We start from the raw sequence: 55412 nt of genomic DNA, 5'->3' as shown, positions 1-55412 counted from the left end.
GCGCTGCACTGGGCGCACCGCGTGAAGGACTCGTTCCCGGACGGCCAGCTGCACGTCAACCTGCGCGGCTTCGACCCAGGCGAGCCGATGGACCCCGGCGAGGCGCTGCACGGCTTTCTGCAGGCGCTCGGCGTTGCCACCAACTCGATCCCGGCCGACCTGGCGCAGCGCGCGGCGTTGTACCGCAGCCTGCTGGCGGACCGGCGAGTGCTCGTGGTGCTCGACAACGCCCGCTCGTCCGAGCACGTCCGGCCGTTGCTGCCGGCGAGTCCCGGTTGCGTCGTGCTGGTGACGAGCAGGCGCAGGCTCGACGGGCTCACCGTGCAGGAGGGCGCCAACCGGATCGCGCTGGACGTGCTGTCCACTGAGGACTCTTTGGCTCTTCTGGTTGCGCGCTCGCCGCGTTTCGGGGACGAGCCCGTGATCGGCGCCGAGCTCGCCGCGTTGTGCGGACGGCTGCCGCTGGCGTTGTCGATCATCGCCGCCCACGCGGCTGTGCGGCCATCGCTGCCGCTGCGCTCGTTGGTGCGCGAGCTGCGGGACGAGCACGACCGGCTGGACGCCTTGTCCATGGCGGATCTCAGCGTGCGCGCCGTGTTCTCGTGGTCGTACCGGGTGCTCACGCCGGACGCGGCCCGGCTGTTCCGGTTGCTGGGGTTGCATCCGGGGCCGGACGTGTCGCTGGACGCGTGTGCCGCACTGTCTTCCGGCGTTCGGGAGCTGCTGGCCGAGCTGACCGCGGCGCACCTGATCGCCGAGCACGTTCCAGGCAGGTACCGGTTCCACGACTTGCTCCGGGCCTACGCGGCAGAGCAGGCTCTCGGTTCTCCTGCCGCTGAACGGACTTCGGCCGCGTCGGCGATGCTCGACCACTACCTGTCGCTGGCGTTCGCCGCAGATCGCGCCATCCAGCCGTGCCGCGACGGTGTGGTGCGCGCGCCGGGTGTGGACGTGTCGACGTACACCGACGGGATGGCGTGGTTCACCGCGGAGTCCGAGGTGCTGCAGGCACTGGTCGCTTTCGCAGCCGCACACGACTTCGCCGGCCACGCCTGGCGGCTCGCGTGGGCCTGCACGACCTTCCTGCGCCGCAGCGGCCGCTGGCGTGAACGCGTCGCCGTGCACCGGACCGCGCTGGCGGCGGCTCGTCGTGCCGGTGATGCCGAGGGCCAGGCGACCGCGTCACGGCACCTCGGGTCCGCGCTCGGCAGGCTCGGTTCACTCGACGAGGCTTCTGAGGTGCTGCACGAGGCGCTGGAGCTGAACGCCTCGAGCTCCGTCGGACTGTTCCGCACCCACCTGGCGTTCAACCGGATCCTGCAGGCGCGCGGCGACCACGAGACCGCTCTGTCCCATGCGCAGCAGGCGTGGAGCCTGGTCCACGCGACCGCCGACCACCTGGTGCGCGCGGACGCGTTGAACACCCTGGGAAAGCAGCTCGCCCTGGTGGAACGGCACGCCGAGGGCCTGCCGTTGTGCGAGCAGGCGTTGCGCGACTACCTCGTGGTCGGGCACCTCGAGGGACAGGCCGACGTGCTGATCAACATCGGTGAGATCGAGCAGCGGCTCGGGTTGCCGATCAGCGCGATCGACCGGTACCGGCGGTCCATCGACATCGACCGGCAGCTGGGGGACCGGTACTGGGAGGCCGAGGCCTACGACCACCTCGGTGACGCGCACTGCGATGCCGGGGACCTCGAGCAGGCGGTGCGGTCGTGGTACCGGTCCGCGATGATCTTCACCGAGTTGCGGCACCGGGACGCGGAGCGGGTGCGGGCCAAGGCGTCCGCACGCGCGCTGGACTAGGGCGAGGCGACGTGCAGCGTGCGCGACGGCACGGTGACGCTCTCGACGATCGCGTCGACCACGTGCTCCCAGGTGAGCATCGGGGCGAGCAGGTCGCGGACCTCGTGCGCGTGGTCGAACGACGCTTGCAGGTTGTCCAGTGACCACTCGATCGCCCGGCACCACTGCGCGACGTCCACGTCGTCGTCGCCGGTCACGTCGACGACCATCGACCGGGCCGGCATCGGGAGCTTCGTCGCCAGGGTTTCCGCCAGCCCGCTCTTGCTCGACACCAGCGCGGGCGTGCCGTGTGCGATGGCCTCGAGCCCGGCGAGGCCGAACCCCTCGACGCGGGAGGGCATCACGAACAGAGCCGCGCGTTCGAGGTCGCGCGTGACCACGGTGTGGTCCGGTGTGAACGGGCGGACGTCCACCCGGTCCGGGGAGAGCCCGGACAGCTTGATCAGTCTGCGCCTGAGGTCGTCGCAGGTCTTCGGCTGCGCACCGCGGACCAGCAGGTCGGGCAGCGGAGCACCGGGCCGCACCTTGAGCGCGGCGATCGCCCGCGCGGCGAGGTCGAGACCTTTCGGTTCGACGTGGCCGGTGCGGGTGAGCATCATGATCGTGAAGTTGGCCGGCGGCTTGCGCCGCCGACCCGCGTGGCTGTCCGGAACGTCCATCCCCGGATCCAGCTGCAGCACCGGGAGCACCCCGAACGCGTTCCCGATGATCGCCTCGGCGCGGCGGGCCAGCTGAGGGCCGACCGCGGCGATCACGTCCGCGTCCACGGCGACCCGGCGGATCTGCTCCTCGCGGAACTCCGTGTACTCGGTGGCGGCCTTCGGGCGCTTGTAGGCCTCGTTCTGCGCGTGCGGCGTGTGCACGATCTGCATGAGCTTGGCTTCGGGGAGGTAGTGCTTGACGTAGGCCCAGGCGACCGAGCCGCTGACGATGTCGTGGCCGATCACGACGTCGGGCCTCGCCGCGATGACGTCGGGGATGCCCAGGTAGGGCATCGGGCCGTCCGGTGTGGGCGCCGCGGTGAACAGCACGACGCCGTGGTCGGCCGCGTCCTGGAACTCCTCCCGCGAAGCCTGGTGCACCACGCAAAGGGTGCGATGGCCGTTGCGCGCCAACGCGATGGCCAGCGAGCGGTTGAACTGCGAGATGCCCCCGGTCCTGGGCAGCCACTCGTCGCAGGCGAGCTTGAAGCAGAGCTTCCGCTGCTTGCCGCGCCCCGGCATGGGACCACCTCCGGTCAGATGCCGTACCGCTTCTGGTAGCTGTCGAGGATCTCCGCGGCCTGGCCCCGCATCCGGTTCTCCGCACGAGCCCGCGCGATGTCGGCGATCTCGTCCGGCTGGTAGCCGAGATTGCGCAGGCAGTTGAGCGCGATGCTGATGACGTCGACGACCTCGCGTGCCGCGGCGTCCCGCTTGCCGTTGGCGAGGTGGGCGTCGAGCTCGTCGAACTGGATGCGGACGGCTTCCCGGAAGTGCGTCAGCGGCTTCCGCTTCATCTCGCCGTCGACCTCGTCCCACGCATCCCAGATCGGCTGGAAGGGACCCAGGGGGTTCGTCATGGTGCGCCCTCGATCTGTGGGACCAGTTGCTGGCGAAGTGCTTCGAGGTTGTGCAGGACGATGCGGTTTCGCGCGGTGCTCAACACGCCCGCTTCGCGCAACGCGCGCAGTGCGATGGCCACCGCGTCCCTGGACGCGCCGATCTTGCTGGCGAGATCCTGCTGCGACAGCGTCGTGCCGATCACCACGCCGTCCTCACCCGGTTCGCCGACCTCACGAGCCAGCTCGAGCAGCCACAGCGCCAGCCTGCTCTTGACGTTGAGCGGCTCGCGCAGGAACCGCTGGTCGGACTGGCGTCCGCGTTTGACGGCCGCGCGGTACATCAGCGGCCAGAGGTCGTTGTCCCGCACGAACCCGTAGAGATCCGCGGCCGCGATGTCGACGCCCGCCACGTCCGTGATCGTGGTGACGGTGGCGGAACGGGGCTCTTCCATGAGCACCCCTTCCTCGCCCATCAGCTCGTCCGTGCCGCGGATGGCGAGGATGGTCTCCTTGCCGTCGGCGGCCACGCGCGTGACCTTGAGGTGCCCCTCGTTGATGAGCAGCGCCGAGTGGGACGGCTGCCCTTCGAAGAAGATCGTGTGGTCCGGGGGATAGCGCACCGGTGTCCCCAGCGCCTTCAGCTCGGTCCGCTGGTCGGCGTTGAGGAACTTCAAGATCCTGACCGAACTGTCGTCCGTCATGACAGCTGAGTGTACTGGTCTACATTCAACTGTGGCGATACCGACAACTGAATGAAGATTAGCGCGTAGAGCAGTGTCGAGTGCTAGAGCCTGATCTCGATCTCGCCGCCGAGCTTCGCGCCGTCGAGCAGGTCGAGGTCGTCACCGCTCCAGAACCGGCCGGGGTCGTACCAGTTGGGCCGCCGCGCGGGCAGCAACCCCATCGACTCGTAGGTGACCGCGACGATCTCCGCGCAGAACGCGGTGTCGAGCGCGGCGTTGTCCTTGCCGCGGATCGGCAGGCGGCCGCGCAGCCACCGCGAGGCGAGCTTGGCGGTCGACGGGAACGGCGTGCCGTCGAGACGGGCCACGGTGCGCAGGACGGCGTCCTCCATGGAGCGCGTCACCGGGTGGTCGAGCTGGCGGAGCCAGGCGCGCTGGCCGTACTTCTCCGACCACGTGACGACGGCGGCGCGCAGGTCGTGGAGCTGGGCGCCGCGCTGGTGGTTGCCGGTCCACATGTCCGGAAGGGACCTGCCGAGCTCGGCGTGCCACATCAGCGGCGGCAGGTCGTCCAGCACGACGGCCATGCCGACGTGGTTGACCGGGCTGTTCGTCATGGCCTGGATGGCGCGGTCGGCCGCGCTCCTGCCGCGGAACACCCAGACGTCACCCGTGCGGGTCAGGTCGACGGCTTCGTCCAGACTGATCGCCATGCCCCGTAGCCTAGGCACATGAAGTGGTGGAAGGTCGCAGGTCTGGCCGCTTTCGTCGGAGTTGCCGCCAGTGGGGTGATGGTCGCGCGCGGGCAGCGCAAGCGGGCCGCCTACACGCCGGACCAGGTCAGGGAACGTCTGCACGCCCGGCTCGGGGAAGCGGAGGCAGGCCCAGCGCCGCACGGCAGTCGTTGAGCCTGCTGAGCGCGGCCACCGGGCTCACGCCGCTGTCGCGCTTGACCTCGGCGAGCCGGTCGAACGGCCGGTCCTCGGCGCCCAGGTCCGAGGTGAACACCGCGAGCACGGTCGCCAGCAGGGCGACGTTCGCGGCGACGACGTCGCGCAGGCCGGAGGAGTCCGGAACCTCCAGCAGTCGGCCGGCGTAGCGACTCAGCTCCGCGTCGCTCAGCGGAGGCCGGTCGGCGAGCAGGCCGAACAGCGCCGGGTTCTGCGGGCCGACGGCGTGCGCGGCCGAACGGCACACCCGGTCGAGGTCCTGGCCCGCCAGCGTGCGCGTCACGTCCTCCAGTGACAGGTCCCGGAGGTCGGCCAGCGCCGCCGAGTAGCGGACGAGGTCGCGCGGGATGCCGCCGGACAGCACGTGCACGAGCGCGCTGAACTGGCGTGGCAGCCCGACGGTCTGGTGGTCCAGCAGTGCGCGCGCCGAGTCCAGCGACAGGTGGCCGACGCGCACCACCTCGTCGAACGAGCTGTCGAAGACCGTGCGCAGGCCGGGGCTCGCCAGGTCGAACTGGTACATCGCGTCCTCGGACACCGACACCAGGAAGAAGCAGCCGCTCGCCCCGAAGATCGCCTTGATCTCGTTGAGGAACGCGGCGGCCTGCTCGCCTGTGCCGAGCCGGTCGAGCTCGTCGATGCCGACGATCACCCGGCCGGGCAGCACCCCGCCGACGGCCGGTTCCGACTGGAGCGTGCTCGCCACCTGGCGCAGGAACTCGGACAGCTCGTCCACGATCTCCGGGTACGTCAGCGCCCGCGTGGCCACGGCGACCGAACGCTTCCCGCTCAGCTCCACGCCGGCCCGGCCCGCCTTGCCCGCGATCTCACCGGTGTAGGTCTGCAGGGCGCGCACCGTGAACAGGCGCGCCACGGCCAGGTCCGCGAGGTCGGCGATCCGGGTCGGCCGGTTCCACACGCCGTGCAGGCCCATCGACTCCGGGCGGAAGCTGTTCCCGCGGCGGCGGAACAGCTTCGCCGGATCGGGCGCGTCGGGGTCCTGGCCCCGCGCGTACTCGATGACCCGGCGGCACAGCGCCGCGTACAGGTGCAGCACGAACTCCTTCGGTTCGTACCGCACCGGCGCCGACACGACGAGCGTCAGGTCCGGCAGGCGTTCCCGCTCGCGGTAGCGGCCGTCGCAGAACGCCCGCATCAGGCTCGTCTTCCCGCTGCCGCGCGGGCCGGCGAGCGCGATGCTGCCGCGGCCGCGCGTCGTGACGATCCGGGTCAGCTCGACGCCGGACGGGGTGTGCACGTGCATGGCCTGCGCGTGCGACGTGCGCAGGCCGGGCGAGTCGGGGATCGCCAGCGTCGGCGCGTATCGGGGACCGATGTGCGCGTTGAGCGTCCTGCGCAGGAACGGGAGCACGCCGTCGGTCAGCAGCACCTGCTCCCACTCCTTGCGCACCGACAACGCGACCAGGCTGTCGCGCCGCCGCAGCCGCAACGGGTTCTCCAGCCGGCGGAAGACCCCCAGCACGGCCGCGCCGCCCATGCCCGCGAGCACCCAGTAGCGGTACGGCTCGATGGTCGGCGCCGTCCAGACCGCGATGACCCCGACCACCGCGTAGGGGGTGAGCGACAGGACCGGCTCGCGCAGTGCCGGCGACATGATCGGGACGAAGCGCCTGCGCACGCCCGCGAGCACCGGCGGTGCGAGCAGGAACCCCGACACGAGCGCGGCGTGCCACCACGAGCCGGTCACGTCGTGCACCCAGATCGCGGGCGCGCAGGCCGTCGCCCCGGCCACGACGCCGGACACGAACCAGAACAGCCTGTCGAGCACCCACTTGAGCGCGGCGAGGCCGCGGGCGAACCCGCGCCGCTGCCACAGCTCCAGCTCGGCGTAGGCCAGCTCCTGCGCGTTCGCGACCGCGCGGACCGAGTGCTCCTGGGACACCGCCCGGCGCAGCTCGGACTTCGTCAGCGTCGACTCGTCGATGCCCCAGCGGATGTCCGGCTGCGTGAAAGCCGACGCGATGGCTCCCAGCAGCGGGCCGTCGTCGTCGTTCACGGGGAGTCATGATCGCACAGCGCCGAGATGAATTGATCGTCGATGCAATGCATGGCTGTTTCGTTGGAATAGTGACAGAGGGTTGCTGTCTCAACACGTACGGTGTAGAGATGCCTACGATCTGGTGATCCGGCAGGTGATGGAGGTCGGCATTGTTTGCGAACTCCGGACGCGTCGTGGCGAATGCGTTCGTCGGCCGTGAACACGAGTTGTCGTCACTTCGCACCGCACTGCGGGCGAACCGGCTGACCTCGCTGGTCGGGCCCGGCGGGATCGGCAAGACGCGGCTCGTGCGCGAACTCGCGAGGCGTTCCACAAAGGACTTCCGCATTGTCGAGCTGGCCGCGCTGACGGACGAGAACGCATTGCTCGACTTCGTCGCGGCGGCGCTCGGCGTGCGGGAGAAGCCCGGTGAGTGCCCGCTTTCCGCAATCGTCGCGCGAGCCGAGACGCAGTCGTTCGTGCTGGTGCTGGACAACTGCGAGCACGTCGTCGAGGAATGCGGCGCGCTCGTCGAGCGGTTGCTGCGGCACTGCCGCGGGCTGCGCGTGGTCGTCACCAGCCGCGAGCCGTTGTCGCTGCCGGGCGAGGTGGTGCTGCGGCTCGGCCCGCTGCCCGCCGACGTGGCGGCGAAGCTGTTCACCGACCGCGCGGGCATCGACGGCGCGCTCACCGAGCAGGACCGCGCGGCCATCAGCAGGATCTGCGACAACGTCGAGGGCCTGCCGCTCGCCGTCGAGCTGGCGGCACGGCGGGCGCGCGCGACGTGCGTGCGCGAGGTCGCGGACGGGCTCGCCGACATGCTGCACCACGACCTGCGCGCGACGATCGAGTGGAGCTACCGGCTGCTGTCCCCGCCGGAGAAGGCGCTGCTGCGCGAGGTCTCGTTGCTGGTCAACGGGTTCACGCTCGACGCGGCGGGCGCGATTTGCCCAGTCGGCGACGTGCTGCCGACGTTGCTGAGGCTGGCGGCCAAGTCGCTGATCGAACGCACGGCCGCGCCGGAGGGCTCGATCCGGTTCCGCATGCCCGAGTCCATCAGGGTGTTCGCCGCCGAGCAGCTGCGGCGCACCGGTGGCGAACCCGCGGCGTGGACGCGCACGCTCGACTGGCTCACCGCGCTCACCCTGCCGCTGCGCGACGACGTGTACGTGCCGCAGAGCTTCACGCTCGAGGTCGACGCCGAGCGCGACAACCTCCTCGCCGCGGTGCGCCGGATGACGGAGTCCGGTGAACGGCCGGACGACCGGGTGCTGCTCACCACCGCGCTGGCGCGCGGCTGGCAGTTCTCCGGCAGGGTCACCGCGGCGCTGCGCATGCTGGAGCAGGTGCTGGCGGACGTGCCCGCCTCGCCGAACCGCGCGGTCGCGCTGCAGTCGGTCGCGTGGGGACAGGACTCCCTGGGCAACGCCGCCGAGGCCACCGGTGCGGCCGCCGAGGCGGTGCGGTGCGCGCGGGCGAACGGGCAGGTGTCGCTGGAGATGCGGTCGCTGAACTCGGTGGGCTGCGTGCTCGGCCGCTCCGACCGGTACGCGACCGCCGAGGCCGTCTACCGGCACGCCGTCGCGATCGCGCCGCCGGAGCAACCGATGGCCGCCGCGCTGCTGCAGCACAACCACGCGTGGATGCTCGTCTCGGCGGGCGAGCACGACCGGGCCGCCGAACTGCTGGCGCGGTGCCTGCCGGTGTACCGCCACCACCTCGCGGGCCCGGACCTCGTGCACATCCTGCACACCGCGTCCGCCGTCGACCTGGCGCTCGGCCGGTACGCCGACGCGCGCGAGTTGCTGCTGGAGACGCTGCGGATCGCGCCGAGCAACACCAACAGCCTGCCGCACGTGACGGAAGGCCTCGGGGTGCTCGCGGTGCACGACGGGCAGCCGGTACTCGCGCTGGTGCACTTCGCGGCGGCCACCGCGTACCGGACCCGGATGCAGCGGGTCGCCTCGTCCGGCTGGTGCAGGCAGATCGAGGCCGCGGCGGACGACGCGCGTGCCGCCGTGTCCGCGAAGGACCTCCAAGCGGCTGAACGGCGCGGGCGCGCGATGAGCGAGGACGCGTTGCGCGCGTTCCTGGTGGCCGAACCGGAGAGCGCCACGCTGACCACGCGCGAGCTGGAGGTGGTTCGCCACCTCGCCGACGGCGACGGCAACCAGGAGATCGCCCGCAGGCTCGGCATGGCGTCGCGGACGGTGAGCTGTCACCTGGAGCGGGTCAAGGAGAAGCTCGGCATCCACGACCGCAGCGGCCTTCAGCAGTGGTACCTGGTGGAGCACGGATGACGGCGTGCCGGTGCTGCGGCGACGACACCGGTAGCGCTCGCGCGTCCTACTGCTCGCAGGCCTGCCGCCAGCGCGCCTACCGGGAACGCGCACGCGCCAGGGCCGCGCCGCCGCCGAGGCCGGCGTGGGAGCCGCTGGACGCGTTCGTCGGCAGACAGGACGAGGCCAAGGACCTGCGCGCGGTGGTGCGCGCGCACCGGCTGGTCACCGTCACCGGGCCCGCGGGCGTGGGCAAGACCAGGCTCACCGGCGAGGTGCTGTTCCGCGGCGCCGCGCGCAACGTGCGGCTCGTCGAGCTCGGCGGAGTCCGCGACGGCGACCGGCTCGCCGAGGTGTTCGCGACCGCGCTGGCGCTGACCGAGACCTCCGGTGTGTCCACAGTGGACGAAGTGGTGGAACGGGTGCGCGCGGCCGGTGCGGTCGTGCTGCTGGTGGACAACTGCGAGCACCTGCTGCCCGGCTGCGCCGACCTGGTCGGCACGTTGCTGCGGCACTGCCCGAAGCTGCGCGTGGTCGCGACCAGCAGGGAGGAGCTGCGGCTCGACGGCGAACGCGTGCTGCGGCTGGAACCGCTGCCCGTCCCGGACGCACCGGTCACGAGGGAACGGCTGCTCGCGCTGGACGCCGTGCGCCTCTTCCTCGTCCGCGCCAGGGAGGTGGCGCCGGGGTTCACGGCGGCCGAGGACGACCTGCTCGCCGCGGCGCGGATCTGCCACCGGCTCGACGGCATCCCACTGGCGATCGAGCTCGCCGCGCGGCAGGCGCACGCGTTGTCCGTGCACGAGATACTGACGCTGCTCGGGCACCGGCTGCTGACCCAGGACATGCGCGGCGTGCCGAGCAGGCACCTCAGCCTGCGCGCGACGATCGAGTGGAGCTACCGGCTGCTGTCCCCGGCGGAGCGGGCGGTGTTGCGGCGCCTCGCGATCTGCCCCGGCGCGTTCGACCTCGGGCTCGCGTCCGCGGTGTGCGCGGGGGACTTCGTCGACCACGGCGAGGTGCCGGTGCTGGTGCGCGCGCTCGCTGCGAAGTCACTCGTGCAGCGGCTGCCCGCGGACGGCTGGTTCCGGCTGCTGCACCCGGTGCGCTGGTACGCGGGGGAGCGGCTCACCTCGGCCGAGCTCGTCGAGGCGGAACGGCGCGGCGTGGACTGGGCGGTGCGGCTGACCGCGCCGGTGGCGCACGAGGTCATGCCCGGTGGTGAGCTGACCGACCTGCTGGACGCGCACCGCGACAACCTGGAGGTGGCCGTCGCGCACCTCGAGCGGCGCGGCGACCGGCAGGCGGACCGCGTGCTGCTGACCATCGCGCTGGCCCGCGCGTGGCGGTTGCGCGGCAGGCGGGAGGCCGCGTTGCGGTTGCTGCGCAGGCTGCTCGCGGACGTGCCGGACTCGGCGCACCACCCGGCGGCGCTGGCGCTGCTGGCCGCACTGCTCAACCAGCGCGGCGACCACGGGCCCGCGCTGCCGGTCGCGACCGGTGCGGTCGCACGGGCGCGCGCGGCGGGCCAGCACGGGATTCTGGCGCGGTCGCTCCGCACGCTGGCCGCGGTGCTCGACGAGCTGGGGCACCACGCGTTGTCCGAGCACTACTACGAGCGCGCCATCGAGGTGACGCTGCTGTGGGGGCGCCCGCTGGAGGTGGCGATCTGCCGTCAGTTCCTGGCGTGGTCGCTGCTGCCCGACGGCGTCGCGCGGGCACGGGAGCTGGTCGACAGCGGCATGCCCGTGTTCCGCGCGCTGGCCACCGACGAGGAGCTGGCGATCGCCCTGCAGACGTCCGCCGCCGTGCACTTCATGGCCGGTGAAAACGACGCGGCGTGGCGCGACCTGAGCGCCGCGCTGCCCGCTGACCTGAGCCTGGCCAGCCGCCACCAGCGCTACCTGTGGCCGTACCTGCTGGAGGGGTTCGCGGTGATGGCGTGGCACTGCGGTGACCCGGACCGCGCGGTGACGCTGCTGGCGGCGGCGTCGCGGCACCGGGGTGACCGCGCGCCGCGGGTGACGCGGGTGTGGCACGAGCTGGTGGGGCGGCTGCGCGCCGACACCGAGTCCGCGCTGCCGCCGCACTTGATCGCCGACGCCCGCCGCCGCGCGGCTGCGATGTCCGACGCCGAGCTGCTGCTGTGCCTGCACGGCGAGGCGGCCGACGAGGGGCGGGGCGTGCTGACCGAGGAGGAGTACCGGGTGGTGACGCTGCTGGCCGAGGGCAACACCAGCGCGCAGATCGCCCGCAGGCTGCCCGCGTCCGTGCGCACGGTCGGCACCCACGTCACGCGGATCAGGACCAAGCTGGCGCTGGAGTCCAGGGGACAGATCGTCCGCTGGTACCTGCGACGGCACGGTTGAGCTGTCACGCCGCACGTTCTCCCGATGGTCCGGGCCCGCCGCGACCCGGTTTGCTGACACCATTCGCCGGTTCGACCGCGGGTGGGGGCTGATGCGCTTCTTCGTGCTGGGGCATCTCGAGGTCGTCGAGGACGGCAGGCCGGTGCCGCTCGTCGGCTTCCAGCAGCGGGCCGTGCTCGGTCACCTGCTGCTCAACGCGGGCCGCGTGGTGTCGGTCGACCAGCTGGTCGACGCGCTGTGGGGTGAAGAGTCACCGCTGACCGCGCGGAAGATGCTGCAGAACGCCGTGTCCGGGCTGCGCAGAGCGTTGCGCGGCGTGACGCTGGAGACTCGGCCACCCGGCTACCTGCTGCGCGTCGAGCCCGGCAGCCTCGACCTGGCGGAGTTCCACCGGCTCACCGAGCTCGGCCGCGCCGAGCTCGCGGACGGCGCGTGGGACACGGCGGCGCAGGTGCTGCGCGACGCGCTCGCGTTGTGGCGCGGCCCCGTGCTGGGCGACCTGGGGCTGCGCTGGCCGGAGATCGTGGCCGCGGAGAACGCGCGGCTCAGCGCGTTCGAGGACTGCGTGGAGGCCGAGCTCGCGCTAGGCAGGCACCACGCCGTCGTCGACGAGCTGGAGTCGCTGGCCGCCGCAGAGCCCGCGCGGGAACGGTTGTGCGGTCAGCTGATGCTCGCGCTGTACCGGTGCGGCAGGCAGGCCGACGCGCTCAATTCCTACCTGCGCACGCGTTCGGCGCTGGTGGAGAACTACGGCCTCGATCCTGGCCGTGAGCTGCGCGAGCTGGAACGCGCGATCCTCGCGCAGGACCCCGCGCTGATGCCGCCAGCCGCGCCGTCGCGCGACTTCGCCGACGAGCCGTGCGTGGAGCGCAAGCAGGTCACCGTGCTCACCGTGATCGCGCAGCCCGAGCGGTGCGGCGACGACGACCCCGAGCACATCGACTCGGTGGTGCGCAAGGCTTCCGAGGTCGTGTGGAACGAGGTCGAACGGGCGGGCGGCACGGTGACCGTGACGGTCGGGCCGATGCTGGTAGCCGTCTTCGGCGCGCCGCACACCCGTGAGGACGACGCGGTGCGCGGCGTGGCCGCGGCGCTCGCGATCCGCGACGCGGCACCGGACGGCATCGCGGTGCGCGGCGCCGTGACGTCCGGTGAGGCGCTGGTGCGGTGGTGGCCGGACGCCCCGCGCACGCCGCCGTCCGTGACGGGCGCCGTGCTGGACCGGTCGCTCAGCCTGGCGTCCCGCGTGCCGTCGCGGCGGGTCCGGGTGTGCCAGGAGACCAGGCAGGCCACCGAGTTCGCCGTCGGCTACAGCCAGGACGGCGACGCGCTCGTGGTGCGCACGGAACGGGAACGCGTCGAGGGGCCGTTCGTGGAACGCGACTGCGAGCTGGGTGTGCTCGTCGGCCTGCTGGAACAGGTTCGCGGCACCCGGCGGCCGCACCTGGTCACCGTGCTGGGCGAGGCGGGCATCGGCAAGAGCAGGCTGGTGCGCAGGTTCGCCGGGCTGCTGGAGCACCGGCCAGGCTCCGTCGCCGTCCACTTCGGACTTCCCGACGACGTCGGTGCGCCGTCCGTGCTGGTCGTCGAAGACGTGCATCGGGCAGAGGAACGGGTGCTCGACCGGCTGGACGGGTTGCCGGAGCGGGCCGGCGCGGTGCCGTTGCTGATCGTCGTGACCGCGCGTCCCGAGCTGGTGCGGCGCAGGCCGATGTGGGGCGGCGGGAAGCGCGACGCGACCACGATGACGCTCGGGCCGTTGTCCGACGACGCGACGACGGTGCTGCTGAGGTCGTTGCTGGGCGGGGAGATCCCGGCCGGGCTGGCGCCGGACCTGCTGGCCCACGTGGGCGGGAACCCGTTGTTCGCGGCCGAGTACGCGTCCGTGCTGCGGGCGGGAGCGACGTCGCCGCTGCGCCCGCCCCGATCGGTGCACAACGTGATCGCGTCGCGGCTCGACGCGTTGCCAGCCACGGACAAGTCGGTGCTCCAGGAGGCTGCGCTGCTCGGTGACCCGGTGCGGCCGGACGCGCTCGCGGCGCTGGCCAAACGCGACCCCGCGGTGGTCGCCGAGTCGCTGGAACGTTTGGCGCGCGAGGACTTCCTGCGCCGCACCGCCACCGCGGGCTACGAGTTCCGGCACGTGCTGGTCCGCGATGTCGCGCGCTCGCAGCTGCCCAGGTCGTTGCGGCATCTCAAATGGCAATTACCGGCCAATGGGCCGGGAGTGGAACGCGGTGCGGCACCACCGACCTATGGTCGCCTCATGGAACTCATCACAGAGGTAGAACCCTTGCAGCGCAACAACATCTGGGACGGCCCTCCGGCAGAACCGCCGAGGGCGGTGCGGGACCGGTCAGGGTGAGCGGAGTCGGTCGAGCGCCGGGACGAGACGGCGGGCGAGCTCCTGGTCGGCGTGCTCCACCTCGGCGACCAGGAGGTCGGTGGCGGCGCTGAACGCGCGGCGCAGCTCGCCGGTGTCCGGTGATCGGACGAGCGTCCCGGTGAACGCCGCCGCGACGCCCGGCGGCAGGTCGTCCACCCCGCGTCCCTGCGCGGCGGGCACGCCGTGCCGCAGGCAGACCAGCGAGACGACGTTGTCGCGCATGTTGCTGATCATGTACTCGGCCGACCACACCCGGCCGCGTTCGATGCTCGACCGCGCGTGCAGCGCGTAGAGCCAGGCCGTTCCGATCAGCTGCTCCGCCACCGGCGGCCGCGCGTGCGGCAGCTCGTTGGCCGTGCCGAACACCAGCCGGAACGTGGGCGCGATCGCGCCGAACTCGTCGGGCGCCCAGAACGCCACGTCCACCTGCAGCGTGCTGGCCAGCAGGAACACCCGGAACAGCGTTGTTCCGCGGTGGACGTCCAAGTGGTGAACAGCGCCGTGTTCGGCGTACATGCGCTCGGTCCAGTCGCGGACCACGCCGTCGTGGTCCGCGACGGCCAGCGCCAGGTCGACGTCCGACCACCGGTCTTCGCGGCCGAGCGCGCCGGACCCGGTGATGGCGGCGGCCGTGATCCGGGGGTCGGCCCGCGCGGTCGCGATCAGCTCTTCGCGCAGTCTCAGTCGTGACTCCGGTGTGAACATCAGGGCATTTTCTCAGGGATCTGCCAGTTGTTTCTTCGGTATGCATGGCCTCATGGACGTGTAGGAGGTCAACATGCTGATGCAACGGACCGTGCGGACGGCGTCGTCCGAAGGGATGCGCCTGCACAACGCCGACGCCGTTCTCGCGGCCGGCCACGCGTTCGCGCTCGCGGACGGCATCGGTGACAACCCCGCCGCGGCGCGGGCCGCCCAGGTGGCCGTCGCGGCCGCCGTCCGCGCCCCCGACGCGGTGTCCGGTGTGCTCGCCGCGCAGGAAGCGCTGTCGGCGTGCATCGGCGACACGGTCCTCGTCGTGGCGACACCACGCGCCGACGGCTACGAGGTCGCCTGGGTCGGCGACGCGCGCGCCTACCATTGGGACGGTGACACCCTCACGCTGCTCACGACCGACCAGACCGTCGCGGAGTACTTCCGCAGCCGGGGCGCGGTGCCCGCGCCGCGGATGGAGCACGTCGTGACCAACACGGTCCGCCACTGCACGCCGGACAACATCGGGCGCACCACCGTCCGGTCCGGTCGCCTGGTGCTGACCTCGGACGGGGTGCACGGCCCGCTCCCGCACGCCGCGCTGACGGCGATCGCGGGCGGTGGCGACGCGGCGGCCCGGCTGGTGCGCGCCGCGCTGCACGCGGGCGGAACGGACAACGCCACGGCTCTCGTGGCCGGCTGACCCCACGGGAGGACGCGATGATCGAGTTTCTGCTGGCGGGCGCGCTGTCGCTGTTCATCCTGGTGCTGATCGCCAGGATGATCGTCGACTGGGCGGGTGTGCTGAACGCGCGCGGCAGCTTCGTGTACGGCGCGCGCCGGGTGACGTACGCGATCACCGAACCCGTGCTGTCCCCGGTGCGCCGGGTGCTGCCGCCGGTCCGGTTCGGCGCGGTCGGCATCGACCTCGCGTTCACCGTCGTGTTCATCGGCGCGATCCTGCTGCGTTCGGTCGTGGTCGCGATCTTCTGATCGGAGCGATCAGCGCCTGCGCAACGCCGTCCCGCCACTCAACGCCTCATCCACCCCGGCTGGGACTCCCGATCACCTGGACGCCACACCCGAGTGGCAGCCGCACGCCGGTGTGGCCAGCTTCGGAGCGGGCTTGTTCGCGGCCGCCTCGACGTCCGCGAGGATCTTCTGCCGCTGCTCCTTGGTGATCAGCCGTCCGCGCGCGACGACCGCGTGCACCTTGGTGGAATTGCGGATGTCGCGCAACGGGTCGGCGTCGAGCACGACGAGGTCGGCCACCTTGCCCGCGGTGACCGTGCCCATCGCGTGCTCCTTGCCGAGGAACCGCGCCACGTCACGGGTCATGGTCTGCAGCGCGCGCTTCGGCGTCAGGCCCGAGTCGACGAGGAGGGAGAGCTCGTCGTGCGCGCCGAAACCGGGCAGCGTGTAGGGGTTGCCGCAGTCCGTGCCGCCGATGATGCCGACGCCCGCGCGGTCCATCGTGGCGACCATGTGCTGCCGGAACTCGAGGAAGTCGCGTTGCTGCGCGATCTGCTCGGGTGTCTTCGGCGCCCAGACCTTGATGACGTCCGCCCAGTACGCCTTGAGGTCGGCCGGGATGTACTTGAGGCGCGGGTCGCCGGTGAACGTGTCCGCGGGCGAGGACATCACGCGCAGCACGGTCAGCGTCGGCGACTGCCAGGTGCCGTTGCGGGCGAACTTCTCGTACAGGCGCGCGGCTTTCGCGCGGTCGTGCGTGAGCGTCGCCTGCCGGTCCAGTTCACGGGCGGTGTTGTAGAACGCCCTCGGATTGGCCGGGTCGATCTGCGTCTCGGTGAGCTTGCGCAGGATGTCGTCCTGCCGGTACGAGGTGGAGATCGGCATGCCGTAGAGGTGCTCGAAGCACCGCATGCCCGCGTCGCTCGTCGGGCCGGCCGGGAGCCGCCACGGCAGATGTCCCGCGGTGGGCAGGCCGATCTTGCGGCCTTCGTCGATGAGCGCGGTGAGCGTGTCGGCGGCGAGGTACGAGTAGGCCTTGATGAAGTGGCCGCCGTCGATCTTGGCCTGCTGTGCCGCCGCGCGTGCCTCGGCCTCGTTGCTGACGACCGTCGCCATGGGCGCCCACACCGAGTTCGGCCCGTCGGTGAGGCTGCCCGCGATCTCCATGCGCGGCCCGAGCAGCTGGCCGCTCTCGATCTTCCGGTGGACCGCGAAGACCTCCGGGTAGCCCCACATCTCGCGGATGCCCGTGACGCCGTTGGCGATGTGCAGCGGGATGAAGATGTCCTCGGAGTACGCGTAGTGCGTGTGCATGTCCCACAGTCCGGGGATCACGAACTTGCCCCGCGCGTCCACGACCTTCGCCCCGTCGGGCACGACCGCGTGCACGCCCACGTACACGATCCGGTCACCGACGAGCACCACGCTGACGTCGCACTGGGGCGGCCCGTCGGTGCCGTCGACCACGGTCGCGTGCTTGATCACGGTCACCTGCTCGGCGGCTCTCGCCGTGGCCGGGAGCGCCACACCGGCGCTGATGACCGAAAGCCACTGAAGGAACTGCCTGCGACTGGTTCCCACGATGTCCCCGTTCGTCGATCTGCCCCGATCGTGGCAGCCCCCAGTTGGTTCTCACTGGAGCCCGATGGAAATGCGGATGCGCTCGTCCGGGTGGTCGGTGAAGATCGAGGTCATGAGCGCTTTCGAGGACCTGCTGGCGGAGGGCGCGTCCGCCCCGGTCGACGGCTGGGGCTTCTCGTGGTTCGACGGCAGAGCCACCGAGGAGCGCCCGTCGTGGGGCTACCTGAAGACGATCTCCGAGCGGATGGCCACCGCGCGGGCCGCACTGGACGTGCACACCGGCGGCGGCGAGGTGCTCGCCGAGGTGCCGGTCACTCCTCCGGTGCTGGTCGCGACCGAACACTGGCGGCCCAACGTGCGCATCGCCGCACGCAACCTCCCGCACGCCGCGGTGGTCGAGACGCGTGGCCTGCCGTTCGCCGACGAGTCGTTCGATCTCGTGGTGAGCAGGCATCCCACGTGGACCGACTGGCCGGAGATCGCTCGGGTGCTGGCGCCCGGCGGGACCTACCTGTCGCAGCAGGTGGGGACCGGGTCGGGGCGTGAGCTGACCGAGTACTTCCTCGGGCCGCAGACCCCGGACAACGGTCGTGATCCCTCGACCGCGGTTGCCGCGGCCGAGGCCGCCGGACTGACCGTGGTGGACGTGCGGGCCGAGTCGTTGAAGGCCGAGTTCTTCGACATCGCCGCGGTGATCGTCTACCTGCGCAAGGTCGTGTGGCTCGTGCCCGACTTCAGCGTGGAGAAGTACCGGGACTTGTTGGAGCGGATGCACGCCTCAATGCCATTCGTGTCACACACGGAACGGTTTCTGATCGAGGTTCGCAAATAGTCGTTCGCGCGGTCGGTTATCTTGTCCGCGTGAACACTGGGGGATTCAGAGCAGTAGTTGTCATGGTCGCGGCGCTGGCCGCTGCCGGTTGCACGCCTGGCGAGTCGGCGACGTCCTCGTCGGCCGGCCAGGCGAAGCACTTCGACGTCGCGGGCTTCGGGAAGCTGAAGCCGGGCATGTCCAAGCAGGACGCGCTCGCCACCGGCGAGCTCGGCGCCACGGGCGCAGGCAAGTCCGGCACGTGCGAGGACTACCGGTTCCAGAGCGGCCCCGCGCCCGACCCGGCGGAGCTGGCCGAGGACGCGGACGTCGAGAAGAAGTACGCGGACGCGCAGAAGGCCGCGGACGAGGCTCAGGCCAAGATCGGGCCGGTGCCGGGACCGAACGCCAGCGCCGCCGAGTTCGCCGACTCCGCGGAGCGCAACGCGGCAGCCGCCGAGGCCAGCGCCAAGGTGGCCGAGCTGGCGTCCGCGTCCACCGACCGGATCGTCAAGCGCGCCGAGGCCCGCGAGGCCCACGGTGGCGTCGTGTTCGGGCAGGACAAGCTCCGGCTGATCGTGGCGCCGCCCGGTGCCACGACGGCCAAGAACATCGGCAAGGACTCCACCCTCGAGCAGCTCAAGGCGGCGTACCCGGACCTGGTGTCCAAGGGCGAGGACGCCTACGAGCTGCCCGTGCCCGACCAGAAGGGCTGGGTGCTGACCTTCGACCTGAAGGCCGGAAAGGTCGTCGCGCTGATGCTCTTCAACCCGGAGATCAAATGTAGCTAAGAAGAATTGGCGGGCGGTGAAAGGGACTGGGCAGTCCCTTTCACTTGACCTGGAGTGCGCTCCATTTCCGACCACGACGACTGCATGCGCATCATCCACACCGCGCTGGACCACGGCACAACTTCGTGGACACGGCCGACATGTACTCGGTCGGCGAGTCGGAGGAGATCGTCGGCAAGGCGTTGCAGGGCCGCAGGGACGACGTGGTGCTGGCGAGGTCGAGGAGAGCCTGCGCAGGCTGCGCACCGACTGGATCGACCTCTACCAGGTCCACCGCCCGGATCACACGACGGACATCGCCGAGACGCTCGGCGTGCTCACCGACCTGGTGACGCAGGGCAAGATCCGCGCGTTCGGGTGTTCCAGCTTCCCCGCGTCGGACGTCGTCGAGGCGTATCACGTCGCGGAGCGGCGCAACCTGCAGCGGTTCCGGACCGAGCAGCCGCCGTACTCGTTGCTGGCGCGCGGGATCGAGGCCGAGCTGTTGCCGACGTGCGAACGGCTGGGCATGGGTGTGCTCGTGTGGAGTCCGCTGGCGTTCGGGTTCCTCACCGGCCGGTACCGCAAGGGCCAGGACATCGACCTGACGGCCGGGCGCGCGGCGCTGCGGCCCGCGCGGTTCGACCCGGCGCTGGCCGAAACGGCGGCCAAGCTCGATGCCGTCGAGCAGCTCGTCGAGGTCGCCGACGGCATCGGCCGGACGTTGCCCGAGCTCGCGATCGCTTTCGCCGCAGCGCATCCGGCGGTGACGTCCGTGATCATCGGGCCGCGCACGATGGAACAGCTGGAGGCGACGCTCAAGGGCGCCGACCTGGTGCTCGACGACGCGACGCTGGACCGGATCGACGAGATCGTCGCGCCCGGCACCAACGTGTACCGGGCGGACGGTGTGTGGCGGCCGCAGGCGCTGGTCGACCCGGCGCGCAGGCGCAGGCCGGTGGCCGAGCGAGCGGCGGGCTAGAACTTGTAGCGGACGATGTGGCCCATCCTGCGGAGCGCGGGGATGAGCCTGGCGATGCGGATCTGGATGCGGGTGCCCGTGGACACCCGGTCCAGCTCCGAGTCCGGGTAGGCGGTGCCGACGTCCAGTGCGCGAACGACCGTGAGCCCGAGCTTCTCGAGGTCGCGCGGGTCGTCGACGCCCCAGTGCAGGGTGGCGTTCGCCTTGCGCACCACGGGGTTCATCTTCTGCAGCTTGATGCCGAGCTTGCTGTACAGGTCGACGACCACCTCGCCGCGCGGGAACTTCGCGATGAGCCTGCGGAACAGCTCCTCGCCACCCTCCTCGGTGAGGTACATCGTCAGGCCCTCGGCGATGATCAGCGCGGGCCGGTCGGACGGCACCTGGTCGATCCAGGCGAAGTCCGTGACCGACGTGCCGATCTGGTGGTAGCTCTCGCGTGACGGGTAGATCTTCCTGCGCAGCTCGACCACCTCGGGGTAGTCGACGTCGAACCACGTGACGGTCGCGGGCGGGTCGAGCCGGAACACCCGGCTGTCCATGCCGCAGCCCATGTGCACGACGACCGCGTCCGGGTTGGCGCGCAGGAACTCGGCGGCCCACGCGTCCATCGGCTTGGCCCGGAGCACCACGGCCATCGCGAGGTTCTGATCCACCCCGAGCTTGCCGAAGTCGTAGTCGATCCGCCGGACCGCGTCGTCCGCCGCCTGGTCGCCGAGCACCGGGTCGGGCGACCGGTTGTCCAGCGCGCGGCCGTACAGCGTGGCCAGCATGGTCGCTTTCTCCTCGGTGAAATGAACCTTCTCCACTGCGCTCCCCCATCGGAAGTTTCACAAACTTCTGAACACTGTAGCGCTGTCGCTCGCTGATGGCGCCTGTGCTCCGCGACACAATGTGCCCATGACCGACTTCGGCATCATCGGACGAGGCTGGCGCGCGGACTTCTACCTGGAGCTGGCCCGCGTGCTGCCCGACCGCTTCCGGGTGGTCGGCGTGGTCACGCGCGACGCCGCGCGGGGCGACGAGATCACCGCGCGGTGGGGCGTGCCGACCTACCGGACCGCGGCCGAGCTGGTCGCCGCCGCACCGGCGTTCGTGGTGACGTCCGTGCCGCGCGACGCCAACCCCGGTGTCATCGAGGAACTGGTCGCGCACGGCATGCCGGTGCTGTCCGAGACGCCGCCCGCCGCGGACGTGCCCGGCCTGTTCGCCCTGTGGGACTCGGTCGGCGCGTCCGGGTTGGTGCAGGTCGCCGAGCAGTACCCGCTGCAACCACTGCACTCGGTGCGCCGGGACCTGGCGCGGCTGATCGGCACCGCGACCAGCGCTTCCGTGTCGTCGACGCACGACTACCACGCGGTCGCGCTGCTGCGCTCCTGGCTGGACGTCGGCTTCACGCCGGCGACCGTCGTCGCGCAGCGCTTCACCGAGTCCCTGCTGCGCGGCCCGGACCGCTCAGGCTGGCCCGAGCCCGAACTGGTCACCGCGCACCGCACCGTCGCGACGCTCTCGTTCGGCGACCGGGTCGGCTCGTACGACTTCACCGACGGCCAGTGGTGGCACCCGCTCCGCTCGCACCGGCACGTGCTGCGCGGCACGCACGGCGAGATCGTCGACGACGAGGTCGTGCGCATGGCCGACGCGCGGACACCCGTGCGCAGCCGGATCGAACGCCGGCAGACGGGCATCGGCAGCAACCTGGAGGGGTTCGCGCTGGACGCCCTGACGGTCGACGGGGCCGTGGTGTGGCGCAACCCGTACTTCCCGGCGCGGCTGTCGGACGAGGAGATCGCCATCGCGCGGTGTCTCGACCTCATGGCCGCGTGGGTGGACGGCGGGCCGCCGCTCTATCCGTTGGCTGAGGCGTGTCAGGACCACCTCCTGTCGTTGGCGATCGCGGAGTCGTGGCGGAGCGGGCGGCCGGTGACCACCGAGGCCGGACCTTGGGCAGCCGGTCAGCCGAGCGGGAAGTAGTGGGTCAGAGCGGCATTGCGGAACTTCCCCTCGGGGTCGTAGGCCGACAGGAGGTCAGCGAACCGAGACCAGGCCGGATAGCGCTCGGCCAAGGTGGCGGGCGGGATCTCGGACAGCTTCGCCCAGTGCGGGCGCGGGGACAGGGCGGCCTCGACCTCCGGGAGCACCGCTCGCACGGCTGCCGTGTCCGCGGTCCAGGTGAAGTGGACGGCCAGGCTGTCGGTGTCGAAAGAGGGGCTCAGCCAGTACGAGTCCGCGGCTACCGTGCGGACTTCGCAGGCCTGCACCAGCGGTGCGAACTACGGCGACAACGCCGACAGAGCGGTCAAAGCCGCTGCCGCGCGGGAGCGGGGCACGAAGTACTCGGTCTGGAGTTCGGCGCCCACGCTCGGCGTGAACTCGGCGCGGAAGTGCGGCAGGCGCTCGTGCCACGGACCCGGCACGCCGCCCTGCTGGGTGCAGTGCTCGGCCGACTGGGTCGGCACCGGGTGGCGTGGACCGGGAGCGGGCCTGCCGCCCGTCCACGACAGGTCGGCAGGCGGAGCACCGACCCGGCTCTTCGCCCACACGGAGACGGAGTCCGGCCAGGACACGAAAGCGCTGACGCTGTAGGCGCTGGCGAAGACGGCGTCCAGGTCGGACACCAGGGTCTCCCACGGCACGCCTTCCCACACCTGTTGCGACACCTGGAAAGCAGGCAGCACCTCCAAGGACACGCTCACGATCACGCCCAGGCCGCCCAGCGACACCACGGTGCCCGCGAGGTCCGCACCGGACACCGTCACCACGTCGCCCGTCGCCGTCACGAGCTCCAGCGAACGGACCGCGCTCGCCAGCGAACCGCAGGTGTCGCCCGAGCCGTGGGTCGCCGTCGTCACCGCGCCCGCCACGGTGATGTGCGGCAGCGACGGCATGCTGTGCAGCGCCAGATCCGAGGCGTCGAGCAGGGCGGCCAGCTTCGCCAGCCTCATGCCCGCGTCCACCCGCACCGTCGACCCCACCGAGAACACACGGGGCATGCGGTCCAGTGAGATCAACGTGCCCGTGGTGTCGGCGATCCGGCTGAACGAGTGGCCTGCGCCGACCGCGTGCACGTGATCCGACGACGCGACGACCGACTGCAGCTCCGCCAGGGACGAGGGCGACGAGTACCGAGCTGCCGAATATTCCACGTTGCCCGCCCAGTTCGCCTTCATGGGCGGGGGAGCGCGCGGTGCGCCTGCCAGGCGGCCGGCTGTCTGCCACCGGACGGGCTCACGCCGAGTGTGCGGGCGAACGTGCTCAGGTCGAGTGCGGGTCGGGTCATGGGGATGATTGTGCCGACGAGCACCGACAAAATCAGGAGCGTCTGGCCCGCTGGACCACCGGATCGGCCACCGGAGCCGCCGCGACCAGGCGTTGCGTGTACGGATCTGCCGGCGCGGAGAACACGTGCGTGCCCTGCTCGACGACGCGGCCCGAGTGCAGCACCGCCACCCGGTCGGCCAGCTGTTCGACGACCGCCAGGTCGTGGCTGATGAACAGGCAGGCGAACTTCAGCGACTCCTGCAACGACCGGAACAGGTCGAGGATCCGGGCCTGCACGGACACGTCCAGCGCGGAGGTGGGCTCGTCCGCGATCAGCAGGTCGGGGTCGAGCGCGATCGCCCGCGCGATGCCCACCCGCTGCCGCTGCCCGCCCGACAGCTCGTGCGGGTACCGCGACCGCAGCGCGGCCGACAACTGCACGGCGTCCAGCAGCGCGTCGACGCGCTGGTCGAGCGCCGAGCCGCGCAACGACGTGTGCAGCAGCAGTGGTTGCGCGATGCTGCGCGCGATCGTGGCGCGCGGGTTCAACGACGACAGCGGATCCTGGAACACCAGGCCGATCCGTCCGCGCACCTTCTTCAGCGAAGAGCCGCGCAACGACGAGATGTCCTGCCCGGACAACGTGATCGTGCCGTCGTAGGAAGGCACGAGCCCGGTGATCGCCCCGGCGATGGTGCTCTTCCCTGACCCGGACTCACCGACCAGGCCGAGCACCTCGCCCCGCCCGATCTCCAGGCTCACGTCGTCGACCGCGCGGAACTTCTTGTAGTGCACCGAAAGGGAGTCGAGTCGCAGCACCGGCGTGTCGACCACCCGCGCGGGACGGGCGGCCGACCCGAGCGAGATGACCGACGCGAGCAGCTGCCGCGTGTACTCCTCCTGCGGCGAAGCGAAGATCTCGAAGACCGGACCCTGCTCGACCACGCGCCCGTCGTGCATCACCACGACCCGGTCCGCGATGTCCGCCACCACGCCCATGTCGTGCGTGATCAGCAGGATCGCCGCGTCCAGGCGGCCCCGCAGGTCGCGCAGCAGCGCCAGGATCTCGGCCTGCACCGTGACGTCCAGCGCGGTCGTGGGCTCGTCCGCGATCAGCAGCGACGGCTCGTTCGCCACGGCCATCGCGATCACCACGCGCTGCAGCTGCCCACCGGACATCTCGTGCGGGTACGCCCTGAACCGCGCCACCGGCAGCCCGACCAGGCCGAGCAGCTCATGAGCCCGTGCACGGGCTTCGGACTTGGAACAGGACCGGTGTGCGCGCACGGCTTCCACGATCTGGTCGCCGACCGTGAACACCGGGTTCAGCGCGCTCATCGGCTCCTGGAACACCAGCCCGACCTCGTTGCCCCGCACCGAACGCAGCTCGGTGGGGGACAACGAGTACAGGTCGCGGCCGTTCAGGAAGGCCTTGCCGCGCACGGATGCCGTGCCGGGCAACAGGCCCAGCAACGACATCGCGGTCACGGTCTTGCCGGAACCCGACTCGCCGACGACGGCGAGCACCTCCCCGGCGGTCAGGGAGAACGAGACGTCCCTGACCGCCGGGGTGGCTCCGAAGTCCACCGAGACGGACTCCACGGACAGCAGACTCACGGGGTGATACCGACCTGGAGGTAGTTCGGGTACGCGGGGAAGTCGGCGATGAAGAAGTTGCCGACCTTCGAGCCGCGCAGGAACGAGTTGCGCGTGTAGATCAGCGGGACCACGGGGGAGTCCTCGAGGATCTTGCGGTCCAGCGCCGCCCACTTCTTGCCCGCCTCGGCGGGGTCGACGGTGGCCTGCGCCTCCTCGATCAGCTCGTCCACCTCGGGGTTCGAGTACCGCGCGCTGTTGTAGCCGCCGCCACCGATCTCCGACGTCGCGAAGAGCGGCTGGATGTTCGCGTTGGCGCTGGGGAAGTCCGGCTGCCACGAGGCGAGCGTCAGGTCGTACTTCGCGTCCGCGGCGGTGATCTCGGCGCGGTAGGCGTCGTCGTCGAGCGTCCTGATGTTCGTCTTGATTCCTGCCTTCAGCAGCGCCGCCTGCAGTGCCTGTGCCTTCTCCGGGTAGTTGTTGTCCGTGGACACCAGGAAGTCCAGGTTCTCCAGCCCGTTCGGGAACCCGGCGTCGGCGAGCAGCTTCTTCGCCTTCTCCTGGTCGCCGTTCGGCGGCGCCTCGTACAGGTTGAACTGCTCGCGCCCGACGATGCCCTGGGTGATCAGCGTGCTCGCCGTGTCACCGGCCAGCTGCGCGTTGCCCGCGGATGCGATCTGGTACTGCGCCTTGTCCACGGCGTACTGGAACGCCTGCCGCACCTTGGGGTTCGTCAGCTTCTGCGTGTTCAGCGCGAGGAAGGCCAGCGCACCGGACTTCGACGTCACGACCCGCTGCTTGGCCGACGCGTTGTTCTGCAGTTGCGCCAGCTGCGCGGGGGAGACGAACGACGAGCCGAACGCGAACTTGTCGTCGCCGGAGTCCGCGGCCAGCCGCTGCGAGACGACCGACGCCTCCTGGCCCAGCTGGATCACGACCTGCTCGGGCAGCCCGGCGCGGATCGTGTCGGAAGCCTTGTCCCAGTTCGGGTTGCGTGAGAGCCGCGCCTCGACGCCCTTCTGGTACTTGGCGACCTGGAAGGGGCCGGACGCGAACGGGTGTTCGCTGTAGTCCGGCTCGGCTCCCTTGCCCTTCGGCACCGGCGCGAACGCGGGGGTGCTCGCGATCCACGGCCAGTCGCCGTACGGACGGTTCAGCTCGAACACGATGGTCTTCGCGTCGGGCGTCTTGACGGAGTCGAGCTCTTTGCCCTCGAACGGGCCGCGGTACTCGGCACCGCCGACGAGCAGCTGCTTGTGGTAGCCGAGACCACCGGAGAACGCGGGCGCGAACGTGCGCTCGACGCCCCACTTCACGTCAGCGGACGTGATGGGCGAGCCGTCGTGGAACTTCTGGCCGTCCTTGAGCGTGAACGTCCACGTCTTGCCGTCGTTGGACGCCTTGCCGGTGTCCGCGAGGTCCGGGACGACCTCGGTCTGCTTGCCCTCGGCGTTGAGCCAGCCGGTGAGCCTGCGGTGCACGAGTCCGAGCGAGGTGATCGCGAGGCTCTGGCTCTTCGCCGGGTCGAAGTTCTGCGTCTGGCCCTGGTTCAGGATGTACAGCGTGCCGCCTGCCGCGGCCTGCTGGCCCTGACCGGTTCCCGGCTTCGGGTCGTTCGCACCGCACGCCGTCACGGCGACGGCCGCGAGCGCCACGGCGAGAAGTCTCTTGTGCAACACCGGATCTCTCCCCTCAGGTGAGACGTGCTCGGGGATCGAGCACGCCGTAGCACAGGTCGACGAGCGCGTTCGCGACGACGACCAGGAAGCCTGCGAACAAGGTGCAGCCCAGCACGAGCGGCAGGTCGCGGCTGTGCACCGCGTTGATCAGCAGCCCGCCGAGACCCGGCAGGCTGAACACGGACTCGGTGATCACCGCACCGCCGAGCAGGCCGCCGAGGTCGATGCCGACGAGCGTCACCACCGGCAGCAGCACGTTGCGCAGCGCGTGCTTGCCGACGACCTTCGACTCGGACAGCCCCTTGGCGCGCGCCGTGCGGATGAAGTCCTCGTTCAGCGTCTCGAGCATCTGCGATCGCACCAGCCGCACGTAGAACGCGGCGTGCAGGAACGCGAGCACGATCCACGGCATGACCAGCCGCCACGCCCAGTCGACCGGGCTCTCGCTGAACGGCACGTACCCGCCGACCGGGACCACGTCCAGCGTGAAGCCGAACACCAGGATCCCCAGCAGGCCCACCAGGTACACCGGTGCGGACACGCCGGCGACGGACGCGGCGAGCGCGATCCGGTCGAACGCGGTGCCGCGCCGCAACGCCGCCAGCACGCCGAGCCCGATGCCGAACACCAGCCACAGCACCGCCGCGCCGATCGCGAGCGAGAACGTCACCGGCACGCGTTCGGCGATCAGCGTGACCACGTCGGTGTTCTGCTGGAACGAGTAGCCGAAGCACGGTGCGGCGCAGTGGATCGCGGTCGCGCCGGAGCCGAACGTGCGGCCCGCGGCGACGCCCACGAGGAAGTCGGTGAACTGCCGCCACCACGGGGAGTCCATGCCCATGAACTCCCGCGCCAGCGCGAGGTTCTGCTCGGTGCACGGCCGTCCGCAGGCGAGCTGTGCCGGATCCGACGGCACGAGGTAGAACACGGCGAACGTGCAGAACGCCACGATGAGCAGCACCAGCAGCATCCCGCCGATGCGCTGCGCGATCAGTCTGAGCATCAGCGGACCCCGGACTTGGGGTCGAGCGCGTCGCGCAGCCCGTCGCCGAACACGTTGAACCCCCACGTCGTCAGGAACAGCGCCAGGCCGGGGAAGATCAGCAGCATCGGGTCGGTGCCGACCCACTGGATCGCCTCGGAGATCGAACGGCCCCAGCTGGGCGTCGGCACCGGCACGCCGACGCCGAGGAACGACAGCGCCGCCTCCAGGCCGATCCTGCTGGGCACGGACAACGTCGCCACCACGATGATCGGCGCCCACAGGTTCGGCAGCAGCTCGGTGCGGAACACGTGCCACGGACCCGCGCCGAGCGTGCGGGCGGCGGCGACGAAGTTGCGCTGCTTGAGCGTGAGCGTCTGCGCCCGCACGATGCGCGCGATGCCGGGCCAGCCGAAGAAGCCGATGACCACGATCAGCAGCAGCGGCTTGGGGATCTCCGGCGGCGCCACCATGCTGATCGCGATCATGAACACCAGGTAGGGGAACCCGAGGAACACGTCGACCGCCCACGTGACGATCCGGTCGGTCCACCCGCCGAGGTAGCCGGCCGCCGCGCCCACCAGCACGCCCAGCACCACGGAGACCACAGTGGACGCGATACCGATGAAGAACGACGTGCGCGTGCCGTGCACCACGATGGCGAACAGGTCGCGCCCCGTCAGCGGCTCCACGCCGAACCAGTGGTCGCCGCTGATGCCGCCGAGCACACCGGCCGGTTGGCCGGTCGCCGGGTCGAGCGCGGCCGAGTCGTAGGTGTACGGGTCGTGGCCCGCGATCGTCGTCAGCAGGGTCGCGAAGACCGCGACGAACCCGATGACGGTCACCGTGACGGCGCCCGCGAGCGCCCAGCGGTCCCGGCGCAGCATGCGCAGGATCGCGGCAGGCACGGACTGCGCGACTGGAGCGGACAACGGTTACCTGCCTTGATCTGGGGGTGTGAGCACGATAAGCAGTCGGCGAACAGGTCCTGACCACCTCTCAGGATCTGGGATTCCGTCTGTGCCGGAGCCACCAGGCGACGCCGAGCACCGCCAGCAACGCGGTCGGCCGACGAGAAGTCCGGCCAGGACGGTCCACAGTGGAACTCCACCCGCATGGGCGACAGCGCCGCCGACGAGCATCCCGCAGCTACAGTCAGCTCGATAGTTTCAGTGTTGACAGAAACTGAGCCTTCCGCGCCTCAGCCCGTATCTTGAGAAACCGTTTTCAAACAACCGCCACGAGGACGCACGATGCGCGGGTGACCATCACTCGCGCCTCCACTGGTGCCAAGCCGGTGCTCCTGCTCGGGGCGGTGAGCGTGGCGGTCGGCGTCTCCACCGCGTTCGCGATGCCGTTCGGCTCGCTCTTCCTCACCACCGAGGTGGGGGTGTCGCCGCTGGCGCTCGGCACGTTCATGCTGATCACGCCGGTCGCGTCGGTGGTCGCCAGCACGGTGGTCGGCAGACTGTCCGACACCCGGATGCAACGGCGCACGCTGATGGTCATCGGCGGGCTGGCGGGTGCGGCGGGTGCCGCGCTCTTCGCGGTGCTGCGCGACTACTGGTTCCTGCTCGGCGCCTCCGCGACGTTCGTCGCCGTCGCGAGCTCGCTGATGCCGATGATCTTCGCGTACGCGCGCGGGCTCGAACGCAGCGGTCCGTTCGTGATCAGCAGCCTGCGGACGCTGTTCTCGGTGGCCTGGGTCGCGGGACCGCCGGTGGCCGCGCTGCTGGTCGCCACGTGGGGGTTCACCGGTCTCTACGTCAGCACGGCCGTGCTGTACGTGGTGGTCGCGGGACTGTCGCTGCTGCTGCCGTCCACGGTCGCCGTGGAGGCCGCGCCGCAGGACGACGCACCGGTGCGCGGGCAGCGGATCCCGCAGGTGGTCGCGGCGTTCGTGCTGCTCCAGGGCGCGACCGGCCTGGCGGTGTCCGGGCTCCCGCTGTTCGTCACGACCGAGCTGCACGGCACCGCGGGCGACGCGGGACTGGTGCTCGGGCTGTGCGCGGCACTGGAGATCCCGCTGATGCTGTGGCTGGGTGCGCTCGCGACGCGCAAGGACCTGCACCTGATCGTGCTGGCCGGTGCGGCCGTCGCGATCACCTACCACGCGACCATGCTGACGACGACCGGGATCTGGCAGGTCGCGGGCGCGCAGCTGCTGCACGCGGCGGCGATCTCGGCCGTGATGGGCGTCGGCATCTCGTACTTCCAGAGCCTCGAGCCGACGCGGCCGGGGCACGCGTCGACGCTGTTCAGCAACACCGCCACCGCGGGCGGCATGCTCGCAGGGCCGCTGCTCGGCGTGGCCCAGGCGGTGGGTTTCCGCTACACGTACGCGATCAGCCTGACCATGTGCGTTCTGGGCGTGACGCTGCTGGCGTTCGTACGTCGCCCCCGCTGAAAACGCGTACGTCTCCCGTTCGCGTCTACGTCACCGGACGGATGTTTCGCGCATCCGGCGGGGCCAGAGTCGGTACCGCACGAAGTCTTCGGTGTCGCAGTCCGTGGGCAAGCTCCGGCACCGCACCTGCCGACCCGTGCCGCACCGGTTACCCCCGCTCCGGGTGCGGCGCGGGTCGGCCCCCTTTGCCTTTCGGCGGGAGGCCGTCTCTCATGAACGTCACTTCGCAGCTCGACTCGCTGCGAGAGCTGTCCGACGCGAAGTCCTGGTACGAGGAGACCCTCGGCTGGCGGGTGTCGCTGGACGTGGGCAACCAGCGGCTCGTCATGCCGGTCGGACGGGACGTCGACGCGATCACCATGCCGGCCCGCATCGGCGTGGTCGTGCTCGCGCAGCTCCGCATCGCACTGCTGGCCGGACCTGTGGCGACGGTGCCCGGCGGCCGGTGGTACACGTTCCTCACCCTGCACGCGGCCCGTCCGCTGCTCCCCGCCGCGCTGCGCAGCGCACGCGTTCAGCTGGTCCCGAGGGGCGGCCAGGTGGTCATCCCGTCCGGCTGCGAGAACGACGCGTGGCGGTGGGTCGAGATGCCGCGGCCGTACTGCGTGCTGCCGTCCTGGTCGGCCGTGATCGTCGCGACCAAGCTGGCGGTGGCATCGGAATGACCACCGCGCTGGACTCGGTGCTGACGGCCGGTGTCTACGACCACCTGCTCGGCGGTGGCTACAACTTCGCGCTCGACCGGGTCGTGGCCACGCGCATCCTGAAGATCGCTCCGCAGGCCCGGACGTGGGCGCGGGCGAGCCGGTCGTTCGTCCGGGAGGCCGTGCTGCGCATGGTCGCCGCCGGGGTGCGTCAGATCATCGACCTCGGCTGCGGCGTGCCCTCGGTGATCGCGACGCACGAGATCGCCCCCACGTGCCGGGTTCTCTACGTGGACACCGATCCGGTCGTCGTGGAGTGCAACCGGCTGCACATCCGGAACCAGCTGATCGCCGACGCCGTCCAGGCCGACCTGCGCGACGTCGGCGCGGTGATGCGGCACTGGCTGATCGACCCCGACGAGCCGGTCGGGCTGCTCATGGGCGCGGTGCTGCACCACGTGCCCGACCCCACCTCCGCCATCACCGAGTACCGGGCGCGCTGTGCACCGGGGAGCCTGCTCGCCGCCTCGCACGTGTCGGGTGAGCGGCTCTCCCCGGTGCAACGGCAGCAGCTCGCGCGACTGTTCAGCCGGTTCGGGATCACCGTGGCCGACCGGAACAGCGCGCAGTTCGCGCGGCTGCTCGGGGCCTGGGAGCCGTCCGGTTTGCTGCCGCTGCCGCTCGGGTACGCGACTGTTGCCGGAGGTGTGGGCTCGCGACCGGGAGGTGGCGTTCGTGCCGCAGCAGCAGTGGAGCGACAAGCGTGAACGGCAGTACAAGCACATCAAGTCGTCGGCGAAGAAGCGCGGCGCCGGCGAGGACCGCGCCGAGGAGATCGCCGCGCGGACGGTGAACAAGAACCGCGCGCAGAGCGGCGAGGCCAAGGAAGCGAGCCGGACGTCGACCGAGGACATGTCGCCGCAGCGCCGCGGTGGCCTGCGGTCCGGCAAGCAGGGGCCCAAGGGGCCCACCCGCGACCAGCTCTACAACGAGGCTCGCAAGCGGAACATCAAGGGCCGCTCGAAGATGACGAAGAGCGAGTTGGTGAAGGCGCTCGGCCGCTGACCGTCACCAGGTCGGGCGGGCGCTGACGCCGCCGTCGACGACGAGGTCGTGTCCCGTGATCCACGCGGCGTGCCCGGAGGCGAGGAAGACGCAGGCGTTGCCCACGTCCTCCGGGGTGCCGAGCCTGGTGAGCGGCGCGGCCTCCTGCCAGCGGCGCACCCCGTCCGGCCAGTCGTGCTCGATGGCGGGACGGCTGATCAGGCCGGGGGAGACCGTGTTGACCCTGATGCCGAACCGCCCGTACTCCAGTGCGGCCGACCGGGCGTGCATGATCAGCGCCGCCTTGGACGCGCTGTAGTGCGCGTGGCCCGGCGCCGGCCGGGTGCCTTCGATCGACGCGATGTGGGTGATCGAGCCACCGCGTTCCCGCATCACTGTCGCGGCGGCCTGCGTGCAGGCGAAGGCGCTGGTCAGGTTGGTGTCGACGACCTCGCGCCACTGCTCGGCCGTCATGTCGGCCAGTGGTTGGACGGGCTGCACGCCCGCGTTGTTGACGAGTGCGTCGAGCCCGCCCCGCCACGCTGTCGCCTCGTCGACCATCCGGGCGCAGTCGTTCTCGTCGGTGAGGTCGGCCGAGATCGCCGCGGCCTGGCCGCCCGCCGCCCTGATCTCGTGGACGAGGCTGTCGACCGAGCCCCCGAAGTGGTGCGCGACCACCGCCGCCCCGGCTTCGGCGAACCGGCGCGCGATGCCGTGACCGATGTTCCCGCTGGCACCGGTGACCAGCACGGTTCGTCCGGACAGGTCCATGATCTTCGACCGTACTAGATTGCCGGGCATGGACACGCCCTCCGCGCAGGCGCACATCGAGGTCTCCGCTCCGGCATCACAGGTGTACGCGCTGGTCAGCGACCTCTCAGGCATGGCTTCACTCGCGACGGAGTACACCAGGGGCCGCTGGCTCGGCGGTGCGGACGGACCGCGCGTCGGCGCCCGGTTCCGCGGCTCGAACCGGCGCGGCGTGCTGCGGTGGAGCACGGTCTCGACGGTCACGGACGCCTGGCCGGACAGGTTCGGCTTCGAGGTCTCGGCGCTCGGGCTGCGGGTGTCGCGCTGGCAGTACGACATCGAACCCACCGGCTCCGGCTGCCGCGTCACGGAGAGCACGTGGGACCGCCGCGCGGCGTGGCTGCGCCCGTTGACCGTGCTGGCGACGGGGGTGCGTGACCGGGCCCACGAGAACCAGCGCAACATCGAGAGCACCCTCGCGCGTCTGAAAGAGGTAGCCGAGCGGGCATGAGCTGGGCACGAATTAGGGTGGCGGCATGATTTTCTACTCCGACGAGGAATGCCGGACGCTGCGCACGGCCGTCTACGGCGCGATGGTGCTGGTGTCCCACGCTGATCCTGGGCCGGTGGTCGAGGAGCGGTTCGCCGGGATCAGGGCGATGGTCAACCTCTCGCGCGACCTGCGCGAGGTGCTGGGCAGCTCCCGCGTGAAGCTGCCGGAGGGCACGGAGGCCCAGCTCGAGGAGCGCGTGCTCGAGGCGCTGCGGCGCTCGATGAAGATCCTGGTCGCCAAGTCGCCCGAGGAGGCCGCGACGTTCCCCGGCGCCGTGCTCGCGATCTGCCGCGAGGTGGCCGAGGCCGACGGTCACCTGGCCGAGACCGAGGACGAAGTGGTGGGCAAGGTGCGGGACGCCCTGGCCGTCTGAACGGCTTCACCACAGGCCTGCGGAAAGCGCTTACCATGGCGTGATGCGAGCGGTTCAGGTTGTGGCGTACCACGAGCCCGTGCGCGTCACCGACGTCCCGGAGCCCGAGATCGAGGCGCCGGACGACGTGGTGGTGCGCATCGCGGGCGCCGGGATCTGCCGCACCGACCTGCACATACTCCAGGGCGAGCTGGCGGAGGCGTTCACGCCGGATCTGCCGTACACGCTGGGCCACGAGAACGCGGGCTGGGTGCACGAGGTGGGTCCGGCGGTGACCACGGTCCGGCCGGGCGACCCGGTGATCGTGCACCCGGCCGTCACCTGCGGGCACTGCGCGGGTTGCCGGTCGGGCAACGACATGCACTGCGGGAGCTGGCGGTTCCCCGGCGTGGACGGGTGGGACGGCGGCTACGCCGAGCTGATGCGCACCACGGCGCGGGCACTCGTCAAGCTGCCCGACGGCACGAACCCGACGCGACTCGCGCCGCACGCGGACGCCGGGCTCACGGCGATCCACGCGGTCAAGCGGCTGGTGCCGTTCACGCGGCCCGGCGCGACCGTGGTGGTGATCGGGTTCGGCGGGCTCGGGCACCTCGCGATCCAGTTGCTGCGCGAGTACACCAGCGCGGAGGTCGTGGTCGTCGACACCAGCGAGGAGCGGTTGCGCTGGGCCGAGGAGTTCGGACCCGACCGGACAGCATCATCGCTGGACGGGCTCGAAGCGGACGTCGTGCTCGACCTGGTCGGCGAAGGGGACGTGCCGCAGCGGGCGATGGACGTGTTGCGCAAGGGCGGGCTGTACTCGATCGTCGGCTACGGCGGGGGAGTGCGGCTCGACCACCTCGACATGATCAACCGCGAGCTCACCGTGCAGGGCAACCAGATCGGCTCGCACACCGACCTCGTCGACCTCGTCGAGCTGGTGCGGCGCGACCGGGTCCGGCTGGAGACGACGTGCTTCCCGCTCGACGACGTCGAGCAGGCGATGCACGAGGTGGCGGAGGGCAAGGTTCTCGGCCGCGCCGTTCTGGTGCCCTAGAAGTTGACCCTGATCATCATGCGGTACTCGTCGGCCAGCAGTGCGGCGGCCCGCAACTCTCCGGCCAGGCGGGCCAGGTCGAGGTCCTCGGAGTTCTTCGCCGTCCAGCCCACGGAGCCGTACAGGTCGTCGATCGACGCGCTGCGCAGGCCGTCCGCCACCGATCCGGGTGCGACGATCTTGGGGTCGTGCACGTAGTACGGCACGAAGAGCTCATAGCCGTCGAAGAGCTGCTCGAACTGGTCGTACGAGCCGTCACCGCAGGACAGCCCGTTGAGCCGCGTCAGCAGGCCGGGCCACGCGGTGGTCGCGGCCACGGTCACCTCGCCGGTCTCCTCGGCGTGGAAGGAGACCACGTCGGTGCCGTGCACGATGTTCAGTTCGTAGTCGTCGGTCGCGTACCGGCCGAGCTCCTTCCAGGCGGAGATCAGCTCGTCGCGGTCGTGGTTTTCGGGGTAGGCGACAACGCCCCAGGTGACACCCATCGGGCGAGCCTAGACAGCCGGCGCACACACCCGCGCACACTTGTCCCGCAACCAGTCCAGCCATGCGTCCACACCGGTCCCCACCGTCGCGGACAGCGGCAGCACGGTCACGTCGGGACGCACCATCCGCGCGTCCGAGACGAACCGGTCGACGTCGAAGTCCACGTGCGGCAACAGGTCCACCTTGTTCAGCAGCACCAGGTCCGCGACGACGAACATGTGCGGGTACTTGCGCGGCTTGTCCGCGCCCTCGGTGACCGACGTGATCACCACCCGGTACGACTCGCCGAGGTCGAACAGCGCCGGGCACACCAGGTTGCCGACGTTCTCCACCAGCACGATCGAGTCGCGCGGCGGGTCGAGCTCGTGCAGTCCGTTGTGGACCATCGACGCGTCGAGGTGGCAGCCGGCGCCGGTGTTGATCTGCACCACCTCGCAGCCGGTCGTGCGGATGCGGTCCGCGTCGAACCGGGTCTCCTGGTCGCCCTCGATCACCGAGATGACCGGCGCGCCGCCGAGCGAGCGGATCGTGCGTTCGAGCAACGTCGTCTTGCCCGCGCCCGGCGAGCTCATGATGTTGAGCGCCAGCACGTTCCTGGCCGCGAGCCAGGCGCGGTTGTGCTCGGCCAGGTGGTTGTTCTTGGCCAGCACGTCCTGTTCGAGAACGACCGTGTGAGTCTCCTCCGAGCAGCCGCAGGTCGCGCACATGTCAGGCCACCTCCACCGATGTGATCCGCAGTTCCCGTCCGGACAGCACCTGGACGTCGGCGCTGCCGCACGAGCAGAGGAAGATCAGGTCGTCCAGGTCGAACGAGGATCCGCACGCCCGGCAGCGGGCACGGCCGGGTGGCGAGCTGATGTCGAGCGACGCGCCTTCGAGGTTCGTTCCCGCGACGACGACGTCGAAGCAGAACAGGACCGAGTCGACGAGCACACCGGAGAGCTTCCCGATCTCCATCCGCACGCAGGTCACCGTGGCATCGGGGACCCGCTCGCGCACGGTGTCCACGACGCTGCTCATGATCGAGAGTTCGTGCACGTCAACGCACCTCTGGGCTCAGCGTAACCCGGCGTGACAAGGTCCAGCCGACCGAAGCGCCCGGTTCGTGTTCCGGCGGCCCGGCGGAACGGACCAGCACGCAGCCGCGCGGGGTGCTCAGCAGGTAGTCGGTGTGCGGGCCGCGGAACCTCACCTCGGCCACCGTGGCGGTGAGCGGACCGCCGAGGCACGCCCAGTCCGGCCGCACCAGCGCGCCGTCGAACACCGACACCGGGCCGGTCAGCCGAGCCACTTGTTCGTCGACCGGCGCCGCGTAGACCTCCTCCGGTGTCCCCAGCTGGGCGAGCCCGCCGCCGTGCAGCACGGCGACGAGGTCGGCGATCGCCAGCGCCTCGGTCGCGTCGTGCGTCGCGTAGACCGCGGCCGCACCGCCCTCGCCGCGTTGCCGCGCGATCTCGTCCAGCACGACGGTCCGCAGGTGGGCGTCGAGGTGCGCGGTCGGCTCGTCGAACAGGAACACGTCCGGCCTGCGCGCCAGCGCCCGTGCGAGCGCCACCCGTTGCTGCTCGCCACCGGACAGCTCGGCAGGCTTGCGCGCCGCCAACGAGGAGATCTTCAAGCGGGACAACAACTCCGCGGCCTGATCACGAGCCACCCCGCCAGACGCGCCCGCCCGGCGCAGCGGGTAGGCGACGGTGTCGAGGACGGTGAGGTGCGGCCACAGCGCGCAGCTCTGGAACACCACGCCCACCGCGCGCCGCTCGGGCGGCACCCCGTGCACGTCGCGCCCGCCGAGCAGCACCGAGCCGGACATCGGCGTCACGAACCCGGCGATCGCGTGCAGCAGGGTCGTCTTGCCCGAGCCGGACGGCCCGAGCAGCGCGAGCGTGCGGCCCGGCGGCAACGTCAGGTTCAGGCCGGACAGCACGGGTGCCGACCCGTGGCCGAGCACGAGGTCACGGCAGGCAAGTGCGGGCGCCGGTCCGGTCGCGAGGTCAGGACGTTCTGGCACGCGCACCTCGCAGGAGCAGCACGGCCAGCAGCGCGAGCGGCGCGGTCAGCACGACGGACAGCGCCGCGCTCGCCCCGACGTCACCGAGCTGCTGCTGGTTGAGCACCACCACGGCGAACGTCTGGCTGCCCGGTCCGTACAGGATGCTCGACATGGTCAGCTCGTGCGACGCGAGCACGAACACCAGCCCGGCCGCGGTGGCCAGGGCCGTCGAGAGAGGCGGCAGCACCACGGTCCGCACCGCGGTGAACGGACGGGCCCCGCTCGACCGCGCGGCGGGCACGAGATCAGCGCCGAGCCGGTCCACCCCGGCGAGCACCGGCCGGTACGCGACCGCCCACAGCTTCGCCAGGTACACCACCAGGATGATCGCCGCGGACGTGCCGAGCAGCCTGCCGTACGCGATCAGCGTGCCCACCGCCAAAGCCGAGCCGGGCACCGCGAAGCACAGCGTCAGCACCGTCCCGAGCACCGGCCGGCGCAGCGACACCACGAGTCCGCTGAGGACGGTCAGGATCGCCGCAGCCAGCACGGCGAGCAGCAAGGTACGCAGGAGAGCGGGCCAGGTCGGACCGGCGAACGCGGTGACGTAGTTCGCCAGCGTCCAGTTCGCGGGCACCGGCGCCAGACCGGGACCGCGGGTGATCGACACACCCAGCACGACCAGCATTGGCAGTCCGATGGCGAAAACCGTGTACGCACCGAGGAACCAGTGACGGCGAGAACGACCAGCAACCGCACCGGGAGTCCCGGTCCGCACCACGGACGAGCCGAGCACGGTGTCCGCCAGCCCCACCACCACGAGCACCAGCGCGGCCATCGCCAGCGCCACGGTGGTCAGCTGACCGAACGCGTCCGGATCGGCGGACAGGTTGAGGTCCGCGTACACCAGGGTGGTCATCGTGGGGTAGCCGCCGAGCACCTGCGGGATCGCGAAGCTGTTCACCGTCGTCACGAACACCAGTACGCCGGCGGCGAGCAAAGGCAGGCGCAGCAACGGAAGCAGCACCGTCTGCAGCACGACGAACGGGCCGGCGCCGGACGCCCGCGCCGCGCGTTCGAGATCCGGCTCGGCGCGCACCGCGAGCCCGGCCGCGACCGCGAGGTAGGCGAGCGGCACGGCGTGGACGGTCAGCACCAGCACGATCCCGACCGGCCCGAGCAGGCCGGGCACCTCCACGCCGAGCAGGTCGTCGGCGAAGCCGGACGGCCCGTACGCCTGGCTCCACCCGAACCCGAGCACGAACTCCGGCACCAGCACCGGCAGCAGCAACGCCAGTCGCAGCCACCGCCCGGCATCGCGCGTCGTCAGCGCGACCGCCGTGCCGCAGGCACAGCCCAGCACGGTCACCACGACCGCGAGCACCAGCGTGTTGCGCACCGCCGTACCGGTCTCGAGCGAGGTCAACGTGTCGAACGCGGCGGACCAGCCGCGTTCGCCCGCGACCCGCGCGAGTGCCACCAGCGGCGCTCCGACGAGCGCCGCCAGCAGCACGAGGACGAGCGCGGTCCTCACTTGCCGAACAACGCCTGGTACTGCTTCAGAACCTCCTGCTGCTTCCCGAACAGCTCCGTCCAGTCGGGATTGATCTCCTTCGCACCCTCGGGCTTCGGCGGTCCGGCGACACCGGGCAGCACGGGCTGCCAGCCGGTCTTGGCGATCGCCTTCTGCCCGTCGGCGGACAGCACGTAGGACAGGAACTTCTCGGCGCCGGAACGGTTCTGCTCACGGGTCGTCGCCGCGATCGGGCTGTACACGGCGACCGCGCCCGACGACGGCCACACCAGCTGGACGGGTGAGCCCTTGGTGATCGCCGCGCGCACCTCGGAGTCGAGCGTGATCCCGGCCTTGTACCGGCCCTCGGCGACGGTGGTGATCACCTCGGGCACCGTGGCGACCTGTGCGGCGCCGTTGTCCTTGAGCGTGCGGTAGTAGTCGACGCCGAAGTGGCCGAGCGCGGCGAGCGCGGACCCCGCGGCGGCCGGGTCGGGCACGGCGACCGAGCCCTGCACCGCGGGCCCGGCGAGGTCCGGCCAGTCGGCGACGGGGACGCCCTTGGCCGCCACGATCACGACGTGCAGCACGCGCGTCGCGTAGAGCTGGTCGACGCCGAGCGATGGGATCCCGTCCGGCGCGGTGATCGGCTTCGCCCGCAGAAACCCTTGTGCCGCATAGGACTGCATGGACAGTGGGTCGGTTCCCCAGATGACGTCGGCCTGCACGCCGCCGGTGCGCTGGTCGCCCGCGATGCGTGCGTTGAGGTTGCCGGTGGTGGCGCGGAAGACCTCCACGTTCGCGCCGGGGTTGGCTGCCTTGAACCCGTTGACGACCTCGTCGACGGTGTTCTGGGTGACCGACGTGTAGAGGGTGATGTTCGGCGGAGCGCTCGCGCTCGGGGTGGGTGCCGCGGAGCACGCGGCGAGCAGGACGAGAGCGAGCAGGGACGAGGGCCACTTCATCGGGGCCTCCGGGGAGTGCGGTTCAGTCCGGGATGTCCGGGCCGAGGATCCAGCTGCTGGACCTGGCGGCGGGACCGTGGTCGTCCGGCTCCCACCGCGTCGGGTCGGCGGTGAGACCGACCAGGTACGTGACGGTGCAGTCGAGTGCGGTGGCGAGCTCTGGCAGCCAGCCGAGGTCGAGGCCCCGGCCGTTCTCCATCTCGCTGAGCACGCGGTTGGTGGTGCACCCGCCGAGCCGGGTCACGACGTCCATCTGGGTCAGGCCGAGTGCGCGGCGGCGGTCGCGCAGCCGCTGCGCGCAGATCCAGTGGCGCTCGCGCGCCAACTCCCGTCCGGTGGCGCCCATCACAGCCAGTGTTCGCCGGTCGTGCTACTCCGTCAATCCGGGATCCGGTGGGTTCATCTCCGCGAGCGCGTGGACCTCGTAGCGGGCCAGGTTGTAGACCGGCGACATCCCGAGCAGCCGGTCGAGCTCCTCGTTGGACGACACGTCGTAGATCCACGCGCCGCCGTGCTGCCCCACGAGGTGGTAGCGAGCCACCACTCGGCCGTCGCGCTCCAGCGGTTCCGCGTACTCGGGCATCCGGGCGACCGCCGCCGCCATCCCGCGCGACAACAGCGTCAGCTCCATGCGCCACAGAACGAGGAACTTCACCCGTTCAAGATAGCGCACGAAATCCGGAAATGCCGGAAGTGGAAATAGCACCTGCATGCATTCTGACCAGGTCTTTTGTCATCTTGCTGGGCAGACAGCGCGGGTCTAACGTCGAATTTGACATCCACTCTCGCGGCGCGAGGAGGCCACTCATGGCCGCGGAAACCGAACCGGTGGTGCACATCCTCTGGATGAACGGCGGGCTGAGCTGCGACGGCGACTCGGTCGCGCTCACCGCGGCGACGCAGCCCAGCATCGAGGAGATCGTCCTCGGCGCGCTGCCCGGTCTGCCGAAGGTCGCGGTCCACTGGCCGCTGATCGACTTCGAGTGCGGGCCGGAGACCGGCGCCGACAACTTCATCGAGTGGTGGCACAAGGCGGACCGGGGTGAGCTCGACCCGTTCGTCCTCGTCGTGGAGGGCTCGATCCCCAACGAGGCCATCAAGGACGAGGGCTACTGGTGCGGCTTCGGCAACAACCCGGCGACGGGCCAGCCGATGACGACCAGCGAATGGCTCGACCGGCTGACACCCAAGGCGACCGCGGTGCTCGCGGTCGGCACCTGCGCCACCTACGGCGGCATCCACGCCATGGCGGGCAACCCGACCGGCGCGATGGGCGTGCCCGACTACCTCGGCTGGGACTGGAAGTCCAAGGCGGGCCTGCCGATCGTGTGCGTGCCCGGCTGCCCGATCCACCCGGACAACCTGTCCGAGACGATCCTCTACCTGCTGTACCAGGTCGCCGGACAGGCGCCGATGATCCCGCTGGACGAGGCGCTGCGCCCGAGGTGGCTCTTCGAGCACACCGTGCACGAGGGCTGCGACCGCGGCGGGTACTACGAGGAGGGCCAGTTCGCGAACGAGTACGGCTCGCCGAAGTGCCTCGTGAAGCTCGGCTGCTGGGGCCCCGTCGTGAAGTGCAACGTGCCGAAGCGCGGTTGGATCAACGGCGTCGGCGGCTGCCCGAACGTCGGCGGCATCTGCATCGCCTGCACCATGCCCGGCTTCCCGGACAAGTTCATGCCGTTCATGGACCCGCCACCCGGCTCACGCGTCTCGTCGACGGCGAGCGGCGCGTACGGCGTCGTGATCAGGGCGCTGCGCAACTACACGATGCGCAAGGTCGACAAGGAACCCAAGTGGCGCCGCAAGGGCACCGAGCTCACAACCGGCTACCAGAAGAGCTGGTGACGACATGACCGCGACCAAGGGCCAGCGCACCGACGACTCGGCGGTGCCCGAGTCCCAGACCGTCGACATGGCGTGGGACCCGATCACCAGGATCGTCGGCAGCCTCGGCATCTACACCCGGATCGACTTCAAGCAGAAGGAGGTCGTCGAGTGCCACAGCACCTCGTCGATCTTCCGCGGCTACAGCATCTTCATGAAGGGCAAGGACCCGCGCGACGCGCACTTCATCACCAGCCGCATCTGCGGCATCTGCGGTGACAACCACGCGACGTGCTCGGTCTACAACCAGAACATGGCCTACGGCGTGGCGCCGCCGCACCTCGGCGAGTGGATCATCAACCTCGGTGAGGCCGCCGAGTACATGTTCGACCACAACATCTTCCAGGAGAACCTGGTCGGCGTGGACTACTGCGAGAAGATGGTCCGCGAGACCAACCCCGGCGTGCTGGAGCTGGCCAACCGCACCGAGTCGCCGCACGCGGGCGACCACGGGTACAAGACCATCGGTGACATCATGCGCTCGCTCAACCCGCTGGAGGGCGAGTTCTACCGCGAGGCGCTGCAGGTGTCGCGGTGGACGCGGGAGATGTTCTGCCTCATGGAGGGCAGGCACGTCCATCCGTCCACTTTGTACCCCGGCGGGGTCGGCACGGTCGCGACCGTGCAGCTGTTCACGGACTACCTGACCCGGCTGATGCGCTACGTGGAGTTCATGAAGCGCGTCGTTCCGATGCACGACGACCTGTTCGACTTCTTCTACGAGGCACTGCCCGGCTACGAGAAGGTCGGCCAGCGGCGCGTGCTGCTCGGCTGCTGGGGCAGCCTGAACGACCCGGAGCACTGCGACTTCACCTACCGCAACATGGCGTCGTGGGGCCGCAAGATGTTCGTCACCCCCGGCGTCGTCGTCGACGGGAAGCTCGTCACCAACAGCCTCGTCGACATCAACCTCGGCATCCGCATCCTGCTCGGCTCCTCGTACTACGAGGACTGGGAGGGTCGCGAGGTGTTCGTGACGCACGACGAGCTGGGCAACCCGATCGACGTGCGGCACCCGTGGAACCAGCACACCATCCCCAGGCCGCAGAAGCGCGACTTCGACGACAAGTACAGCTGGACCATGTCGCCGCGCTGGTTCGACGGCGCGGACCACCTCGCGCTCGACACCGGTGGCGGCCCGATCGCCAGGCTGTGGTCGACCGCGCTCTCCGGGCTCGTCGACTGCGGCTACGTGAAGGCGACCGGGCACAGCGTGCAGATCAACCTGCCGCGCACGGCGTTGAAGCCCGAGGTCAGCTTCGAGTGGAAGATCCCGCGGTGGAGCAACGCGCTCGAGCGCAACCGCGCCCGCACGTACTTCCAGGCCTACTCGGCCGCCGTCGCGCTGTACTTCGTCGAGCAGGCGCTCGCGGAGATCCGCGCGGGCCGCACGAAGACGTGGACCCCGTTCAAGGTCCCGGAGAACGCGTTCAGCTGCGGCTTCACCGAGGCCGTCCGCGGCGTGCTGTCGCACCACATGGTGATCCGCGACGGCAAGATCGCGAACTACCACCCGTACCCGCCGACCCCGTGGAACGGCAGCGTGCGCGACTCGTTCGGCACGCCCGGCCCGTACGAGGACGCGGTGCAGAACACGCCGATCTTCGAGGAGAACCCGCCGGACAACTTCAAGGGCATCGACATCATGCGCGCGGTGCGCAGCTTCGACCCGTGTCTGCCGTGCGGCGTGCACATGTTCCTCGGCAACGGAAAGGTGCTCGAACAGGTCCACTCGCCCGCTGGTCTCGTCACGCTCGCGACATGACCGACGCGCGCGAAGTCGGTGCGCGCATCGAGGAACTGGTCGCCTCGCTGCCGCCCCGCGCGGAGGAACTGGTCCGGCTGCTCGTCGGGCTGTACGGCGACTGCCTCGAACGGATCGCCGAGGTCGTCGACGTCCGGACGCTCACGGCCGATCCGCTGGTGGAGAGCCTGCTGCTGGTGCACGGCCTGCACCCCGACGACGTCGACACCCGCGTCCAGCGCGCGCTGGACAAGGTGCGGCCCTACCTCGGGTCGCACGCGGGTGGCGTCGAGTACCTCGGCGTCACCGACGACGGCGTCGCGCACCTGCGGCTGGAGGGCAGCTGTTCCGGCTGCCCGTCGTCGACGGAGACCGTGCGGATGGCGATCGAGGGCGCGATCGAGGTCGCGGCACCGGAGCTGTCCGGCATCGACGTCGAGGGCGTGGTGCGCGAGACCGTGCTGCAGATCGGGATGGGACCGCCGCCCGGCTGGACCGCACTGCCCGCACCGGGTCCGCCCACCGGCAAGCCGGAGGTCGTGTCGGTCAACGGCGTCGCCGTGCTGACGTGTGCGGTGCGTGGCACGTTGTACGCCTACCGCGACACCTGCCCGGTGTGCGCGGGCTCGCTCGGCACCGGCACGCTGGCGGGGGAGCGGCTGACCTGTCCCGGCTGCGGATCGGCGTTCGACGTGCGGTTGCACGGCGCCGGGCTCGACGGGCTGGAGCAGCACCTCGACCCGGTGCCGCTGTTGTCCGACGGGCAGGGGCTGCGGGTGGCGGTGGCGTCGTGAACCGCGGGCTCGGACGGTTCGTCGGCGCGGTGCCCGCGCCCCGGCCACCACCACCCGAGCGCTGCGAGATGTGCGGAACTGGCATCCCGGTGGAACACGGTCACGTCGTCGACCTGGAACACCGGGCGCTGATGTGCGCGTGCCGTCCCTGCTACCTGCTCTTCACCGCGCGCGGCGCCGGCCGCTATCGCGCGATCCCCGAGCGCGTGGTGCGTGACGAAGGGCTGGCCGAGTTCGAGTGGGACGAGCTGCAGATCCCGGTCGGCGTGGTGTTCGTCCTGAACGGCCAGGCGTTCTACCCGAGCCCGGCCGGTGCCACCGAGTGCCTGCTGGACCTCGCCGCGTGGGAACGGGTCGTCGCCGGGCACCCCCTGCTGGGCGAGGCCGAGCCGGACGTCGAGGCGATCCTGCTGCGCAGGGACGAACGGGAGTGCTTCCTGGTGCCGGTGGACTCTTGCTACGAGCTCGTCGGGCTGGTGCGCTCGACGTGGCAGGGATTCGACGGCGGTGCGGAGGCGCACACGGCGATCACGGGTTTCTTCGACCGGCTCAAGGCTCGGGCGGGTGCGTCATGACCGAGCTGGGTTTCGACTGCGTTGGAGCGCGCGTCGACCCGTACGCCGCGGCGCCGGGCCTGGTGCTGACGCTGCGGATCACCTCGGACACCCGCGTCGACGCCATCGCGCTGCGGTGCCAGCTGCGGATCGAGCCGCACCGCCGGCGGTACACCCCCGCCGAGGCCGAGCGGCTCGCTGATCTCTTCGGTGACGTGTCGCGGTGGGGCGAGACGCTGAAACCGTTGCAGCTGGCGAACGTCTCGGTCATGGTGCCGGGGTTCAGCAGCCTGTGCGACGTCGACCTGGACGTGCCGTGCGGCTACGACCTGGAGGTCGCCTCCGGCGCGTACTTCGCCGGTCTCGAAGAGGGCGAGGTGCCGTTGCTGCTGCTGTTCAGCGGCTCGGTGTTCGCCGTCGACGACGGGCGGATGCAGGTGACGCAGGTGCCGTGGAGCAAGGAGGTCTCCTTCCGGCTGCCCGTCGCCACGTGGCGGCAGATGGTCGACACGCACTTCCCCAACAGCGGCTGGATCCGGTGCGGCCGCGAGACCATCGACGCTCTGCGCCGGTTCAAGTCCACTCGCGCGCTGCCCACGTGGGACGCCACGCTGCTGGCGCTGCTCGACTCGGTGGAGGAGCGGATGCCGTGACTTTCCTGGAACACGCCCGGCGCGTGGCGGACGCCGTCCTGTACGAGGGGTACGTCCTCTACCCGTACCGGAAGTCCGCGCAGAAGAACCGGACGCGGTTCCAGTGGGGCGTGCTGATGCCGCCCGCGTACGACGACCCGTCCGAGCGCACCGAGAGCCTCACCGAGTGCCTGCTCGACGCGCCCGACTCCGCGTCGGTGACGGTGACCGTGCGGTACCTGCGGCTGGAGCGCACGGACGGCTGGGACTCCGGCGTCGAGCACGAGCACGCGTTCACCGGTGTGGTCGGCGCGCTGGCCGACGAGGTCGTGCACACCGTGGACGGCGACGTCGAGGTCGGGATCAGGGCGTGGCGGGTCGCCGGGCCCTATCAGGCGGTCAAGTTGCGCGTGCGCGTGCGGAACGTCGCTGCTGCTGAAGGGGTTCTGGTCACGCGGGACGACGCGTTGCCGTTCGCGATGGTCGCGCAGCACCTGTTGATCGACGTACCGGACGGTGCGTTCGTGTCGATGGCCGACCCGCCGGAGTGGGCGTCCTTCGAGGTCTCGACGTGCTCGAACGTCGGTTCGTGGCCCGTGCTCGCCGGCCCGCCGCAGTGCCGGTCGATGGTGCTGGCCGCGCCGATCATCCTGCCCGACCACCCCGAGATCGCACCGGAGAGCCCGGGAGAGCTGTTCGACGGCACCGAGATCGACGAGATCCTGACGTTGCGGACGCTCGTGCTGACCGACGAGGAGAAGGCAGAGGCGCGCGCGACCGACCCGCGCGCGGCGGCGTTGATCGACCGGGTGGACGGATTGTCGCCGGAGATCATGGAACGCCTGCACGGCGCGATCCGGTCCGTCTCGCCGCGGCTGGTCGTCGGTGGGGTGCCGGTGCGGAAGGGCAGCCGGGTGCGGATGCGTCCCGGCACGCGGCGCGCCGACGCGCAGGACCTGTTCCTCGCCGGACGCCTCGCCGTCGTCGAGGAGATCCTGCACGACGTCGACGGCAACGTGCACCTGGCGCTGTGCCCGGAGGACCCGGACTCGGACATCCAGCGCTGGCACGGCCGTTTCCTGTACTTCGCGCCGGACGAGGTGGAGCCGGTATGACCAGGATGCTCGTCGCGGGGGTCGGCAACGTCCTGCTGGGGGACGACGGTTTCGGCTGCGAGGTGGCCCGCAGGCTGTGCTCGCTCGACGTGCCGGAGGACGTGCGGGTGAAGGACTTCGGCATCCGCGGCGTGCACCTGGCGTACGAGCTGCTCGACGGCTGGGACGTGCTGGTGCTCGTGGACGCCTCCCCGCGCGGCCTGGAACCGGGCAGCGTCACCGTTCTCGAAGTCGATGTGTCCACTGTGGATGCCGCACCGCTCGACGCGCACGACCTGGACCCGGACAAGGTGCTGGGGTTGTTGCGCGCGTTGGGCGGCAGCGTGCACCGGGTGCTGCTGGTGGCCTGCGAACCGGCCGACACCTCGCCCCACCTCGGTCTCAGCCCTGCCGTGGAGGCCGCTGTCGAACCGGCGTTGCGCGCGGTGCAACGCTTCGTCGCCACGAAGGAGGAGCTGTGTTCGTGAAGGTGCTCAAGCTGCTGATCATCGCCGCGCTGACCGTGTTCCTCGTGCGGTCGGCCAAGGACTTCAGGCGGTACCGGCAGATCAGCAGGATGTGACGCATGTGCCTCGGACTGCCCGCCGAGATCATCGGCCCCCACGAAGGTCATCCCGACCTGATGGTGGCCGACATCGCCGGTGTGCGCCGCGCGATCAACACGAGCCTGCTGGACTTCCCGCCGGAGTCCGGTGACTGGGTGCTGGTGCACATGGGTTTCGCGCTGTCCCTCATGACCCCTGCCGAAGCGGAGGACGCACGCGCGATGCTGAACATCATGGCGGCGGAATGAACGGGGCCCAGCTCTTCGTGCGTTACGCGTACCCGCCGAACTCACTGGGCTACTGCGGGCCGGCGGACAGCGCGGCTCTGCTGCAGTACGGCGCGGCCGGGGTGGTCGATCCCGGACTGGTCGAGCTGGCGCGCGGGTTCGCAGGCGCCTGGCCGTACCTCGAGCTGATCGCCTCGGGTTCCGGCATCTCCGACCCGCTGGACCGCAGGGTGGTCGAGGCCTACTGGGTCGGCACGCCGTTGCTGGACTCGTTGCGGCTCGGGCACATCGCGGCGTCGATGGAGGACCGGTTCCGGCCGCGCACCGGCCTGCAGTTCCCGCACCTGGTCGAGAGCGTGCTGGCCGGGGGAGTGCCGCACCACAGCTTCCACGTGTTCTGCATCTACCCGTGGGTCGGGCTGTTGCGGGACGACCGCAAGGCCACCGCGGCGTTGACCGTGCTCGACCGGTGCCGCATCCGGTGGGGGCAGGTCGAGTCGCTGGACGGCGACCGGGCGCTCGTGCGGTCCCGCCCGCTGGTCTACGACGGCCACGACCTCGCGTTCGGCCCGCCGCGCGTCGAGTCGGCTCTGCGGTCCGCCTCCGGGCTGGGATATCTGGGTGAGCTGGTGCCGGGCGACTGGGTGTCGCTGCACTGGGACTGGGTGTGCGACCGGCTGACCACGCGCCAGCTCGGGCAGTTGCGGCACTTCACGCTGCGGCAGCTCGACATCACCAACCACCGCGTCGAGCACCGCGGCGCGGCTCTGGCTGTCGAACACGGCTAGTGGCTTGTCACGCAACGTCGGCCGGGCAACTGGCATCGACCACGCTCCTGCTGGGGCGGCGATCCGCTCGGGTCAGCGGCTCAGGTCGCGGTAGCGGCGGATCGCGAGCGGGCAGAACACCGCGATCAGCAGCACCGGCCACCCCACGGCCAGCAGGATGGAACTGTCGCCGCCCCAGCCGGGGTTGCCGAACAGCTCACGCGTCGCGGCGGCCGTGGCGGACAACGGGTTCCACTCGGCGATCGCGCCGAGCCAGCCAGGCATGGTGCCGGGCGAGACGAACGCGTTCGACAGGAAACCCAGCGGCCACACCAGGATCTGCAGCGCCATCACCGCCTCCGGGTTGCGCAGCACCAGCCCGAGGTAGATGCCCATCCACAGCATCGCGAGCCGCAGCAGGAGCAGCAGGCCGAACGCGGCCAATGCGGACGGCAGCCCGTTGTGCCACTCCCAGCCGATCGCCAGCCCTGCCGCGACGAGCGCGGTCAGCGCCAGCACCGCGTCGATCATGTCCGCGGCGCACCGGCCCAGCACCACGGCCGACGGTGCCATCGGCATGGAGCGGAACCGGTCCGTCACGCCGCGGTTGACGTCCGTGCTGACCGCGGTGAACATCGCCTCGATGCCGAACACCATGGTCAGCGCGAGCACGCCGGGCACGAGGAACTCCTGGTAGTTCCCGCCCGGCACGTCCATCGCGCCGCCGAACAGGTAGCTGAACATCAGCAGGACCATGACCGAGAACAACAGGTTGATCACCAGCTGCACCGGCTGGTTCGCCTTGTGCGTGAGGTCTCGCAGGGTGACGGTCCAGCCGTCGGCGACGGCCCAGCGCAGCGCGGTCATGCCACGACCTCCTTCTTGTCCGTCAGCTGCAGGAACACCTCGTCGAGCGTCGGCCTGCGCAGCACCACGTCCTCGGCGTCGATCCCCTCCGCGGTGAGCGCGGGCACCAGCGCCGCCAGCGCGGCCATCCGGTCCCGCACCGGCGCGCTGACCCGCCGCTGCTCGGGCAGCGTCTCCGCGGTCGCACCAGCGACCCGAGCCAGCAGAGCCGCCGCGGCGGGCACGTCGGCGGTGTGCCGCACCACGACGTCGATGCGATCCGCCCCGATCTGTCGCTTCAAGGAGTCCGGCGTGCCCTCCGCGATGACCCTGCCGTGGTCGATCACCGAGATCCGTCCGGCCAGCTGGTCGGCCTCCTCCAGGTACTGCGTGGTCAGCACGACCGTGGTGCCGCCCGCCGCGAGCGAGCGCACGGCGTCCCACACGTCGTTGCGGCCGCGCGGGTCGAGACCGGTGGTCGGTTCGTCGAGGAACAGCACGGCCGGCGCCATGATCAGGCCGGCCGCGAGGTCGAGGCGCCGCCGCATGCCGCCCGAGTACTTGCTGACCGGCTTGCCGCCGGTGTCCGCGAGGCGGAAGCGTTCGAGCAGCTCGTCGGCCCTGCGCCGGGCCGCGGCCACGCCCAGGTGGTAGAGCCTGCCGAACATGACGAGGTTCTGCCGTCCGCTGAGCAGCTCGTCGACGGCCGCGTTCTGGCCGACGAGTCCGATCTTCTGCCGCACGTCCGCCGGCTGCCGCAGCACGTCGCACCCGGCGACCGACGCGTGCCCGGAGTCGGGGCGCAGCAACGTGGTCAGCACGCGGACGGCGGTGGTCTTGCCCGCGCCGTTCGGGCCGAGCAGGCCGTGCACCGCGCCCGGTGCCACGGTCAGGTCGAGTCCGTCGAGGGCCTGGGTCTCGCCGTATCTTTTGCGCAGGTTCTCGGCGACGACCGCGGGAGCTGGCATGACGTCCCTCCAGAAACTCTCTACAGTGTAGGGCGTTATGGCCGAACAATACTCTACGGTGTAGGGAGTTTTCAACGGTGACCGTGTACGGCGGCAGTGGGGACCCGAAGCGCAGCCTCGAGCTGCTGTGGGGAGTGCAGGAGGAGAAGCCGAAGCGCGGCCCCAAGCCCCGGTTCACGGTCGACGACATCGTGCGCGTCGCGATCGCGATCGCCGACGCCGAGGGGCTGGACGCGCTGTCGATGCGCCGGGTCGCCGGGGACCTCGGCATCACCGCCATGTCGCTCTACGGGTACGTCCCGAGCAAGGCCGAGCTGATCGACGTGCTCGTCGACCGGGTGGTCGGCGAGATCGAGATGGTCGAGGTGGCTGGCGACTGGCGGGCGAAGCTGGAGCACGTCGCGCGGGAGAACTGGCGGCTCAACGTGCGCCACCCGTGGCTGCTCCAGGTGTCGTCGAGCCGTCCGGTGCTCGGGCCCAACATGATCGCCAAGTACGACTACGAGCTGCGCGCGGTCAACGGCATCGGGCTCACGAGCATCGAGATGGACCTGGTGATCGGCTTCGTCACCGACTACGCGCACGGCGCCGCGCGCAACGCCGTCGAAGCGGCCCAGGTCGAGCAGCGCACCGGTGCGACGGACGACCAGTGGTGGGAGGAGTACTCGCCGCTGCTGGAGAAGGTGTTCGACGCGGAGAAGTACCCGGTCGCCGCCGTGGTCGGTGCCGAGGCGGGCGCGGAGTACGGCGCCGCCGTCGACCCGTCGCGCGCGTTCGAGTTCGGGCTGGTGCGGCTGCTCGACGGGGTCGCGGTGCTCGTCGGCTCAAAGGGGTGAGTACCGGTGCGTGACGTCCTCGCTCGCCGGCAGGAACGCGAGCAGGTCCGGTGACATCCGGGCGGGCAGCACCTCGGTGCCGGTGCCGAACGACTCGGGCACGCCGGTGATCCCGCGCAGGACGTCCTTGGCGTGCCTGCGTTTCAGCGCCAGCTCCGCGATGTGGGTGTCGGCGTACCGCGCGGCGAGCACGCGCACCGGCACGGCGCCCTGGCGCAGGTGGTCCCGCACGCGCCCGTCGTAGCCGCGGCCGAACTTGACGACCCTCTTGTACTTCACCAGGTAGAAGTAGTGCGTGTCGTCGGCGCGGCCGCGCAGGGTGCGCGAGCCCGGCTCCGGTGGGCACGCCCGGCACTCGTCGCGGTTGCGGGACATGACCTGGACGCGGCCGCACGCGTCGTGCCGCCCGAACGTGCCGTGCGACTTCGCCGTGTACGGGTCATCGGTCCACGGCAGGCCGAGCACGTCGCCCGCGATGATCGTCCAGCCCGGCTGCGCGTACCGCGCCAGCGCGTCCACCAGCACCAGGTCCCGCCGCACCGCCACGTCGGTCGACCGCTCGTCCAGGCAGAGGTGGCACCGGGTGCGCCACCCCGGCTGGCACGTCCGTTCCGCGCCGCAGGTGAGACACCGGCGGATCTCGACCGGCTTGTTCCTGCGCTCGACGGTGAGCACGAGCTCCATCTGGTCCTCGACCAGCTCCGCGCACCGCCGGCACTGCGCGTGCCACGCGACGTCCGGGCCCCGATCGCGCCCGCTCGCCTTGCCCCGCACGCGTTCCCGGCAGTTCATGCAGAACTTGTCCCCCATGATCATCCAAGTTACCGGGAAGGGTGAGCGGCGTCACCGCGTTGTGCGGGACATGAGCGAGACGCGGCGTGGACGGGTCAGGGTGGAGGAGTCCGCCAAGAGGGTCCGGGTCTACCTCGGCGGCGAGCTGGTCGCCGACACCGGGAAACCCCGGCTGGTGTGGGAGGTGCCGTACTACCCGGCGTACTACATCCCGGTCGAGGACGTGAAGGCCGAGCTGACGCCGGCCGGCCGGGTCGAGCGGTCGCCGAGCAGGGGCGACGGCGAGGTGTTCGACGTGAAGACGGCGCGCGCGACGGCCGAGGGCGGTGCGCTCCGGTACGCCGACTCGCCGTTCGAGGAGCTGCGCGAGCTGGTCCGGTTCGACTGGAACGCGATGGACGAGTGGCTCGAGGAGGACGAGCCGGTGTACGTCCATCCGCGTGATCCCTACTCGCGCGTGGACGTGCTGAGCAGCTCACGGCACGTCAAGGTCGTGCTCGACGGGGTGACTCTCGCCGATTCCACCCAACCGAGAATCCTTTTTGAGACAGGGCTTCCGCCGCGCTACTACCTTCCGCTCACCGACGTCCGGACGGACCTGCTGCGGCCCAGCGACACGCAGACCCGGTGTCCCTACAAGGGAACCGCCACGTACTGGTCGGCCGAGGTCAACGGCAAGGTCTACCCCGATCTCGTCTGGACCTACCGCTCGCCGCTGCCGGAGAGCCAGAAGGTCATCGGCCTGGCCTGCTTCTACAACGAGCGGGTCGACCTGCACGTCGACGGCGAGTTGCTCGAACGGCCGAAGACGCCGTTCAGCTGATACACCCAGTGTTGGTCTTGGTCACTCGTTCGTGCACGAACGAACCCCCGCTTGGCGGCTGGCCGGTGATCGGAGGGCGCGGAAGTCTCGGTGGCGCTCAACCGAGAACCACGAGGAGCCAGGCGAACCATGACCACTGCCGATGTGAAACCGGTCCTGCGCACCGACTACCAGCGTTCGGTCGCCGACTACTGGAACAAGGAGAAGGACCCGGTCAACATCAAGCTCGGCGAGGTCGACGACCTCTACCACCACCACTACGGCATCGGCGGGTACGACCCGGCCGTGCTCCACGCCCCGGTGGAGGTGCGGGACCAGGCGATCATCGCCGAGCTGCACCGGCTGGAGACCGCGCAGGCGGACGTGCTGCTCGACCACCTCGGCGACATCCGCCCCGAGGACCGGCTGATGGACGCGGGCTGCGGCCGCGGTGGCACGAGCATCATGGCCAACCAGCGGTTCGGCTGCCGCGTGGACGGCGTCAGCATCTCCGAGACGCAGGTCGAGTTCGCGAACGGCGAGGCGCGCCGCCGCGGTGTCGACGACAAGGTCCGCTACCACTTCAAGAACATGCTCGACACCGGCTTCGAGACCGGCTCGATGCGCGGCATCTGGAACAACGAGTCCACCATGTACGTGGACCTGCACCAGCTGTTCGCCGCGCACGCCAGGCTCATCGCGCCCGGCGGCCGGTACGTCACGATCACCGGCTGCTACAACGACGTGACCGGCGGCCGGTCGCGCGCGGTCAGCCAGATCGACCAGCACTACATCTGCAACATCCACGCCCGCAGCACGTACTTCAAGGCGTTGGCGGACAACGGGTTCGTGCCGATCAACGTGGTCGACCTGACCGCCGCGACCATCCCGTACTGGGAGCTGCGCGCCGAGTCGTCCGTGGCGACCGGCATCGAGGACCCGTTCCTCACCGCGTACCGCGAGGGCAGCTTCCACTACCTCCTCATCGCCGCCGATCGGATCTGACCTGGTGATGAACGACATCCTGGCCGGTCCGACCGGTCTTGGAACGTCGGCAGCGCGCATCGCGTCGCGGATCGCCGAACCGCCGCCTCCCGTCCACGAGCCCGGTTACGTGGAACGGCAGTGGGGCGACGGTTCGGCGTCCCCGCTGTACGTCCCGGTGGCGGAGCGCGTGGACGACGCGCTCGCCGCCGTCGTCGACGAACGCCTCGTCGGCTGGGCGAAGAGTTGCGGCTTCGACGACGACGAGTCCGAGATGCTGGGCACGGCCGGGTTCGGCAGGCTCGCGGTGCTCACCCACGTCGACACCGACGACCCGGAGCAGCTGCTGCTCGCCGCGCGCCTCAACGCGGCGTGGTGGGCGGCGGACGACCTGTACGCCGACGACAGCGAACGCGGTGCCACGCCGGTGGAACTGCCGCCGCGGCTGGCGCTGGTGATGGCGGCCATGGACCCGGTCGCGCCCGCGGGGGAGTTCACCGCGTCGCTGGAGGAGGCGTTGCGGAGCGACAAGGTGCTGGTGGCACTGCGTTCCGCGACGGAGCACCTGGCGCGCAGGAGCGGTTCCGTTGTGGTGCAACGGGTCTGCTACTCGACGTTCGCGATGTTCGTGAGCTGGAACGCTTACGCGGCGTGGCGGTTCACCGGCGAGTACCCGCCCGCGTGGAAGTACCTCGCCACCCGGCAGCACGACAGCTTCTACACGTCGATGACGCTGATCGACGCCGTCGGCGGGTACGAGCTGCCCGCGCACCTGTACTACGAGCCGCGCGTCCGGCGCGCGCTCACCCAGGCGGGCACGGCATCGGTGATGGTCAACGACCTGCTCTCCGTCGAGAAGGACGCGGCCGACGAGAACCCGGTGTGCAACATGGTGCTGCAGATCGCGGCGGACCGGGGTTGTTCGATCGCGGAGGCCGTCGAGGAGACGGTCTCGTTGCACAACCAGCTGGTTCGCGACTTCGAGGAGGGGCACAAGGCTTTGCAGGCCGTGCCGTCGCCCGAGCTGCACCGGTTCCTGCGCGGGGTGCGCGCGTGGATGGGTGGCGGCTTCGAGTGGCACGCGACCAACCCCCGTTACGCCTGAAACCATGCCCGGTTGACCGGCGTCTGTGACTACTATCGTGGTCTCGACGCTGGTCATCTGGGGGGATGCACTTGTCCACAACGGACCTGACGGTGGACCGGGTGCGCAGCCGCGTGCTGCGCACGGTGCTGGTGTCCCAGGTGCTGAGCAGTGTGGGGACGACCGTCGCCTACACGGTGACCGCGGTGGTCGCGGTGTCGCTGGCCGGGTCCAGCACCCTGGTCGGCATCGTGCTGGCCATCACCGGGTTCGGGCCGGTCGTGGCCACCGCTCTGATCAGCCGCATCACCGATGCGCGGGGGCGCAGGGCCGGGATCGCCACTGGGTACTGGACGGCCGCCGTCGGCGCGCTGGTGTCCGTGATCGCCATCGTCTGGCACTCGTACCCGGTGTTCATCGTGGGCGGGCTGCTCGTCGGGTTCGCGACCGTCACCAACTTCCAGGCCCGGTTCGCCGCCACCGACCTGCCCTCCGAGAGCGGGTCGGCCAAGAGCATCTCGCTGATCGTGTGGGTGACCACCGTCGGTGCCGTCGCCGGGCCGAACGTCAGCCCGCTCGGCGCCGTGGTCGCCCGGTGGACCGGGTTGCCCGAGTGGACCGGTGTCTTCCTGATCGCCGCGGCCGGGTTCGCCGTCGCCGGGGCCGTGGTGACCGCGTTCATGCGCCCCGACCCACTGCTGTTGTCCCGGCTGTCCACTGTGGAGCCTGGTGCCACTGTGGTGCGGAAGGGTTTCTGGGAGCGGGTCGGTGCCGGCGCATCGGCTGTCGGCGCCAGCACGCGGGCCCGGTACGCCATCATCACCACCACGGTCGGGCACACCGTCATGATCTCGGTGATGACGTGGACGCCGGTGCACATGGAGCACGGGGTGTCGCACGTCGGGCTCATCGGCGTGGTGCTGAGCCTGCACTTCGCCGGGATGTACGCCGTGTCGCCCGTGTTCGGCTGGGTGGCGGGCCGGGTGGGTTCGGTGCCCGTCATGGTCGGCTCGACGGTGGTGATGGGGCTGTCGCTGGTGATCGGCGGGACCGCTGCTCCCGGTGACGCGGTGCGGTTGGCCGTCGCTCTGTTCCTGCTGGGGTTCGGGTGGTGCGGCATGTTCGTCACCGGGTCGGCGCTGTTGTCCGACTCCGTTCCCGCGGATGCGCGGCCCGCTGTGCAGGGGCTCAGCGACGCGGTCATGTGGGTGGGGTCCGCGGTGGCCGCCGCCGGGGCCGGATGGGTCGTCGACGTCGGCGGGTACCCCTGGTTGAACGCGTGCTCCGGCGTTCTGCTGGTGCCCTGCCTGGTGTTCGGTGCGCGGGTGGTCGCGCAGCGCCGGATCAGTCCAGCCGCACCGCCAGTCGGGTGATCAGGCCGTTCGCCACCTGGAGCGTCATGGTGCCCGCCAGCTCGCCCGGCGCCTTGTCCCACGCGTAGGCCACCTCGACCTGGTCACCGGCCTCCCTGGTCGCCAGCGCGGTGATCGTGTCGTCGGGCGGTGCCGAGCGGTAGCCGGCCTCGATCGCCGCCCTCCCCGCCATGGCGGGCACGGGTGGGCCGGTGAACGTCACCGTCGCGTCCTCGGTGAACCCGTCGGCGAACGTGGACCAGTCGCCCGTGCGGACGGCCTCGTTGAAGCGGCGCACGTGTGCTGCCGCCAGCTCTCCCAGTGACCCCATGAGAGCCAGCCTGCCGGGACTCTAGGGTGATCACCATGACTTT

The 55412-nt window shown here is 70.7% G+C and carries 58 protein-coding genes and 1 pseudogene (2 of these 59 running past the window's edge); 32 read left to right on the top strand and 27 right to left on the bottom strand.

The window, feature by feature from the left end:
* Window positions 1-1806: the 3' portion of a tetratricopeptide repeat protein gene (locus FKR81_RS01515; RefSeq protein WP_146349044.1), read on the top strand. 756 nt of this gene lie to the left of the window's left edge; only the last 1806 of its 2562 coding nucleotides appear in the window; the start codon falls outside the window, past its left edge; the stop codon is at window positions 1804-1806.
* On the opposite strand, the gene FKR81_RS01510 is transcribed toward FKR81_RS01515, so the two are convergent.
* From FKR81_RS01510 to FKR81_RS01490, 5 genes are all read right to left on the bottom strand, one after another.
* A complete protein-coding gene (locus FKR81_RS01510; protein ID WP_146349043.1) occupies window positions 1803-3029 on the bottom strand; it encodes a glycosyltransferase family 4 protein in 1227 nt (408 codons plus the stop codon). The two genes, FKR81_RS01515 and FKR81_RS01510, sit on opposite strands and share 4 nt — an antisense overlap.
* Before the next feature lie 14 nt (window positions 3030-3043).
* On the bottom strand, window positions 3044-3367 hold the full coding sequence (locus FKR81_RS01505) for a hypothetical protein (RefSeq protein WP_146349042.1): 324 nt from the start codon (window positions 3365-3367) through the stop codon (window positions 3044-3046).
* A complete protein-coding gene (locus FKR81_RS01500; protein ID WP_146349041.1) occupies window positions 3364-4050 on the bottom strand; it encodes a Crp/Fnr family transcriptional regulator in 687 nt (228 codons plus the stop codon). The genes FKR81_RS01505 and FKR81_RS01500 overlap by 4 nt, the downstream gene beginning before the upstream one ends.
* Before the next feature lie 83 nt (window positions 4051-4133).
* Entirely contained in the window at window positions 4134-4745 is a 612-nt protein-coding gene (locus FKR81_RS01495; RefSeq protein ID WP_146349040.1) for a hypothetical protein, read from the bottom strand.
* A 127-nt stretch (window positions 4746-4872) separates the two neighbouring features.
* Window positions 4873-6999, bottom strand: coding sequence for a GTPase domain-containing protein (locus FKR81_RS01490; protein ID WP_146349039.1), 2127 nt, complete (start codon window positions 6997-6999; stop codon window positions 4873-4875).
* Between the two features lie 176 nt (window positions 7000-7175).
* Here FKR81_RS01490 and FKR81_RS01485 point away from each other — a divergent pair, with 176 nt between their 5' ends.
* The 3 genes from FKR81_RS01485 to FKR81_RS01475 all read left to right on the top strand — a co-directional run bounded on the left by FKR81_RS01485 (window position 7176) and on the right by FKR81_RS01475 (window position 13994).
* Window positions 7176-9281, top strand: a complete 2106-nt coding sequence (locus tag FKR81_RS01485) for an ATP-binding protein (protein ID WP_186762688.1) — start codon at window positions 7176-7178, stop codon at window positions 9279-9281.
* Window positions 9278-11629: an ATP-binding protein gene (locus tag FKR81_RS01480; RefSeq protein ID WP_146349037.1), complete on the top strand. Its 2352-nt coding sequence runs from the start codon at window positions 9278-9280 to the stop codon at window positions 11627-11629. The genes FKR81_RS01485 and FKR81_RS01480 overlap by 4 nt, the downstream gene beginning before the upstream one ends.
* A 91-nt stretch (window positions 11630-11720) precedes the next feature.
* On the top strand, window positions 11721-13994 hold the full coding sequence (locus FKR81_RS01475; RefSeq protein ID WP_146349036.1) for a BTAD domain-containing putative transcriptional regulator: 2274 nt from the start codon (window positions 11721-11723) through the stop codon (window positions 13992-13994).
* On the opposite strand, the gene FKR81_RS01470 is transcribed toward FKR81_RS01475, so the two are convergent.
* On the bottom strand, window positions 13986-14720 hold the full coding sequence (locus FKR81_RS01470; RefSeq protein WP_146349035.1) for a nucleotidyltransferase domain-containing protein: 735 nt from the start codon (window positions 14718-14720) through the stop codon (window positions 13986-13988). The two genes, FKR81_RS01475 and FKR81_RS01470, sit on opposite strands and share 9 nt — an antisense overlap.
* A gap of 73 nt (window positions 14721-14793) precedes the next feature.
* Here FKR81_RS01470 and FKR81_RS01465 point away from each other — a divergent pair, with 73 nt between their 5' ends.
* Both FKR81_RS01465 and FKR81_RS01460 read left to right on the top strand, forming a co-directional pair.
* The gene (locus FKR81_RS01465) at window positions 14794-15411 is read left to right on the top strand and encodes a serine/threonine protein phosphatase (protein WP_146349034.1); all 618 of its coding nucleotides are present in this window, start codon (window positions 14794-14796) and stop codon (window positions 15409-15411) included.
* A 17-nt stretch (window positions 15412-15428) separates the two neighbouring features.
* The gene (locus tag FKR81_RS01460) at window positions 15429-15701 is read left to right on the top strand and encodes a YggT family protein (protein WP_146349033.1); all 273 of its coding nucleotides are present in this window, start codon (window positions 15429-15431) and stop codon (window positions 15699-15701) included.
* Window positions 15702-15773: 72 nt separating this feature from the next.
* On the opposite strand, the gene FKR81_RS01455 is transcribed toward FKR81_RS01460, so the two are convergent.
* A complete protein-coding gene (locus FKR81_RS01455) occupies window positions 15774-17261 on the bottom strand; it encodes an amidohydrolase family protein (protein ID WP_146349032.1) in 1488 nt (495 codons plus the stop codon).
* Window positions 17262-17373: 112 nt separating this feature from the next.
* Here FKR81_RS01455 and FKR81_RS01450 point away from each other — a divergent pair, with 112 nt between their 5' ends.
* From FKR81_RS01450 to FKR81_RS01440, 3 genes and pseudogenes are all read left to right on the top strand, one after another.
* Window positions 17374-18093, top strand: coding sequence for a methyltransferase domain-containing protein (locus tag FKR81_RS01450; RefSeq protein WP_146349031.1), 720 nt, complete (start codon window positions 17374-17376; stop codon window positions 18091-18093).
* A 29-nt stretch (window positions 18094-18122) separates the two neighbouring features.
* Window positions 18123-18863, top strand: coding sequence for a hypothetical protein (locus FKR81_RS01445; RefSeq protein WP_146349030.1), 741 nt, complete (start codon window positions 18123-18125; stop codon window positions 18861-18863).
* A 140-nt stretch (window positions 18864-19003) separates the two neighbouring features.
* Window positions 19004-19824, top strand: a pseudogene (locus tag FKR81_RS01440) (aldo/keto reductase).
* Here FKR81_RS01440 and FKR81_RS01435 read toward each other — a convergent pair.
* Window positions 19821-20633: a class I SAM-dependent methyltransferase gene (locus tag FKR81_RS01435; protein ID WP_146349029.1), complete on the bottom strand. Its 813-nt coding sequence runs from the start codon at window positions 20631-20633 to the stop codon at window positions 19821-19823. The pseudogene FKR81_RS01440 and the gene FKR81_RS01435 overlap by 4 nt on opposite strands.
* A gap of 91 nt (window positions 20634-20724) precedes the next feature.
* Here FKR81_RS01435 and FKR81_RS01430 point away from each other — a divergent pair, with 91 nt between their 5' ends.
* The gene (locus FKR81_RS01430; RefSeq protein WP_146349028.1) at window positions 20725-21798 is read left to right on the top strand and encodes a Gfo/Idh/MocA family oxidoreductase; all 1074 of its coding nucleotides are present in this window, start codon (window positions 20725-20727) and stop codon (window positions 21796-21798) included.
* Here FKR81_RS01430 and FKR81_RS44265 read toward each other — a convergent pair.
* The 6 genes from FKR81_RS44265 to FKR81_RS01405 form a co-directional block, all read right to left on the bottom strand.
* Window positions 21780-22085 (bottom strand): D-arabinono-1,4-lactone oxidase, encoded by a 306-nt coding sequence (locus FKR81_RS44265; protein WP_222598130.1) that lies wholly within the window; start codon window positions 22083-22085, stop codon window positions 21780-21782. The two genes, FKR81_RS01430 and FKR81_RS44265, sit on opposite strands and share 19 nt — an antisense overlap.
* A gap of 12 nt (window positions 22086-22097) precedes the next feature.
* Window positions 22098-22994: an FAD-binding protein gene (locus FKR81_RS01425; protein WP_222598129.1), complete on the bottom strand. Its 897-nt coding sequence runs from the start codon at window positions 22992-22994 to the stop codon at window positions 22098-22100.
* Between the two features lie 142 nt (window positions 22995-23136).
* Window positions 23137-24702: an ABC transporter ATP-binding protein gene (locus FKR81_RS01420; protein ID WP_146349027.1), complete on the bottom strand. Its 1566-nt coding sequence runs from the start codon at window positions 24700-24702 to the stop codon at window positions 23137-23139.
* Window positions 24699-26360, bottom strand: a complete 1662-nt coding sequence (locus FKR81_RS01415; RefSeq protein WP_407936495.1) for an ABC transporter substrate-binding protein — start codon at window positions 26358-26360, stop codon at window positions 24699-24701. Before FKR81_RS01415 ends, FKR81_RS01420 begins: the two co-directional genes overlap by 4 nt.
* A gap of 13 nt (window positions 26361-26373) precedes the next feature.
* The gene (locus tag FKR81_RS01410) at window positions 26374-27363 is read right to left on the bottom strand and encodes an ABC transporter permease (RefSeq protein ID WP_146349026.1); all 990 of its coding nucleotides are present in this window, start codon (window positions 27361-27363) and stop codon (window positions 26374-26376) included.
* On the bottom strand, window positions 27363-28229 hold the full coding sequence (locus FKR81_RS01405) for an ABC transporter permease (protein WP_146349179.1): 867 nt from the start codon (window positions 28227-28229) through the stop codon (window positions 27363-27365). The genes FKR81_RS01410 and FKR81_RS01405 overlap by 1 nt, the downstream gene beginning before the upstream one ends.
* 374 nt (window positions 28230-28603) lie before the next feature.
* Here FKR81_RS01405 and FKR81_RS01400 point away from each other — a divergent pair, with 374 nt between their 5' ends.
* The 4 genes from FKR81_RS01400 (at window position 28604) to FKR81_RS01385 (ending at window position 31458) form a co-directional block, all read left to right on the top strand.
* Window positions 28604-29749, top strand: coding sequence for a sugar efflux transporter (locus FKR81_RS01400; protein ID WP_235921181.1), 1146 nt, complete (start codon window positions 28604-28606; stop codon window positions 29747-29749).
* 212 nt (window positions 29750-29961) lie between these two features.
* A complete protein-coding gene (locus tag FKR81_RS01395) occupies window positions 29962-30414 on the top strand; it encodes a hypothetical protein (protein ID WP_146349025.1) in 453 nt (150 codons plus the stop codon).
* A complete protein-coding gene (locus tag FKR81_RS01390; protein WP_146349024.1) occupies window positions 30411-31160 on the top strand; it encodes an SAM-dependent methyltransferase in 750 nt (249 codons plus the stop codon). The genes FKR81_RS01395 and FKR81_RS01390 overlap by 4 nt, the downstream gene beginning before the upstream one ends.
* The gene (locus FKR81_RS01385) at window positions 31129-31458 is read left to right on the top strand and encodes a plasmid stabilization protein (RefSeq protein WP_146349023.1); all 330 of its coding nucleotides are present in this window, start codon (window positions 31129-31131) and stop codon (window positions 31456-31458) included. The genes FKR81_RS01390 and FKR81_RS01385 overlap by 32 nt, the downstream gene beginning before the upstream one ends.
* Before the next feature lie 3 nt (window positions 31459-31461).
* Here the strand turns inward: FKR81_RS01385 and FKR81_RS01380 are convergent, their stop codons facing one another.
* On the bottom strand, window positions 31462-32208 hold the full coding sequence (locus FKR81_RS01380) for an SDR family NAD(P)-dependent oxidoreductase (RefSeq protein ID WP_146349022.1): 747 nt from the start codon (window positions 32206-32208) through the stop codon (window positions 31462-31464).
* Window positions 32209-32236: 28 nt separating this feature from the next.
* On the opposite strand from FKR81_RS01380, the gene FKR81_RS01375 reads away from it, so the two are divergent.
* The 3 genes from FKR81_RS01375 to FKR81_RS01365 are packed head-to-tail and all read left to right on the top strand — an operon-like array spanning window position 32237 to window position 34152.
* Window positions 32237-32698 carry an SRPBCC family protein gene (locus tag FKR81_RS01375; protein WP_146349021.1) on the top strand — a complete coding sequence of 154 codons (462 nt, stop codon included), beginning with the start codon at window positions 32237-32239 and terminating at the stop codon, window positions 32696-32698.
* Window positions 32699-32723: 25 nt separating this feature from the next.
* On the top strand, window positions 32724-33113 hold the full coding sequence (locus FKR81_RS01370) for a tellurite resistance TerB family protein (RefSeq protein WP_146349020.1): 390 nt from the start codon (window positions 32724-32726) through the stop codon (window positions 33111-33113).
* A gap of 43 nt (window positions 33114-33156) precedes the next feature.
* Window positions 33157-34152, top strand: coding sequence for an NAD(P)-dependent alcohol dehydrogenase (locus FKR81_RS01365; protein ID WP_146349019.1), 996 nt, complete (start codon window positions 33157-33159; stop codon window positions 34150-34152).
* Here the strand turns inward: FKR81_RS01365 and FKR81_RS01360 are convergent.
* From FKR81_RS01360 to FKR81_RS01325, 8 genes are read right to left on the bottom strand one after another with little or no spacing between them, the layout of a single operon-like run.
* Window positions 34149-34637, bottom strand: coding sequence for a hypothetical protein (locus FKR81_RS01360; RefSeq protein ID WP_146349018.1), 489 nt, complete (start codon window positions 34635-34637; stop codon window positions 34149-34151). The two genes, FKR81_RS01365 and FKR81_RS01360, sit on opposite strands and share 4 nt — an antisense overlap.
* Window positions 34638-34646: 9 nt before the next feature.
* Window positions 34647-35345, bottom strand: a complete 699-nt coding sequence (hypB, locus tag FKR81_RS01355) for a hydrogenase nickel incorporation protein HypB (RefSeq protein ID WP_146349017.1) — start codon at window positions 35343-35345, stop codon at window positions 34647-34649.
* A 1-nt stretch (window position 35346) separates the two neighbouring features.
* A complete protein-coding gene (locus FKR81_RS01350; protein ID WP_146349016.1) occupies window positions 35347-35676 on the bottom strand; it encodes a hydrogenase maturation nickel metallochaperone HypA/HybF in 330 nt (109 codons plus the stop codon).
* Window position 35677: 1 nt separating this feature from the next.
* Window positions 35678-36649, bottom strand: coding sequence for an ABC transporter ATP-binding protein (locus FKR81_RS01345; RefSeq protein WP_186762687.1), 972 nt, complete (start codon window positions 36647-36649; stop codon window positions 35678-35680).
* Entirely contained in the window at window positions 36633-38165 is a 1533-nt protein-coding gene (locus FKR81_RS01340) for an ABC transporter permease (protein ID WP_186762686.1), read from the bottom strand. The genes FKR81_RS01345 and FKR81_RS01340 overlap by 17 nt, the downstream gene beginning before the upstream one ends.
* A complete protein-coding gene (locus FKR81_RS01335) occupies window positions 38162-39109 on the bottom strand; it encodes an extracellular solute-binding protein (protein ID WP_146349013.1) in 948 nt (315 codons plus the stop codon). Before FKR81_RS01335 ends, FKR81_RS01340 begins: the two co-directional genes overlap by 4 nt.
* A 22-nt stretch (window positions 39110-39131) precedes the next feature.
* Window positions 39132-39455 (bottom strand): helix-turn-helix domain-containing protein, encoded by a 324-nt coding sequence (locus FKR81_RS01330; RefSeq protein ID WP_146349012.1) that lies wholly within the window; start codon window positions 39453-39455, stop codon window positions 39132-39134.
* 24 nt (window positions 39456-39479) lie between these two features.
* Window positions 39480-39764 carry a muconolactone Delta-isomerase family protein gene (locus FKR81_RS01325; protein WP_186762685.1) on the bottom strand — a complete coding sequence of 95 codons (285 nt, stop codon included), beginning with the start codon at window positions 39762-39764 and terminating at the stop codon, window positions 39480-39482.
* Between the two features lie 152 nt (window positions 39765-39916).
* Here FKR81_RS01325 and FKR81_RS01320 point away from each other — a divergent pair, with 152 nt between their 5' ends.
* The 9 genes from FKR81_RS01320 to FKR81_RS01280 all read left to right on the top strand — a co-directional run bounded on the left by FKR81_RS01320 (window position 39917) and on the right by FKR81_RS01280 (window position 47395).
* Window positions 39917-40957: an NADH-quinone oxidoreductase subunit B family protein gene (locus FKR81_RS01320; RefSeq protein WP_146349010.1), complete on the top strand. Its 1041-nt coding sequence runs from the start codon at window positions 39917-39919 to the stop codon at window positions 40955-40957.
* 4 nt (window positions 40958-40961) lie between these two features.
* Window positions 40962-42761: a nickel-dependent hydrogenase large subunit gene (locus FKR81_RS01315; RefSeq protein ID WP_146349009.1), complete on the top strand. Its 1800-nt coding sequence runs from the start codon at window positions 40962-40964 to the stop codon at window positions 42759-42761.
* Window positions 42758-43534, top strand: coding sequence for a NifU family protein (locus FKR81_RS01310; protein ID WP_146349008.1), 777 nt, complete (start codon window positions 42758-42760; stop codon window positions 43532-43534). The genes FKR81_RS01315 and FKR81_RS01310 overlap by 4 nt, the downstream gene beginning before the upstream one ends.
* A complete protein-coding gene (locus tag FKR81_RS01305; protein ID WP_146349007.1) occupies window positions 43531-44109 on the top strand; it encodes a DUF5947 family protein in 579 nt (192 codons plus the stop codon). The genes FKR81_RS01310 and FKR81_RS01305 overlap by 4 nt, the downstream gene beginning before the upstream one ends.
* A complete protein-coding gene (locus FKR81_RS01300; protein ID WP_146349006.1) occupies window positions 44106-44741 on the top strand; it encodes a DUF6084 family protein in 636 nt (211 codons plus the stop codon). Before FKR81_RS01305 ends, FKR81_RS01300 begins: the two co-directional genes overlap by 4 nt.
* Window positions 44738-45835, top strand: a complete 1098-nt coding sequence (locus FKR81_RS01295; protein ID WP_146349005.1) for a hypothetical protein — start codon at window positions 44738-44740, stop codon at window positions 45833-45835. Before FKR81_RS01300 ends, FKR81_RS01295 begins: the two co-directional genes overlap by 4 nt.
* Window positions 45832-46302, top strand: coding sequence for a hydrogenase maturation protease (locus FKR81_RS01290; protein ID WP_146349004.1), 471 nt, complete (start codon window positions 45832-45834; stop codon window positions 46300-46302). The genes FKR81_RS01295 and FKR81_RS01290 overlap by 4 nt, the downstream gene beginning before the upstream one ends.
* A 98-nt stretch (window positions 46303-46400) precedes the next feature.
* A complete protein-coding gene (locus FKR81_RS01285; RefSeq protein ID WP_146349003.1) occupies window positions 46401-46628 on the top strand; it encodes a HypC/HybG/HupF family hydrogenase formation chaperone in 228 nt (75 codons plus the stop codon).
* Entirely contained in the window at window positions 46625-47395 is a 771-nt protein-coding gene (locus FKR81_RS01280; protein ID WP_146349002.1) for a DUF6390 family protein, read from the top strand. Before FKR81_RS01285 ends, FKR81_RS01280 begins: the two co-directional genes overlap by 4 nt.
* Window positions 47396-47467: 72 nt before the next feature.
* On the opposite strand, the gene FKR81_RS01275 is transcribed toward FKR81_RS01280, so the two are convergent.
* The gene (locus FKR81_RS01275; RefSeq protein WP_146349001.1) at window positions 47468-48241 is read right to left on the bottom strand and encodes an ABC transporter permease; all 774 of its coding nucleotides are present in this window, start codon (window positions 48239-48241) and stop codon (window positions 47468-47470) included.
* The gene (locus tag FKR81_RS01270; RefSeq protein ID WP_146349000.1) at window positions 48238-49188 is read right to left on the bottom strand and encodes an ATP-binding cassette domain-containing protein; all 951 of its coding nucleotides are present in this window, start codon (window positions 49186-49188) and stop codon (window positions 48238-48240) included. The genes FKR81_RS01275 and FKR81_RS01270 overlap by 4 nt, the downstream gene beginning before the upstream one ends.
* A gap of 77 nt (window positions 49189-49265) precedes the next feature.
* Here FKR81_RS01270 and FKR81_RS01265 point away from each other — a divergent pair, with 77 nt between their 5' ends.
* Window positions 49266-50024, top strand: coding sequence for a TetR/AcrR family transcriptional regulator (locus FKR81_RS01265; protein ID WP_235921179.1), 759 nt, complete (start codon window positions 49266-49268; stop codon window positions 50022-50024).
* Here FKR81_RS01265 and FKR81_RS01260 read toward each other — a convergent pair.
* Entirely contained in the window at window positions 50013-50834 is an 822-nt protein-coding gene (locus tag FKR81_RS01260) for a hypothetical protein (protein WP_146348999.1), read from the bottom strand. The genes FKR81_RS01265 and FKR81_RS01260 overlap by 12 nt on opposite strands.
* On the opposite strand from FKR81_RS01260, the gene FKR81_RS01255 reads away from it, so the two are divergent.
* The 4 genes from FKR81_RS01255 (at window position 50833) to FKR81_RS01240 (ending at window position 55059) form a co-directional block, all read left to right on the top strand.
* On the top strand, window positions 50833-51639 hold the full coding sequence (locus FKR81_RS01255; protein ID WP_407936494.1) for a DUF427 domain-containing protein: 807 nt from the start codon (window positions 50833-50835) through the stop codon (window positions 51637-51639). The genes FKR81_RS01260 and FKR81_RS01255 overlap by 2 nt on opposite strands.
* A gap of 129 nt (window positions 51640-51768) precedes the next feature.
* On the top strand, window positions 51769-52623 hold the full coding sequence (locus FKR81_RS01250) for a geranyl diphosphate 2-C-methyltransferase (protein WP_146348998.1): 855 nt from the start codon (window positions 51769-51771) through the stop codon (window positions 52621-52623).
* 7 nt (window positions 52624-52630) lie between these two features.
* Window positions 52631-53707 (top strand): family 2 encapsulin nanocompartment cargo protein terpene cyclase, encoded by a 1077-nt coding sequence (locus FKR81_RS01245; RefSeq protein WP_146349175.1) that lies wholly within the window; start codon window positions 52631-52633, stop codon window positions 53705-53707.
* Window positions 53708-53778: 71 nt separating this feature from the next.
* A complete protein-coding gene (locus FKR81_RS01240; RefSeq protein WP_186762684.1) occupies window positions 53779-55059 on the top strand; it encodes an MFS transporter in 1281 nt (426 codons plus the stop codon).
* Here FKR81_RS01240 and FKR81_RS01235 read toward each other — a convergent pair.
* Complete coding sequence (locus tag FKR81_RS01235) at window positions 55031-55369, bottom strand: nuclear transport factor 2 family protein (protein ID WP_146348996.1); 339 nt, start codon at window positions 55367-55369, stop codon at window positions 55031-55033. The genes FKR81_RS01240 and FKR81_RS01235 overlap by 29 nt on opposite strands.
* Window positions 55370-55404: 35 nt before the next feature.
* On the opposite strand from FKR81_RS01235, the gene FKR81_RS01230 reads away from it, so the two are divergent.
* Window positions 55405-55412: the start of a hypothetical protein gene (locus FKR81_RS01230; RefSeq protein WP_146348995.1), read on the top strand. Its footprint extends 385 nt past the window's final position; 8 of the gene's 393 nt are visible here — the first part of the coding sequence; the start codon lies at window positions 55405-55407; its stop codon lies off the right edge, out of view.

It is taken from the genome of Lentzea tibetensis (genome assembly GCF_007845675.1).
Classification (GTDB): domain Bacteria; phylum Actinomycetota; class Actinomycetes; order Mycobacteriales; family Pseudonocardiaceae; genus Lentzea; species Lentzea tibetensis.
The sequence above is the reverse complement of the archived record's forward strand: the minus strand, read 5'-3'. Positions and strand labels throughout refer to the sequence as shown.

Coding starts and splice junctions, on each gene's coding strand:
- FKR81_RS01510 (WP_146349043.1), bottom strand. CDS start 3,029: ATGCCGGGGCGCGGCAAGCAGCGGAAGCTCTGCTTCAAGCTCGCCTGC.
- FKR81_RS01505 (WP_146349042.1), bottom strand. CDS start 3,367: ATGACGAACCCCCTGGGTCCCTTCCAGCCGATCTGGGATGCGTGGGAC.
- FKR81_RS01500 (WP_146349041.1), bottom strand. CDS start 4,050: ATGACGGACGACAGTTCGGTCAGGATCTTGAAGTTCCTCAACGCCGAC.
- FKR81_RS01495 (WP_146349040.1), bottom strand. CDS start 4,745: ATGGCGATCAGTCTGGACGAAGCCGTCGACCTGACCCGCACGGGTGAC.
- FKR81_RS01480 (WP_146349037.1), top strand. CDS start 9,278: ATGACGGCGTGCCGGTGCTGCGGCGACGACACCGGTAGCGCTCGCGCG.
- FKR81_RS01475 (WP_146349036.1), top strand. CDS start 11,721: ATGCGCTTCTTCGTGCTGGGGCATCTCGAGGTCGTCGAGGACGGCAGG.
- FKR81_RS01470 (WP_146349035.1), bottom strand. CDS start 14,720: ATGTTCACACCGGAGTCACGACTGAGACTGCGCGAAGAGCTGATCGCG.
- FKR81_RS01465 (WP_146349034.1), top strand. CDS start 14,794: ATGCTGATGCAACGGACCGTGCGGACGGCGTCGTCCGAAGGGATGCGC.
- FKR81_RS01460 (WP_146349033.1), top strand. CDS start 15,429: ATGATCGAGTTTCTGCTGGCGGGCGCGCTGTCGCTGTTCATCCTGGTG.
- FKR81_RS01450 (WP_146349031.1), top strand. CDS start 17,374: ATGAGCGCTTTCGAGGACCTGCTGGCGGAGGGCGCGTCCGCCCCGGTC.
- FKR81_RS01430 (WP_146349028.1), top strand. CDS start 20,725: ATGACCGACTTCGGCATCATCGGACGAGGCTGGCGCGCGGACTTCTAC.
- FKR81_RS01425 (WP_222598129.1), bottom strand. CDS start 22,994: ATGAAGGCGAACTGGGCGGGCAACGTGGAATATTCGGCAGCTCGGTAC.
- FKR81_RS01410 (WP_146349026.1), bottom strand. CDS start 27,363: ATGCTCAGACTGATCGCGCAGCGCATCGGCGGGATGCTGCTGGTGCTG.
- FKR81_RS01405 (WP_146349179.1), bottom strand. CDS start 28,229: ATGCTGCGCCGGGACCGCTGGGCGCTCGCGGGCGCCGTCACGGTGACC.
- FKR81_RS01395 (WP_146349025.1), top strand. CDS start 29,962: ATGAACGTCACTTCGCAGCTCGACTCGCTGCGAGAGCTGTCCGACGCG.
- FKR81_RS01390 (WP_146349024.1), top strand. CDS start 30,411: ATGACCACCGCGCTGGACTCGGTGCTGACGGCCGGTGTCTACGACCAC.
- FKR81_RS01380 (WP_146349022.1), bottom strand. CDS start 32,208: ATGGACCTGTCCGGACGAACCGTGCTGGTCACCGGTGCCAGCGGGAAC.
- FKR81_RS01375 (WP_146349021.1), top strand. CDS start 32,237: ATGGACACGCCCTCCGCGCAGGCGCACATCGAGGTCTCCGCTCCGGCA.
- FKR81_RS01370 (WP_146349020.1), top strand. CDS start 32,724: ATGATTTTCTACTCCGACGAGGAATGCCGGACGCTGCGCACGGCCGTC.
- FKR81_RS01365 (WP_146349019.1), top strand. CDS start 33,157: ATGCGAGCGGTTCAGGTTGTGGCGTACCACGAGCCCGTGCGCGTCACC.
- FKR81_RS01360 (WP_146349018.1), bottom strand. CDS start 34,637: ATGGGTGTCACCTGGGGCGTTGTCGCCTACCCCGAAAACCACGACCGC.
- hypB (WP_146349017.1), bottom strand. CDS start 35,345: ATGTGCGCGACCTGCGGCTGCTCGGAGGAGACTCACACGGTCGTTCTC.
- FKR81_RS01335 (WP_146349013.1), bottom strand. CDS start 39,109: ATGAAGTGGCCCTCGTCCCTGCTCGCTCTCGTCCTGCTCGCCGCGTGC.
- FKR81_RS01330 (WP_146349012.1), bottom strand. CDS start 39,455: ATGGGCGCCACCGGACGGGAGTTGGCGCGCGAGCGCCACTGGATCTGC.
- FKR81_RS01320 (WP_146349010.1), top strand. CDS start 39,917: ATGGCCGCGGAAACCGAACCGGTGGTGCACATCCTCTGGATGAACGGC.
- FKR81_RS01315 (WP_146349009.1), top strand. CDS start 40,962: ATGACCGCGACCAAGGGCCAGCGCACCGACGACTCGGCGGTGCCCGAG.
- FKR81_RS01310 (WP_146349008.1), top strand. CDS start 42,758: ATGACCGACGCGCGCGAAGTCGGTGCGCGCATCGAGGAACTGGTCGCC.
- FKR81_RS01300 (WP_146349006.1), top strand. CDS start 44,106: ATGACCGAGCTGGGTTTCGACTGCGTTGGAGCGCGCGTCGACCCGTAC.
- FKR81_RS01290 (WP_146349004.1), top strand. CDS start 45,832: ATGACCAGGATGCTCGTCGCGGGGGTCGGCAACGTCCTGCTGGGGGAC.
- FKR81_RS01285 (WP_146349003.1), top strand. CDS start 46,401: ATGTGCCTCGGACTGCCCGCCGAGATCATCGGCCCCCACGAAGGTCAT.
- FKR81_RS01280 (WP_146349002.1), top strand. CDS start 46,625: ATGAACGGGGCCCAGCTCTTCGTGCGTTACGCGTACCCGCCGAACTCA.
- FKR81_RS01275 (WP_146349001.1), bottom strand. CDS start 48,241: ATGACCGCGCTGCGCTGGGCCGTCGCCGACGGCTGGACCGTCACCCTG.
- FKR81_RS01270 (WP_146349000.1), bottom strand. CDS start 49,188: ATGCCAGCTCCCGCGGTCGTCGCCGAGAACCTGCGCAAAAGATACGGC.
- FKR81_RS01255 (WP_407936494.1), top strand. CDS start 50,833: ATGATCATCCAAGTTACCGGGAAGGGTGAGCGGCGTCACCGCGTTGTG.
- FKR81_RS01260 (WP_146348999.1), bottom strand. CDS start 50,834: ATGGGGGACAAGTTCTGCATGAACTGCCGGGAACGCGTGCGGGGCAAG.
- FKR81_RS01250 (WP_146348998.1), top strand. CDS start 51,769: ATGACCACTGCCGATGTGAAACCGGTCCTGCGCACCGACTACCAGCGT.
- FKR81_RS01245 (WP_146349175.1), top strand. CDS start 52,631: ATGAACGACATCCTGGCCGGTCCGACCGGTCTTGGAACGTCGGCAGCG.
- FKR81_RS01235 (WP_146348996.1), bottom strand. CDS start 55,369: ATGGGGTCACTGGGAGAGCTGGCGGCAGCACACGTGCGCCGCTTCAAC.